This is a genomic window from Actinacidiphila alni, from assembly GCF_900112845.1.
In the GTDB taxonomy this organism is placed as follows: domain Bacteria; phylum Actinomycetota; class Actinomycetes; order Streptomycetales; family Streptomycetaceae; genus Actinacidiphila; species Actinacidiphila alni.
In genome coordinates, this window is the sequence record NZ_FONG01000015.1 from 57,672 (window position 1) to 115,342 (window position 57,671).

Genomic DNA, 57,671 nt, shown 5'->3' on the forward strand with positions numbered 1-57,671 from the left:
GCCGCGATGGCGGCCGGCCGCTGGGTCGGCCGGGGCGACAAGAACGGCGCCGACGGCGCCGCGGTGAACGCGATGCGCACCCTCGTCCACACCGTCTCGATGAACGGCGTCGTCGTCATCGGCGAGGGCGAGAAGGACGAGGCGCCGATGCTCTACAACGGCGAGCGGATCGGCGACGGCACAGGACCGGAGTGCGACGTCGCCGTGGACCCGGTGGACGGCACGACGCTGACCGCCAAGGGCATGCCGAACGCGGTGGCGGTGCTCGCCGTCGCCGACCGCGGCACGATGTTCGACCCGTCGGCCGTCTTCTACATGGACAAGCTCGTGGTCGGCCCGGAGGCCGCCGAGTACGTCGACATCACCGCGCCGCCGGCGGTGAACGTGCGCCGGGTCGCCAAGGCCAAGGGCAGCGCGCCCGAGGACGTCACCGTCGTGGTGCTGGACCGGCCGCGGCACGACGGCATCGTCAAGGAGATCCGCGAGACCGGCGCCCGGATCAAGTTCATCGCCGACGGCGACGTGGCGGGCGCCATCATGGCGGTCCGCGAGGGCACCGGCGTCGACATGCTGATGGGCATCGGCGGTACGCCGGAGGGCATCATCGCGGCCTGCGCGATCACCTGTCTCGGCGGCACGATCCAGGGCCGGCTGTGGCCCAAGGACGACGCGGAGCGCGGCAGGGCGCTGGACGCCGGGCACGACCTGGACCGGATCCTGCACACCAAGGACCTGGTCAGCGGCGAGAACGTGTTCTTCGTCGCCACTGGGATCACCGACGGCGAACTGCTGCGCGGGGTGCGCTACCGCGCGGAGACCGCGACCACCTCGTCGCTGGTGATGCGGTCCAAGTCCGGCACGATCCGGCAGATCGACTCCACGCACCGGCTGGCGAAGCTGCGGGCGTACAGCGCGATCGACTTCGACCGGGCACGCTGACCGGACACGTCAACCGGCTGTGGGCGCACGGCCGTACGTCACGTCATGTCGCCGCCCGTCGCGGCGCACTCGGGCCCCGTATTCCCGGGTGCGGCGCGGCGGGCGGTGGGTCGTCGCCCCGTACCGCTCAGCCCGCGGCGGCGATCTGCGGGTCGGTGCGCTGGAGTTCGACCTCGCGACGGCGGCGGCGGGCCAGCACCACACGGCGCTCGGCGGCGGTCATGCCGCCCCACACGCCGTACGGCTCGGGCTGCAGCAGCGCGTGTTCACGGCATTCGAGCATCACCGGGCAGCGCGCGCAGACACGTTTGGCCGCCTCCTCCCGGGACAGGCGGGCCGCTGTGGGTTCCTTCGACGGGGCGAAGAAGAGCCCCGCCTCGTCACTGCGGCAGGCGGCCTCCGAGTGCCAGGGCCCGCCGAGATCCCGGGTCACCGGGTGACCGGGCGGGGAAGCGGTGTCCATGACGGGCTCGATCGGTTGAAGCACGGGATACTCCTGACGACGGCTCGGCGATTGCCACCCTGGCGCGTCGCCGACCGCTCCCCCGGCGGGCGCGATGCGACGGCGGTGGTGCGGCGGCGTGCTCGAACCCCTACCCGCTGTACGCGACTTCATGCGTAGCGTGTTCGCCCTGCGTGAGGACGCCGCACCGCTCTGACCTGCGGATGGCGTGAACACGCAGGTAGCTTGGCGCACTTACGCACCTGCTTTCACAGCCGTTACGGCATGCGGTGCGGGTGCGGGGGTGCCGTACGGCGGTCGGCGAAGGTGCCGGCGGTCGGCCGCGACCGGCCCGTCGGAAGCTCCCGCCGGGGACCCGTGATCAGTCCCCGAGCTGCTTCTTCGTCCAATCTTTGACTTTCTTGCCGCGCTTGGCCTTCGCCTCGACGCCGCCCCAGAAGGCGAAGCCGTCGATGCGGACGACCGGAGCGTTGGCGTCCGGTGCCTCGAACGCCTTGACGTCGGAGCCGCCCATGATCCCGACGACACCGCCGCCACGCAGCGTCACGTTCTCCGGCAGCTTGATGCTCACGCCGCCCATGATCGCGGTGCAGTGGATGACCAACTCCGGTGAGGTGAAGGTCGCTTCGGTGAGGTCGATCTCGACGCCGCCCATGATCGCGACCGCGGTGATCTTGTGCCCCACGCGCCAGCGGCCCTTGCGCTCGGCGCCGCCGAGGATGCCGACCAGGTTCGGGTTCTCCCCGCTGGGGTCGGGCGCGTACGCGTAGCCGCGGCCGGCCGCGGGGGTGGGCGCCGGGACGCTGTCCCGGCCCACCGGCAGGTCCCGGACCAGTGGCTGCAGCTCGCCGAGGGTCTTGGCCGCGTACACCCGGTCGAGCCGCTCGGAGTGCTCGCCGGCGTCGAGCCGGCCCTCGGCCAGCGCCTCGCGCAGGATGTCGGCGATACGGTCCCGGTCCGCGTCCGACGCGCGCAGATCCGCGTCCGCGGACGCTGCGGTGACCGGCCGGGGCGGCTCCTGCGGGCGCTTTTCGAGCTGCGATTCATCCACGTCTTCTACGGTACACAGACGCGATAGATCGCGACTACCCCGAAGTCCCCCCTAGGGGAAGCGCCTCCCCCGCGGGCGGCCGGGCCGTGAGCGGCAGCTCACATCGGGAGCGCCCGGGGGACGTTCTAGGATTGGCACGCCGCAGCGCCGCCGCCGAGTGAGGAATGCCCCATGCCTGAGTTCGCCTACACGGATCTGCTCCCCCTCGGCGAGGACCCGACCGCGTACCGCCTGGTCACCGCCGACGGCGTCAGCACCTTCGAGGCGGACGGGCGCACCTTCCTCAAGGTCGAGCCCGAGGCGCTGCGCCGGCTCGCGGCCGAGGCGATGCACGACATCTCGCACTACCTGCGCCCCACCCACCTCGCGCAGCTGCGCCGCATCCTCGACGACCCGCAGGCCAGCGCCAACGACAAGTTCGTCGCGCTCGACCTGCTGAAGAACGCGAACATCGCCGCCGCCGGGGTGCTCCCCATGTGCCAGGACACCGGCACCGCGATCGTCATGGGCAAGCGCGGCCAGCGGGTGCTCACCGAGGGCGGCGACGAGGAAGCGCTCTCGCGCGGCATCTACGACGCGTACACCAAGCTCAATCTGCGCTACTCGCAGATGGCGCCGCTGACGATGTGGGACGAGAAGAACACCGGCTCCAACCTGCCCGCGCAGATCGAGCTGTACGCGACCGACGGCGGCGCGTACAAGTTCCTGTTCATGGCCAAGGGCGGTGGCAGCGCCAACAAGTCCTTCCTCTACCAGGAGACGAAGGCGGTACTGAACGAGACCTCCATGATGAAGTTCCTGGAGGAGAAGATCCGTTCGCTGGGTACGGCGGCCTGCCCGCCGTACCACCTGGCGATCGTGGTCGGCGGCACCAGCGCGGAATTCGCCCTGAAGACGGCGAAGTACGCCTCCGCGCACTACCTGGACGAGCTGCCCGCCGAGGGCTCGCCCGCCGGGCACGGCTTCCGGGACAAGGAGCTGGAGCAGAAGGTCTTCGAGCTGACGCAGAAGATCGGCATCGGGGCGCAGTTCGGCGGCAAGTACTTCTGCCACGACGTGCGGGTGGTGCGGCTGCCGCGGCACGGCGCGTCCTGCCCGGTCGCGATCGCCGTCTCCTGCTCGGCCGACCGGCAGGCGCTCGCCAAGATCACCGCCGAGGGTGTCTTCCTGGAGCAGCTGGAGACCGACCCGGCGCGCTTCCTGCCGGAGACCACCGACGAGCACCTGGACGAGGACGTCGTCCGGATCGACCTCAACCGGCCGATGGACGAGATCCGCGCGGAGCTGACCAAATACCCGGTCAAGACGCGGCTCTCGCTGTCGGGACCGCTGGTCGTGGCGCGCGACATCGCGCACGCCAAGATCAAGGAGCGGCTCGACGCGGGCGAGGAGATGCCGCGGTACCTGCGCGACCACGCCGTCTACTACGCGGGACCCGCCAAGACCCCCGAGGGGTACGCCTCCGGCTCCTTCGGCCCCACCACGGCCGGCCGGATGGACGCCTACGTCGAGCAGTTCCAGGCCGCGGGCGGCTCCTTCGTGATGCTCGCCAAGGGCAACCGCTCCCAGCAGGTCACCAACGCCTGTGCCAGCCACGGCGGTTTCTACCTCGGCTCGATCGGCGGCCCCGCCGCCCGCCTCGCCCAGGACTGCATCAAGCAGGTCGACGTCCTCGAATACGCCGAACTCGGCATGGAAGCCGTCTGGAAGATCGAGGTCGAGGACTTCCCGGCCTTCGTCGTCGTGGACGACAAGGGCAACGACTTCTTCCAGGACCCCGCCCCGGCCCCCACCTTCACCTCGATCCCGGTCCGCGCCCCCGGCCAGTCCTGACCCGGCGCCCTCCCCGAAGACAGCACACCGCGCCCCCGCGGGACCGCATTGGTCCCGCGGGGGCGTCGTGTTCGCGGCGGCCCGGGGCTGTCGGGGAGCCGCGCCGGAAGCGGGTCTTCACGAAATCCGCCAGATGTCGAGGTGTGCAGGCCAGGGCGGGTGGGGCGGGGCGGAATGCCCGGGTCGTGCGGTGGCGGCGGTTCATCAGGCGTTGACATGTCCTTTGCGTGAGCGGAACATTCCGTGACTGGGAGAGCGCTCTCCCACCTGATGGTCCGTCATGCCGCCCGCCGGGCGGGGACGGCCGTCAGCCCCCCATGCGCAACACAAGCAGGAGGTCTCCATGGCACGGAGAACCAGAAGAATCCCGGGTCTGCTCATCGCACTGTCCCTGGCGGCGACCGGACTCGGCATCGGTGGCGTCGCGATGACCACCGGAAACGCTTCCGCCAGCACGCCGGCCGCCGCGAACAAGGCGGCGCAGGCCGATCACGCCGGGATGCCCGGCATGGTGATGCCGCTGGCCGGGAACGGCCTCGCGTCGGGCGACGACCCGGACGGGGACGGCTACATCATGGCCAATCCGCCGGTCACCGGCGTGACGCCGTCCACGTACGACCCGCCGCATGCGTACTTCCACGAGTTCCAGGCGCAGTGCGCGGTCAACCACACGGCGCCGGACGACCCGATCGTCTTCCCGGGGCAGCCCGGGGCGTCGCACGACCACACGTTCATGGGGAACAACACCACGAACGCGAACTCCACCACCGCGTCGCTGGAGACGGGCAGCACCGCGTGTCTGGCGCCGGGCGACAAGTCGGCGTACTGGATGCCGAGTCTGTACAAGGGCACGCAGAAGATCCTGCCGGTCGGCACACAGACGATCTACTACAAGTCGTCGGTCAACGACTACACCAGCGTGCGCCCGTTCCCCAAGGGCCTGCGCTTCGTCGTCGGCAGCCCGTCGCAGACGCAGGACGAGTTCCAGCACCTCAAGGGCACGGTCGAGGGCTGGGAGTGCGGGACCAGTTACCACAACTGGAACATCCCGGTGTCCTGCCCGAACACCCCTGACACCCAGCTCAACATCCGGCTCCAGGCGCCGAGTTGCTGGGACGGAATCCACCTGGACACGCCGGACCACAAGAGCCACATGGCGTATCCGATCGCGTCGGGCGCGAACCAGAACGTCTGCCCGGCCGACCACCCGGTGGCCCTGCCGATGATCGAGTTCAAGATGGCCTGGCCGGTCAATGGCGACATGTCGCAGGTGCATCTCTCCAGTGGCCAGGGCTTCTCCTTCCACTACGACTTCTTCAACGACTGGGACGACGCGACGCTGAACGCGCTGGTCACCCACTGCATCAACGGCGGGCTCCAGTGCGACGCCCGCGGTTACGACCAGTCGCAGCCGGGCAAGGGCGCGGCGCTGAACCAGAACTACGAACTGCCCTAACTCCCGGAACACCGTGCTCTCCCGCGGGCCGGGGCCTTCGCGGCCTCGCGGGAGAGCGCTCTCCGGAAGACCTGTCCCCCCAACACACAGGTGATCCATGAACTTCCCCGCACATCCCCCCACCGAGCAGACCCAGCAAGCCCCCGACACCACTCCCCGCTGGTCCCGGCGCGCGGCCCTCGGCGCGCTGGCCGCCCTCACCGCCACCCCGGCACTCGCCGGCCGCGCCTCGGCCCGTACGCCGCGTACGGAAAGCGCCACCCCGTCCCGTACGGCGACCCAAAGCGCCGCCGACGCACCCGACTTCGGGCCCAACGTCCTGGTCTTCGACCCGTCCATGGCGATCGCCGACATCCAGGCCAAGGTCTCCGACGTCTTCTCCCGCCAGGAGTCCAACCAGTTCGGCACCGACCGCTACGCGCTGCTGTTCAAGCCCGGCACCTACGACGGGCTCGACGTCAACGTCGGCTTCTACACGCATGTCGCGGGCCTCGGCCTGTCCCCCGACGACGTCGACATCCACGGCCTGGTGCACGTCGAGGCCGACTGGATGCAGGGCAACGCGACGCAGAACTTCTGGCGCAGCGCCGAGAACCTGTCGGTCACGCCCACCAACGGCACCAACCGCTGGGCGGTGTCGCAGGCCGCCCCGCTGCGCCGGGTGCACATCCGCGGCGAAGTGCCGCTGTGGAACGGCTACGACGGCTGGGCCAGCGGCGGCTTCATGGCCGACTGCAAGGTGGACGGCCGGGTCGTGTCCGGCTCGCAGCAGCAGTGGCTGACCCGCAACAGCACGCTCGGCGAATGGGCCGGCTCGGTCTGGAACATGGTCTTCGTCGGCGTCGACGGCGCGCCCCCGCAGAATTTCCCCGACCCCTCGCACACGGTGGTCGATTCGGCCCCGGTCGTCCGCGAGAAGCCGTTCCTGTACGTGGACGGGTCCGGCGCCTACCAGGTGTTCGTGCCCGCGCTCGCGACGAACGCGCGCGGTGTCACCTGGGCGGGCGGCCCGCGCGGCGAGTCGGTCCCGCTGACCGACTTCCACATCGCCAAGCCGGGCGAATCCGCCGCGGACATCAACGCGGCCCTCGCGCAGGGCAAGCACCTGCTGGTCACCCCCGGCGTGTACACGCTGGACGCGCCGATCGAGGTCACCCGGGCGGGCACGATCGTGCTGGGCCTGGGCATCGCGACCCTGCTGCCCGCCGGCGGCGTGACCGCGCTGTCGGTCGCCGACGTGGACGGCGTGAAGATCTCCGGGCTGCTGATCGACGCGGGCGCCACCAACTCCGAGGTGCTGGTGCGGGTCGGCCCGCAGGGCGCCGGCGGCAGCCACAGCGGCGATCCGACGCTGCTCCAGGACGTGTTCGTGCGGATCGGCGGCGCGCAGGCCGGCAAGGCGACGGTCAGCGTCGAGATCAACAGCTCCGACGTGATCGGCGACAATCTGTGGCTGTGGCGCGCCGACCACGGCAACGGCGTCGGCTGGGACGTCAACACCAGCGACACCGGCCTGGTCGTCAACGGCGCCCGCGTCACGATGTACGGCCTGTTCGTCGAGCACCACCAGAAGGCGGAGGTGCTCTGGAACGGCGACGGCGGCCGTACGTACTTCTTCCAGAACGAGATGCCGTACGACCCGCCCAACCAGGCCGCCTGGAAGGACGGTTCGCGCAACGGCTACGCCGCCTACCAGGTGGCGGACTCGGTCGGCACGCACGAGGCGTGGGGGCTCGGCAGCTACTGCCTGTTCCTCGCCGACCCGTCCGTGGTCGCCGACAGCGCGCTGCGGGTGCCGGACGCGCCCGGGGTGCGGCTGCACGACATGGTCACCGTCTCGCTCGGCAACGACGGCACGATCAGCCATGTCGTCAACGAGACGGGCGACCCGGTGAACAACACCAACTCCGGTATCTCCTACCTGGTGAGCTACCCGTGACCGGGCCCGGGCGCACGCACGCCCCGCACACCCCGCACGACCCGTACCGCCGCTTCGCATCGGAGGACACCATGCGCACCCGTACGTTCAGCAGGAGGGCCAGGCGGGCGCTGGTCCCGGTCGCCGCGGCGGGACTGGTCGCCACCGGCATCGCCGTCGCCCAGGCGCCGGCCGCGCAGGCGGCGGGCAGCGTCGTGAAGGTGACCGGTTCGCAGGGCAACTGGCAGCTGACCGTGGACGGTTCGCCGTGGACGGTCAAGGGGCTCACCTGGGGGCCGCAGCCGTCGGAGGCCGCCGCCGACCTGCCGGACCTCAAGCGGATGGGCGTCAACACCATCCGCACCTGGGGCACCGACGCCACCAGCGCGCCGCTGTTCGACGCGGCGGCGGCCAACGGCATCAAAGTGATCGCCGGCTTCTGGCTCCAGCCCGGCGGCGGTCCCGGCTCGGGCGGCTGCGTGGACTACCTGACGGACACCACGTACAAGAACGACATGCTGGCCGAGTTCCCGAAGTGGGTGAACACCTACAAGGACAACCCGGGCGTGCTGATGTGGGACGTCGGCAACGAGTCGGTGCTCGGGCTCCAGAACTGCTACAGCGGCGACCAGTTGGAGCAGGAGCGCAACGCCTACACCAGCTTCGTCAACGACCTGTCGAAGGCCGTGCACGCCGCCGACCCGAACCACCCGGTGACCTCCACCGACGCCTGGACGGGCGCGTGGCCGTACTACAAGAAGAACACCCCGGACCTGGACCTGCTGGCGGTCAACTCCTACAAGGACGTCTGCAACGTCAAGTCGGCCTGGGAGAGCGGCGGTTACGACAAGCCGTACATCATCACCGAGGGCGGGCCCGCCGGTTCGTGGGAGGTGCCGAACGACGCCAACGGCGTACCGGACGAGGCCACCGACCAGCAGAAGGCGGACGGTTACACCAGCGCCTGGAACTGCGTGACCGACCACCCGGGGGTGGCGCTCGGCGCGACGCTCTTCCACTACGGCACCGAGCACGACTTCGGCGGCATCTGGTTCAACCTCGTCCCCGAGGGCCTCAAGCGCGCCTCGTACTACGCGGTCAAGCGCGCGTACGGCGGTGACACCTCCGGCGACAATCTGCCGCCGACGGTGGCGGACATGAGCGTGGACGACGCCACGACCGGTGTCCCGGCCGGCGGCACGCTGACCGTGCACAGCACCACGACCGACCCGGAGAACGACCCGATCACGTACCAGGTGCTGTACAGCAGCATCTACGTGGACAACAACGGCGCCCTGAACCCGGCGGACGGCCAGCAGGGCGGCGGCGGCACGTTCACCGCGAAGGCGCCCGCCAAGACCGGCGTGTACAAGGTGTACATCAAGGCGACCGACGACCACGGCAATGTCGGCTACGGCTCGAAGTCGGTGAAGATCGTGCCGCCGAAGCCGGACGGCGTGAATGTCGCGCAGGGCAAGCCCGCGACGGCCTCGTCCTTCCAGACCGACCCGACCGGCGGCTGCCCGTGCGCGGCGGCGAGCGCGGTGGACGGCCGCTTCGACACCCGCTGGGCGAGCGACTGGAGCGACCCCCAGTGGCTCCAGGTGGACCTGGGCACCTCGACCACCTTCAAGCACGTCCAGCTCGCCTGGGACCCGGCGTACGGCAAGGCGTACGACATCCAGACGTCCGAGGACGGGCAGAACTGGACGACGGTGACGTCCGTGACGGACGGCAACGGCGACATCGACGACCTCGACGTCAACGGCACCGGCCGCTACGTCCGTGTCCTGGGCACGGCCCGCGGCTCGGGCTGGGGGTACTCGCTGTACGAGTTCGGGGTCTACCAGTGACGGTCCGCGGGCACGGGACGCGCGGCGCCACCGTGTCGGACCGGCTCGACCGGGGGCGGCCGTACGCGCTCGGCGCCTTCCGCGCCGTCGTCGGGCTGCTGTTCACCTGCCACGGGGTGGCGTCGCTCTTCGGGGTGCTGGACACCGCGGAGCTGCCGGCGGGCCGCTGGCCCGGCTGGTACGCGGCGCTGATCCAGCTGGCGTGCGGCGCGCTGGTGCTGCTCGGCCTGGCGACCAGGCCGGCCGCGCTGCTCGGCTCGGGCTCGATGGCGTTCGCGTACTTCGACGTCCACCAGCACCGGGCGCTGCTGCCGATCGAGAACGGCGGCGAGGCGGCGGTCTTCTTCTGCTGGACGCTGCTGCTGATCGTCTTCTGCGGGCCGGGCGCGCCGGCGCTCGACCGGCTGCTCGCCGACCGCAGGGCGGCGGCGCGGGCGGCCCGCGAGGAGCGGGAAGCGCGGGAGTCGCAGGAGTCGCCGGAAGGAGGGGACGGCAGGCTGGCGATGCCCGCCTGATGCGGGATCCGTACCGGGGTCCGTACGGATGCCCGCGACCGTGACAGTGCCCGGGAACACTTCGGTGCTCCCGGGCACTGTTATAGGCATGAGCGAATACCGGATCGAGCACGACTCGATGGGCGAGGTACGGGTGCCCGCCGGGGCGAAATGGCGGGCGCAGACGCAGCGGGCGGTGGAGAACTTCCCGATCTCCGGGCAGCGGATCGAGCGGGCGCACATCCAGGCGCTGGCCCGGATCAAGGCCGCCGCGGCGAAGGTCAATGCGGAACTGGGCGTCCTGGACGAGGACACCGCGGAGGCGATCCAGGAGGCCGCCGCCGAGGTCGCGGACGGCCGCTGGGACGACCACTTCCCGATCGACGTGTTCCAGACCGGTTCCGGCACCTCGTCCAACATGAACACCAACGAGGTCATCGCGACGCTGGCCACCGAGCGGCTCGGCCGTGACGTGCACCCCAACGACCACGTCAACGCCTCGCAGTCGTCCAACGACGTCTTCCCGTCCTCCATCCACATCGCCGCCACGGCCGCGGTGACCGGTGACCTCGTCCCGGCACTCACCCGGCTGGCGGAATCCCTGGAGGCGAAGGCGACGGAATTCGCCACCGTCGTCAAGGCGGGCCGCACCCATCTGATGGACGCCACGCCGGTCACGCTCGGCCAGGAGTTCGGCGGCTACGCGGCGCAGGTGCGGTACGGGATCGAGCGGCTGCGCTCCGCGCTGCCGCGGCTGGCGGAGCTGCCGCTGGGCGGCACGGCGGTCGGCACCGGCATCAACACACCGGCCGGCTTCCCGGCCGCGGTGATCGCGGAGGTGGCGCGGACGACCGGGCTGCCGCTGACCGAGGCGCGCGACCACTTCGAGGCGCAGGGCGCCAGGGACGGCATCGTGGAGACCTCGGGGCAGCTGCGGACCATCGCGGTCGGCCTGACCAAGATCGCCAACGACCTGCGCTGGATGTCGTCGGGACCCCGTACCGGCCTGGCCGAGATCAGCCTGCCCGACCTCCAGCCCGGCTCGTCGATCATGCCCGGCAAGGTCAATCCGGTGATCCCCGAGGCGGTGCTGATGGTCGCCGCGCAGGTCACGGGCAATGACACGACGATCGCCATGGCCGGCGCGGCGGGCAATTTCGAGCTGAACGTGATGCTGCCGGTGATCGCCCGCAACATCCTGGAGTCGGTGCGGCTGCTCGCCAACGTCACCCGGCTGCTCGCCGACCGGACCGTGGACGGCATCACCGCGCACGCCGAGCGGGCCCGCGAGTACGCCGAGTCCTCGCCGTCCGTGGTGACCCCACTGAACCGGTACATCGGGTACGAGGAGGCCGCGAAGGTCACCAAGCAGGCGCTCGCCGAGCGGAAGACGATCCGGCAGGTGGTGATCGAGTCCGGCTACGTCGACCGCGGGCTGCTGACCGAGGCGCAGCTGGACGAGGCGCTGGACGTGCTGCGGATGACGCACCCGTAGCGGCGGGAGGCCGACTCACCGGGCAGCCGTTGATCGGCAGCACATCCGTAACAGTGGTTCCGTAAACTCTGTTCATGACAGCCGATGCCGACCTCTCGATCCGCGCCGGGGCGCACCCCTTCTGGACGCCCGGCGACCAGGTGCTGTGGCGCTACCGCGGCAACGGCACGGACGAGGTGCACATCTGCCGTCCGGTGACCGTGGTGCGGGACGACGCGGAGCTGCTGGCGGTGTGGATGGCGCCCGGTACGGCCTGTGTGAAGCCGGTGCTCGCGGACGGCACGCCGGTGCACCGCGAGCCGCTGGCGACGCGGTACGTCAAGCCGCGGGCGCGGCGGGTCGAGCAGTGGTTCGGCACCGGGGTGCTGAAGCTGGCGCGGCCGGGCGAGCCGTGGTCGGTGTGGCTGTTCTGGGAGCCCGGGTGGCGGTTCAAGAGCTGGTATGTGAATCTTGAAGAGCCCCGGCGGCGCTGGTCGGGCGGGGTGGATTCGGAAGATCACTTCCTGGACATCTCGGTCCACCCGGACCGCAGCTGGCGCTGGCTGGACGAGGACGAATTCGCCCAGGCGCAGGCGGACGGGCTGATGACGGCGGAGTCGGCGGCGCGGGTGCGGCGGGCCGGCGAGCGCGCGGCGGGAGTGATCAGGACGTGGGGGCCGCCCTTCCGCGACGGCTGGCAGGACTGGCGTCCCGACCCGTCGTGGCCGGTCCCGGCGCTGCCGGCGGACTGGGACCGCCCGCCGTCGTGAGCGGCGGCCCGGGCTTCGCCGTGTGCGGCGGAGCCGCGTGTGGCACCCTTGACCGCCAACCGTAGGATCGTGCTCCGGAAGACTGCACAATTGCCGATCTCGGCCTAGAGTTTGACGCTACGTCACAGCCGGTGCCGGCATCGTCGTCACCACACCGTCACCGTCAGCACCATCGCCGGCACCACCGGCGGAGAGAGCAGTCAGGGAGGCCCGGGAGCAGTGGGAACCGGCGGCTACGAGCACATGGGGATCCCCCCTGCCGACGAACAGGGCAGGGACCGCATCGGCCAGGCCGAGGCGTTCGACGCGATCGGCGACCGGTACGACGAGGCGTTCCCCCACAAGGACGGCCAGATCCAGGCCGGCGACTGGCTCGTCGAATCGCTGCCCGCGGGCGCCCGGGTGCTGGACCTCGGCTGCGGTACGGGACTGCCGACGGCGCGGCAGCTGGCCGAGGGCGGGCTGCGGGTCACCGGTATCGACCTGTCCCCCGGGATGCTCACGCAGGCGCGGGCCAATGTGCCGGAGGCCGACTTCCTCCAGGCCGACATCGCGGACATCGCCGGTGACAGCGGCCCGCTGGCCGCGGGCAGCTTCGCGGGCGTCGCCGCCTTCTTCTCGCTGCTGATGCTGCCGCGCGACGAGGTCCCCACCACCTTGCGGTCGATCCACGCCCTGCTGGAGCCGGGCGGGCTGCTCGCCCTGTCGATGGTGGAGGCGGATGTGGACTATGTGGCGATTCCGTTCCTCGGTCACACGATCCGGGTATCCGGTTATCTACGGGACGAACTGCTCCAAGTCGTCGCGGACGCGGGCTTCGAGGTGATCAAGGAGGATTCGTACGCCTACGCACCGGCGAGCATCGACGTGCCGCCGGAGGAGCAGATCTTCCTTTCCTGCCGACGCGCCTGACCAGGCCCGACCCGCCGCGGCCAGCGCGTGGCGCTCAGACGGATGGAACGACTCGCGTGACCACGGACCCGCCCCGCCCGCCCAGGAACCATGCCGCGCCGCCACCGGACCCGCGCGGCGGCTTCGCCGTGCCCGAGGGCGCGGCGCCCGCCGAGCAGCCCGGTCACCAGGAGCTGCCCCGCGCCGCCCGCGACTTCGGTCCGGCGCGGGACTCCGGTCCGGCCCGGGACCGGCACGGCGAGCGGCGGCCCGACGCCATACCCGGCGGAGACGCGGGATCGGCGCGTCCGCACGAGCAGCACGAGCGGCACGAGGAGTCCGGCGGGGCGGGCGGGCCCGACGGGCGGTACGGCGATCAGCACGGTGAGCAGTACGGCGAGGACAAAGAGCACGACCAGTACGACGAGCACGACGAAGACGACGTGGCCGACGGGGTGGGCGGGGTGAGCGGCGTGCCGGATACGCAGCGGGGGCCGGCGGGTCCCACGGCCGGGGCGGAGCCGCACCTGCCGGACGTACCGGCGCCTCCCGTGCCGCAGGGCCTGGACCCGGGACCGGCCGCGGGATCGGGCTGGACGACACCGCAGGAGGGCGAGTCGCTGGCCTCCTTCGTCAGCACCCCGCCGCGCGGCACGCCGCTGGAAGCGGCGGGACACCCCGGCGACGAGGATTCTGTGGGGATGCGCATCCCGATGCCCGCGCAGACCGGCCCCGAGGCCGACCGGCTGCGGTACGTGGGCGCCGCCACCCGGCGGATCGCCCGCGGTCTCGACCTCGACGAGATCCTGCTGGGCCTGTGCCGCTCGGCGGTGCCCGCCTTCGCCGACGCCATCCTGGTCTATCTGCGCGACCCGCTGCCGGTCGGCGACGAACGCCCCTCGGGCCCGCTGCGGCTGCGCCTGCGGCGCGCGGACGGCGGCCTGGAGGAGCCCGGCGACCCGCTGGAGAGCGCGACCGCCCCGGTCGGCGCGGCGCCGCTGCTGCCCGCCCTGGAGTCCTCGTACGGCGGCGCCGCCGAGTCCATCGCCGTGCTGCTCGACGGGCCGCTGGCCGAGGTGCTGCGCGGGGTGCGGCCGGTGTTCGCGGAGTCGCCGCGGGCCGCCGACGCGCTCGCCGAACTCCTCGGGCGGCCCGAGCGCTCCGACACCCCGCTGCCGGGCCTGCCGACCGGCCGCCGCGCCCTGCTCGCGCCGCTGCGCGGCCGGCGCCGGGTGATCGGCGCGGCCGTGCTGCTGCGGCGCGCCGACCGCTCCCCCTTCGAGCCCGACGACCTGCTGGTGGCGGCGCAGCTGGCCACCCACACCGCGCTGGGCGTCGACAAGGCGGTGCTGTACGGGCGCGAGGCGTACATCGCCGACGCCCTCCAGCGCGAGATGCTGCCGGACTCGCTGCCGCAGCCCACCGGTGTGCAGCTGGCCAGCAGATACCTTCCGGCGGCCGAGTCCGCCCGGGTCGGCGGCGACTGGTACGACGCGATCCCGCTGCCCGGCAGCCGGGTCGCCCTCGTCGTCGGTGACGTGATGGGCCACTCCATGACGTCCGCGGCGATCATGGGCCAGCTCCGCACCACCGTGCAGACCCTGGCCGGGCTCGACCTCGCACCGCAGGAAGTCCTCTACCACCTGGACGAACAGGCCCAGCGGCTTGGCCAGGACCGGATGGCGACCTGCGTCTACGCCGTCTACGACCCGATCGCGCACCGCCTGGTCGTCGCCAACGCCGGCCACCCGCCGCCCGTGCTGCTGCACGCCGACGGCCTCGCCGAAGTGCTCCGGGTGCCGCCCGGCGCGCCGATCGGCGTCGGCGGTGTGCCCTTCGAGGCCGTCGAGCTGCCCGCCCCCGCCGGGGCGACGCTGCTGCTCTACACCGACGGTCTGGTGGAGTCCCGCAGCCGCGACGTCTGGGGCGGCATCGAGCTGCTGCGCGAGCGGCTGCACGACGCCGCCAGCGTCGTCTCGCCGCCGCCGCTGGAGCCGCTGTGCGACGAGGTGCTGGAGATCCTCGGCCCCGGCGACCGCGACGACGACATCGCGCTGCTGGCCGCCCGCTTCGACGGGATCTCGCCCAGCGACGTCGCCTACTGGTTCCTGGAGCCGCACCCCCAGACGCCCGGCCGCGCCCGCCGCCTGATCCGCCAGGCGCTGCGCCGCTGGGACCTGGAGGAGCAGTCCGACGCCGCCGAGCTGCTGGTCAGCGAGATCGTCACCAACGCGGTGCGGTACGCCGAGCGGCCCATCACCCTGCGCCTGCTCCGTACGGACGTCCTGCGCTGCGAGGTCGGCGACGACGCGCCGCTGCTCCCCCGCATGCGGCACGCGGCCCCCGAGGAGGAGGGCGGCCGCGGCCTCTACCTCGTCAACCGCATGGCCCAACGCTGGGGCGCGACCCGCTTGGGCGCGGGCAAGGTGGTGTGGTTCGAGCTGCCGCTGTGAGCGGTGCCTCCACGGACCAAGCAGGCACCGTGTAGCCATCGAGCCGAAGGGCGCGCCGGTGTCGAAAGGGAGAACGCGCACAGGCCGTGAGGAACGAGCGGCCGAGCACGATCGACTGTCGACACCGGGTCTAAGCGCCCGGAGGCGAGAGGGCGGCAAAAAAGGGGCAAGGACGGTACGCATACGGAGTGAGGGCTCCCACGTACCAGGCACCGTACCCGCACTCGCGGAAGAGGGTGTCCGATCACCTAACGTCACCTCACGATCGCTCAACGTGCCGGGAAGCACGTTCGGTGGGAGTGTGGGTAGCAGCCCGGCCGGACGGCATTCCCGAGCGGGAGGAGACTCTCGATGGCCACCCCGTACACGACGAACAACGCAGGCATCCCGGTGGAGAGCGATGAACATTCGCTGACCGTGGGGCCCGACGGGCCGATCCTGCTGCAGGATCACTATCTGATCGAGAAGATGGCCCAGTTCAACCGGGAGCGCGTCCCGGAAAGGGTGGTGCACGCCAAGGGCAGCGGCGCGTACGGCCGGTTCGAAGTGACCAACGACGTCAGCCAGTTCACCCGGGCGGACCTGTTCCAGCCGGGGCGGCGGACGGAGATGCTGGCGCGGTTCTCGACGGTGGCGGGCGAGCAGGGCAGCCCGGACACCTGGCGAGACCCGCGCGGCTTCGCGCTGAAGTTCTATACGGAGCACGGCAATTACGACCTGGTGGGCAACAACACCCCGGTGTTCTTCGTGCGGGACACGATCAAGTTCCAGGACTTCATCAGGTCGCAGAAGCGCCGCCCGGACAACGGGCTGCGCGACAACGACATGCAGTGGGACTTCTGGACGCTGTCGCCGGAGTCGGCGCACCAGGTGACCTGGCTGATGGGCGACCGCGGCATCCCCAAGTCGTACCGGCACATGAACGGCTACGGCTCCCACACGTACATGTGGATCAACGGCGCCGGCACCAAGTTCTGGGTGAAGTACCACTTCAAGACCGACCAGGGCATCGACTTCCTGACACAGGCGGACGCCGACACGCTGGCCGGGGAGAACGCGGACTACCACCGGCAGGACCTGTGGGAGTCCATCGACCGGGGCGAGCACCCGTCGTGGACGCTGTACGTGCAGGTCATGCCGTTCGAGGACGCGGCGGACTACCGCTTCAACCCGTTCGACCTGACGAAGGTGTGGCCGCACGGCGACTACCCGCTGATCGAGGTCGGCCGGATGACGCTGGACCGCAATCCGGAGGACTTCTTCGTGCACATCGAGCAGGCCGCGTTCGAGCCCGCGAACATGGTGCCGGGCATCGGCCCGTCGCCGGACAAGATGCTGCTCGGCCGGCTCTTCTCGTACCCCGACACGCACCGCTACCGGATCGGGCCCAACTACGCGCAGCTGCCGCCGAACCGGCCGCACTCGCCGGTCAACTCCTATGCCAAGGACGGCCCGATGCGGTACGAGCCGGCCAACACCGGCGCGCCGTACGCGCCCAACTCCTACGGCGGGCCCGCCGCTTCGCCACAGGCGTACGGGGAGATCGCGGGCTGGCAGGCGGCCGGCGAGATGGTGCGGGAGGCGTACGCGCTGCACGCGGAGGACGACGACTTCGGGCAGCCGGGCACGATGGTGCGCGAGGTGCTGGACGACGCGGCGCGCGAGCGGCTGGTCGGGAATGTGGCCGGCCATCTCCGCGACGGCGTGAGCGCGCCGGTGCTGGAGCGGGCGCTGACGTACTGGCGCAGCATCGACCAGGGCATCGGCGACCGGATCGCCGCGGCCGTGAAGAGCTGACCCGCTCGGCCGCGAGCCGGTCCGCCCACCGAAGCGCAGCCCCGAGGCACGTGATCATGTCCCGTGCCCGGGGCTGCATCGTGTCCCGGGGTGCATGGGTCCCTGAAAATGTGCTAACACTTTGATAGACACTTCCAGGGGAACGGGGAACACGCCATGTCGGAGCAGATTCAGCCCGCGGCCGGAGCGCCGGACGTACCGGAGATGCCCGCGCCGCGGGTGCAGGAGCGGCGCGCGGTCGGTATGCCGGGTCTGCCCTTCCTGCTGCTCGCGCTGCTGGTGATCGCGGGTGGCGCGGGCCTGGTCGTCGCGGGCGGGGCGCGCGCGAACGGCCAGGGCGGCGCGCTGGCGGGCACGATGATCGCGGTGGGGATCGTGATCGTCCTCGTCGCCTTCGTCACGCTCTTCGGCCTGACCCAGGTTGCGCCGGGCTCGGCGCGGGTGTGCCAGCTGTTCGGGCGCTACCAGGGCACCATCCGGCAGGACGGGCTGCGCTGGGTGAATCCGCTGACCAGCCGCCGCAAGATCTCCACCCGGCTGCGCAACCACGAGACCGCGGTGCTCAAGGTCAACGACGCCTACGGCAACCCGATCGAGCTGGCCGCGGTCGTGGTCTGGCAGGTCAGGGACACCGCGCAGGCGGTCTTCGAGGTGGACAACTTCGTGAAGTTCGTCGGCATCCAGACCGACACCGCCGTCCGGCACATCGCGACCAACTACCCGTACGACGCCCACGACGGGCAGGCTCTGTCGCTGCGCGGCAATTCGGAGGACATCACCGAGCGGCTGTCGGCGGAGATCGCCGCGCGGGTCGAGGCGGCCGGCGTGAAGATCATCGAGTCGCGCTTCACGCACCTCGCCTACGCCCCGGAGATCGCCTCGGCGATGCTCCAGCGGCAGCAGGCGGGCGCGATCGTGTCGGCCCGGCAGACCATCGTGGACGGCGCGGTGGGCATGGTGGAGTCGGCGCTCGCGCGGATCGCCGAGCAGGGGATCGTGGAGCTGGACGAGGAGCGCAAGGCGTCCATGGTGAGCAATCTGCTGGTGGTGCTGTGCGGCGACCGTGCCGCGCAGCCGGTGCTGAACACGGGCACTCTTTACCAGTGACCACGTCCGACGAGGCGCCTGCCGAGCGGCCGGCGGCTCGCGCCCGCGCCCGCAAGCAGGTGCTGCTGCGGCTCGACCCCGCCGTGCACGACGCGCTCGCGTCGTGGGCGGCGGGCGAGCTGCGCAGCACCAACGCGCAGATCGAATTCCTGCTCCGCCGCGCCCTGGCCGAGGCCGGCCGGCTGCCGTCGGCGGCCCGGCCCATCCCGCGCCGGGGCCGGCCCCCGAAGCAGCCCGAGAGCGCTGAGAACGCCGAGGGTACGGAAGGTACGGAGGGTGCGCCGGGCGGCTGAGCGGGCCGCCGCACGACCGCCGGGAGGCCCCCTGACGGGCCTCCCGGCACTCCTCACCATGGGTATACACACCATGTATACCCATGGTGTAGTGTTCCCCGCATGTCAATCGGCCACGCCCTCCTCGGGCTCCTGGAATCCGGACCGCGCCACGGATACGACCTCAAGCGCGCCTTCGACGAACGCTTCGGGCACGACCGGCCGCTCGCGTACGGGCAGGTGTACTCGACCATGGCGCGGCTGCTCAAGAACGGTCTCGTCGAGGTCGACGGCATAGAGGCGGGCGGCGGCCCGGAACGCAAGCGGTACGCCATCACCGACGCGGGCGTCACCGACGTCGAGTCCTGGCTCGCGCAGCCGGAGAAGCCCGAGCCGTACCTCCAGACCACGCTCTACACCAAGGTCGTGCTGGCGCTGCTCACCGGCCGCCCGGCGGCCGATCTGCTGGACACCCAGCGCGCCGAGCACCTGCGGCTGATGCGCGAGCTGACCCGGCGCAAGACCGCGGGCGACCTCGCCGACCAACTCATCTGCGACCACGCCCTGTTCCATCTGGAGGCGGACCTGCGGTGGCTGGAACTGACCAGTGCCCGGCTGGGCCAGCTCGCGGCGGAGGTGGCCCGATGACCGCGCCGGCCGAGCCGCTGCTGACCGCCACCGGACTGCGCAAGTCCTACGGTCCCACCCCGGCGCTGGACGGCGCCGACTTCTCCATCAGGCCCGGCGAAGTGGTCGCCGTGATGGGTCCCTCGGGGTCCGGCAAGTCGACGCTGCTGCACTGCCTGGCCGGCATCGTCCGCGCCGACGCCGGCGATGTGCGCTACGACGGCCGCTCCATGGCGGGCATGTCCGACGGCGAACGCAGCGCGCTGCGCCGCGCCGACTTCGGCTTCGTCTTCCAATTCGGCCAGCTCGTACCGGAATTGACCTGCCTGGAGAATGTCGCGATGCCGATGCGGCTGAGCGGCACCAAGCGCAGGGCCGCCGAGAAGCAGGCCGCGCTGTGGCTGGACCGCCTCGAGGTCGCCGATGTGGCGGGCAAGCGGCCCGGCGAGGTCTCCGGCGGGCAGGGCCAGCGGGTCGCCGTGGCACGGGCGTTGGTGTCCGGGCCGCGGGTGGTGTTCGCGGACGAGCCGACCGGCGCGCTGGACTCGCTCAACGGCGAACGCGTGATGCGGCTGCTCACCGAGGCCGCGCACGACACCCGCGCCGCCGTCGTCCTGGTCACCCACGAGGCCCGCGTGGCCGCGTACTCCGACCGGGAGATCGTCGTCCGCGACGGCAAGTCGCGCGACATGGAGCGGGCCGCGTGAGCGGGCGGCTGGCGTACGGTTCCGCGCCCGCTCCGGCCCCGGCTCCCGAGCGGCCCGCCGGCGTCCGCGTCTGGGCCCGCGATCTGGCGCTGGGCGCGCGCTTCGCCGCCGGCGGCGGACGCGAGGGCTGGACCCGTACGGTGCTGACCGCCGTCGGCGTCGGGCTCGGGGTGGCCCTGCTGCTGCTGGCGGCCGCCGTACCGGCCACGCTCAACTCCCGGGAGCACAAGCGGCAGGCGCGCGACACCAGCGCCGCCGCGTATGTCGCGAAGCCGTCCGGGAAGTCGCTGCTGATCGCCGACGTCGGCACCGTATGGCACGGGCAGCAGGTCGGCGGCGCGCTGCTGAAGGCCGAGGGCGCGAAGCCGGCGGTGCCGCCGGGGGTCGCCGAACTGCCGGGCGCCGGCGACATGGTGGTCTCCCCCGCGCTGCGCGAACTGCTGCGCTCCACACCGCTGTTGCGCGAGCGCATCCCGTACAGGGACACCGGCACCATCGGGCACGCCGGGCTGATGGGCCCCAACGAGCTGATGTACTACGCGGGCAGCGACAGACTCACCGCCCGCGACGCGGACTACCAGCACGGCAACGCCAAACGGATCACCGGCTTCGGCGAGCACATCACCTCCGACGCGCTGACCCCGGTGCTCGACCTGCTGCTGATCATCATGCTGGTGGTGCTGCTGCTGCCGGTCGCGGTCTTCGTCGGCACGGCCGTACGGCTCGGCGGCGAGCGCAGGGACCGGCGGCTCGCGGCGCTGCGGCTGGTCGGCGCCGACATCCGCACCACCCGCAGGATCGCCGCGGGCGAGGCGCTGCTCGGGTCCGTGCTCGGGCTCGGCGCGGGCGCCGGATTCTTCTTCGCCGGACGGCAGTTGGCCGCGCACGTCACCATCCACGACATCAGCGCCTATCCGTCCGACATGACGCCGAACACCGCGCTGACCGTACTGATCGCGCTGGTCGTGCCGCTGGCGGCCGTCGCCGTCACCCTGATCAGCCTGCGCGGCACGGCGATCGAACCGCTGGGCGTCGTACGGCACGGTCTCGGCAGGCGGCGCACCCTGTGGTGGCGGGTTCTCGTGCCGCTGGCCGGACTCGCCCTGCTGGTACCGCTGTTCGGCTCGGTGACCGGCAATGACGCGCACGTCAACGAGTACCAGACGGCGACCGGCGCCGTCCTGCTGCTCTTCGGGGTCACCACGGTGCTGCCGTGGGTGGTGGAGGCCGTCGTCGGCCGGCTGCGCGGCGGCCCGGTCGCCTGGCAACTGGCCATCCGCAGGCTCCAGTTGAACCACGGCTCGGCCGCGCGGATGGTCAGCGGCGTCACCGTCGCCGTCGCCGGGGCGATCGCGCTCCAGATGCTCTTCGCCAGTGTGGACGGGCAGTTCGTCCACGCCACCGGCGCCGACGCGTCCCGTATCCAGGCCACTGTCAATGTGCCGGCCGCCGACGCGCGGCAGGCCGCCGCGGTCACCGAGAAGGTCAGGACGACGCCCGGGGTGGCGCGCGCCTACGGCTTCACCGACTCGCGGGCCACCCAGCCCGACGCGGCCACGCTCCGCGATGGGCAGGACGTCGCGTACATCCCGCTGGTGGTCGGCGACTGCGACACCCTGCGGCAGATGGCCGAGATCGGCTCCTGCAAGCCGGGCAGCGCCTATGTCGTACCGAGCACCGACCGGTTCGCCGGGCCCTCGCCCAACGCGGACCTCGCGAAGTACGCCCGGCCCGGCAAGCGGCTCGACCTCAACGTCGGTCCGACGCCGTACCGCGGCACCCCGCGGCTGTGGACGCTGCCCTCCGGGACCCGGGCCGCCGTCTCGCGGACCGATCCGCGCGGCCAGCGCAACTGGGGAGTCTTCGTGACGCCCGAGGCCGTCGACGCGTCCCGGCTCGCCGATCCGACCACCGTGGTCATGGTCAACCTCGACCCCGGCACACAGGACGCCGTCGAATACCTGCGCAACACCGGCGCCGCGCTCGGGCCCGAGGCCCAGGTCTCCAGCGTCAGCAATTTCACGACGCAGACGCAATACGCGCAGCTGCGGCGGGGGCTGTTCGTCGGTGCCGCGCTCACCATGGCGCTCATCGGGGCGAGCCTGCTGGTGACGATGCTGGAGCAGTTGCGTGACCGGAAGAAGCTGCTGGCTGTGCTGGTCGCGTTCGGGACGCGGCGCACCGCGCTCGCCTGGTCCGTGCTCTGGCAGACGGCGGTGCCGATCGCGCTCGGGCTCGTCCTCGCCTGTGCCGGCGGCATCGGGCTCGGCGCGGCGCTGCTCGCCATGGTCGGCGAGGCTTTCCATGTCGACTGGGGGATCGTCGCCCGAATGAGCGGCATCGGTGCGGCCGTCGTCCTCGCCGTCACCCTCCTCAGCCTCCCGCCGCTCTGGCGCCTCATGCGCCCCGACGGCCTCCGCACGGAATAGCCTGCGGCTCGCTCACGAAAAAAGGGTGCCCCTCCGGGGCGGGGCGCCTGATGTCTCCTGCGGAGTGCGGGAGTCAGGTCTTTTAGGGGCGCGGGGAACTGCGCGCTCAGCCCGCGCGGGCCTGCGGGTCAAAAACCGCCCCCAGCGGGGCAGACACTGTTGTTTGTGCGACCACCGGCCCGGTGGGGGCGGGCCGCGCAGTTCCCCGCGCCCCTACGGGGCGACCTCTTCCGTCAGGCGGGGTTCGGGCTCGGGCTCGACCGGGGCGGGGGGAGCGACGGGGGCGACCTCGTAGGCGGTGGCACCGTGGGGCTCGTTCGTGACTGCGGCCAAAGCCAAAGCCTTCTCCTTGGCGTGGGCGCGGAGATAGCCGACCACGGTGTTGCCGACGGCGACGAGGGGGACGGCGACGACGGCCCCGCCGATCCCCGCGATCATGGAACCGGCGGCGACGGAGAGGACGACGGCCAGCGGGTGGACGCGGACGGCGCGGCCGAGGATGAAGGGCTGAAGAATGTGCCCCTCGATCTGCTGCACCGCGAGCACGACGACCAGCACCATCAGCGCCGTGAACGGCCCTTCGGTGACCAGCGCGACCACGACCGCGATGAAACCGGAGGCGACGGCGCCGACCAGTGGCACGAAGGACGACAGGAAGATGACGACGGCCAGCGGCACCGCCATCGGCACACCGAGGAAGAAGATGCCGACGCCGATGAAGATGGCGTCGATGAGAGCGACTATCACGGTGCCGCGCACGTACAGGGTGAGCGTCCGCCAGGCGCGCGGCCCGGCGCCGGCCAGCCCGTCCCGCGCGGCCTCGGGGAAGAGCCGCAGGAACCAGTTCCAGATGTTCGGCCCGTCGTAGAGCAGGAACAGCGTGCTGAACATCGCCAGCAGCATGCCCGTGAGCAGTTCGACGATGACGGTGACGCCCTGGAGCCCGGCGTCGGTCAGCGCCTTGGTGTTGGAACCGATCGCCGCCTGGAGGTTCTTGGCGACCTGGTTGATCTGGTCGTCGGTGACATGGAAGGGGCTGTTGAGCAGCCACTTCTTGCCCTCGTTGACACCGTCCTGGAGGCTGCTGGACAGATTGTCGATGTTGTCCATCACCTGCCAGACCACGAACCAGCCGACCAGGCCCATGATGACGAAGCCGCCGACGAAGACCATCGCGGTGGCGACCCCGCGCGGCACCCCGCGCCGCTTGAGCCGGGCCACGAACGGCTGGAGCAGCGCGGTGATCAGCAGGCCCGCGGTGAAGGCGAGCACGACGAGCTGGACGGCGCCGATGACCCGCATCAGCACCCAGACGGTGCCCGCGAGCACCAGCAGCCGCCAGCCGATCTCGGCGCCGACCCGCATGCTCCACGGCACGGCCGCCACCGGATCGGCGAGCGGCGGCGCGGTGCGCTGCGCGGGTACGGAGACGGCGGTGGGCTTGACCGCGGCGGTGGGGACGGGCACGGCCGCGGGGGTGGCGGGCGCGGCGGTCTTCACCGCTTCCGGCGCGGGGGCGGCGTCCTCGGCCGGTGCCGTACCGTCCGGTGCCGGTTCGGCCTCGGCACCGGTGCCGGGCCGCGGGTCGCGGATGATGTCGTCGATGACCGCGTCGGCCCCCCGGGTCGCGTTCACCGATGCCTGGCGTTCGTCGATCCGTCCGGCGAGGTTGGCCAGCCCGGAGGCCAGCACGGCGCTCCAGTGGCGCTTGTCCGGCATTGCTCTCCCCTGCCCCGTCGTGACCCCGTCGGCCGTCGCTGTGGAACTGCTGAGGATGACGATGGTATTCGGCGGGAGGGTTGCCTCCCGCATCAACCTTCCGCGCGAGGCGTCACGGACACGCGTGAGCCCCCGGGCGCGGGGCTCGGGGGCTCACGGGAAGTCGTGCGTCACTACCGCCGGTCGGCTCAGTAGTAGTTGTGGCTCTGCCAGAACTGCCAGGCGCCGCAAGGGCTGCCGTAACGGCTGTTCATGTAGTTGAGGCCCCACTTTATCTGCGTGGCCGGGTTGGTCCGCCAGTCGGAGGCGACCGAGGCCATCTTGGAGCCGGGGTTGGACTGCACCAGGCCGTACGCACCCGAGGACGGGTTGGTCGCCGTGTAGTTCCAGCCGCTCTCGCGGGTGACGATGTTGGAGAAGCAGGAGAACTGGTCGGCGCCGACGATCTGCTGGGCCATCGCCTTGACCTGGGCGATCGTGTAGCTCGCCTGGACCGGGAAGGACGCGCGCGAGTCGCCGCCGCCCCTGCTCGCGGCCTCTTCCTGCTTGCGCAGCTTCTCCTTGGCCGCCGCCTCGTCCGCCGCCTTCTTCTTGGCCGCGGCGTCCTTGGCCGCCTGGACGCGGGCGTCCTGCTCGGCGGTCTGCCTGGCCGTGGCGTCGGCGGCGTCGGACTGCGCCTGCACCTGCTCGGTCAGCGAAGCCTGCTGGACTTGCTGTCCAGCGGGAATGTCCGCGAGGAGGGTCGTCGTGCCAGCGGCCTCGACGGGCTCGGAAGAGCCCTGGTCGGCACCCGACGCGACGCCGACGACGGCGCCCACAGTGGTGACCGCAGTGGCCGAAGCCACCGCGAATCCCCGGACCGAGATCCGGCTCACACGGTTTCCTTCCAGCATCGCCCGTTTGGTGACCTCACGGACGAAATCGTGCCCCTGGCACGGTCCCCTTCTTGCCGGTCCGCCGTACGGGCCGGTCGGTCACGGGGGCACTGGCCCGGTGCGAACTCCCTCGGGAGGTCCGCGTGCTGCTCGGGCGGCTCATGGCGGTCGATGTGGATTTGTGTGGTGCTGTCAATTCCTACGCCCCTGGAGGTGTAGGAGTGCCATAAGCGGGGCCTGACAGCCTCACACCCTGCCGTACGAGGACGCCGCGCGGCAATTTCCGGTTGAGTGGCAAAGCTCACACGCTGCGGACGGAGGTAAATCTCTGCGCAGGGCTTCCTGAAACGCTAAGCTGCTGCGCCCTTTCCGCGGGACGCAGCAGCCTCAACTCGCGCTATTAGTCTGTAAATCAGGACACTTCAGGCCGCGCCTGGATCCTGTCCCGACTCCCGGTCAGGCCCCGCCGTCCTCCAGCATCTCGGTGACGAGCGCCGCGATCGGCGACCGCTCGGAACGGTTGAGCGTGATGTGGGCGAACAGCGGATGGCCCTTCAGCTTCTCCACCACCGCCACCACGCCGTCGTAGCGGCCCACCCGCAGGTTGTCGCGCTGCGCCACGTCGTGGGTGAGCACCACCCGCGATCCGGCGCCGATCCGCGACAGCACCGTCAGCAGCACATTGCGCTCCAGCGACTGCGCCTCGTCGACGATCACGAAGGCGTCGTGCAGCGAACGGCCCCTGATGTGGGTCAGCGGCAGCACTTCGAGCATGCCGCGCGAGACGACCTCCTCGATGACCTCCTTGGAGGTGACCGCCGACAGCGTGTCGAAGACGGCCTGGGCCCACGGGCTCATCTTCTCCGCCTCGCTGCCCGGCAGATAGCCCAGTTCCTGGCCGCCGACCGCGTACAGCGGACGGAAGACCATCACCTTGCGGTGCTGGCGGCGCTCCAGGACGGCCTCCAGGCCCGCGCACAGCGCCAGCGCCGACTTGCCGGTGCCCGCGCGCCCGCCCATCGACACGATGCCGACGTCGGGGTCGAGCAGCAGGTCGAGCGCGATCCGCTGTTCCGCGCTGCGGCCGTGGATGCCGAACGCCTCCCGGTCGCCGCGCACCAGCCGCACCCGGCCGTCCTCGGTGACCCGGCCGAGCGCCTTGCCGCGCTCGGACTGCAGCACCAGGCCGGTGTGCACCGGCATACCGTCCGCCGCCGGCAGGTCGATCGTCTCCTCCGCGAAGAGCCGGTCCACCTCCTCGGCGCCGATCAGCAGTTCCTCCATTCCCGTCCAGCCCGACGTGATCGCCAGCTCGGCCCGGTACTCCTCCGCCAGCAGGCCGACGGAGGACGCCTTCACCCGCAGCGGCAGGTCCTTGGAGACGACGGTGACGTCGTACCCCTCGGCCTGGAGATTGCGGGCGACCGCCAGGATGCGCGAGTCGTTGTCACCGAGCCGGAATCCGGCGGGGAGCACCCCGGGATCCGAGTGGTTGAGCTCGACGCGCAGGGTGCCGCCGACGTCGCCGATCGGGATCGGTGCGTCGAGCCGCCCGTAGCGGATCCGGAACTCGTCCAGCAGCCGCAACGCCTGGCGGGCGAAGTAGCCGAGTTCGGGATGGTGGCGCTTGGCCTCCAACTCCGTCACCACGACGACCGGAAGCACCACTTCGTGCTCGTCGAACCGGGCGAAGGCATTGGGGTCTGCGAGCAGCACGCTGGTGTCGAGTACGTATGTGCGCCGGTCGTGATCACGGCGGTTCTTGCTGGTCACCACGTGTGGACGAACCCCCTCGGGAGAGGTCGAACTGCGGTACCGGCAGCCATGGGCCGGATGCCGGTCTGCCAGTGATATGCCCTGGAAAACCCCCGCCCATGCGGATGCATATGACAGTCATCCGACGGTCATCGTGCGGTCACCGACCGCTCACCGGCCATTCCGAGCCCAAAACCGGCCGAAACATGGCCGGGAACCGGCCGTCGGAGGTCCGGAAAACGGCTTCTCAGGCCCCGTAGCGCCGGTGCCGGGCGGCGTAGTCGCGCAGCGCCCGCAGGAAGTCCACCTTGCGGAAGGCGGGCCAGAAAACCTCGCAGAAGTAGTACTCCGAGTGGGCGCTCTGCCACAGCATGAAACCGGACAGCCGCTGCTCGCCGGAGGTGCGGATCACCAGGTCCGGGTCGGGCTGGCCACGGGTGTAGAGGTGCTCGGAGATGTGTTCGACGTCCAGGATCCCGGCGAGGTCCTCGATGGTGGTGCCGCGCCCGGCGTGCTCGTGCAGCAGCGACCGTACGGCGTCGGCGATCTCCTGGCGGCCGCCGTAGCCGACCGCCACGTTCACCAGCAGGCCGCCGACCGTACGGGTGGTCTGCTCGGCCTCCTTGAGCACCGTCTGGGTGCGCTGCGGCAGCAGGTCCATGGTGCCCACGTGGTGCACCCGCCAGCGGCCGGTCTCCGCCAGGCCGGTCACCGCGTCCTCGATGATGCCGAGCAGCGGGACCAGTTCGTCCGAGGGACGGTCAAAGTTATCGGTGGACAGCAGCCACAGGGTGACCACCTCGACGCCGGTCTCCTCGCACCAGCCGAGCATCTCGGCGATCTTGTCCGCGCCCGCCTGGTGACCCTGCTCGGTGGTGCTGCCGGCCGCCTTGGCCCACCGGCGGTTGCCGTCGAGGATCACACCGATGTGCTTGGGGCCCTGCGCCACGTCCAGCCGGCGTTCCACCCTGCGGGAGTACAGCCCGTACACCAGGTCGCGCAGATTCATCGCACACCAGCCCCTCCTGGGCCTGTCGCCCGGCCGCCACACTACTGCGCACCGGCCCCGCCGGACGAACCGGGGAGGTGGGGCGGACACGCCCGCGTGATAAGCAGAGTCCGTGAATATTCGTTCCCTTTACCGCGCCTGCGACGAGCGCTACGACTCGATGGAGTACCGCAGGACCGGCCGCAGCGGCCTCAAGCTCCCCGCCGTCTCCCTCGGCCTGTGGCACAACTTCGGCGACGACCGCACCCTCGACTCGCAGCGCGCGATCCTGCGCCGCGCCTTCGACCTCGGTGTCACCCACTTCGACCTGGCCAACAACTACGGCCCGCCGTACGGCGCCGCCGAGGCCAATTTCGGCACCCTCTTCGCCCAGGACTTCCGGCCCTACCGCGACGAGTTGGTGATCTCCACCAAGGCGGGCTACGACATGTGGCCCGGCCCGTACGGCGAGTGGGGCTCGCGCAAGTACCTGCTGTCCTCGCTCGACCAGTCGCTGACCCGGATGGGCCTGGACTACGTCGACATCTTCTACTCGCACCGTTTCGACCCCGACACGCCGCTGGAGGAGACGATGGGCGCGCTGGCGTCCGCCGTCCAGCAGGGCAAGGCGCTCTACGTCGGCATCTCCTCCTACGGTCCCGACCGTACGCGGGAGGCCGCGCGGATCCTGCGCGAGCTGGGGGTGCCCGCGCTCATCCACCAGCCCTCGTACTCCATGATCAACCGGTGGATCGAGGACGAGGGGCTGCTCGACGTCCTGGAGGAGGAGGGCATGGGCTGCATCGGCTTCGTGCCGCTCGCCCAGGGGCTGCTGACGGACCGCTACCTCGGCGGTATCCCCGAGGGGTCGCGGGCCGCGCAGGGCAAGTCCCTCAACCCGGCGCTCGTCAACGAGGAGACGGTCACCCGGTTGCGCGCCCTCAACGACATCGCCGCCGCCCGCGGCCAGTCCCTGGCCCAGCTCGCCCTGTCCTGGGTGCTGCGTGACCCCCGGGTCACCTCGGCTCTCATCGGAGCTTCCTCCGTCTCCCAGCTGGAGGCCAACGTCGCCGCTGTCGGTGCGGCGCCGCTCACCACGGAGGAGCTGGCCGCGATCGACGCTCACGCCGTCGAGCCCGAGGGTGTCAACCTCTGGTCCGTCAGCTCCGACGCCTAGCCTGCGGCTCGCTCCGGAGTAGGGGTGCCCTTTCTCCCAGGAGGGAGGGTGCCCCTGCCCCGGAGCGGGGGCGCGCGCTGCGCCGGCGGAAGTGGGTGCCCCTGATGGTTACCGTCCTCCGCAGGAGACCTCACGCACCGCACTCCGCAGGAGATCAGGCACCCTCAACCGTGGAGGAGAAGGCCGGCGAGAGCGGCCACAAGCATGAACGGGCCGAACGGCAGTGCCGTCTTGCGGGTGCCGCGCCGGGTGGCGATGAGGCCGAGGCCGACGAGAGCGCCGAGGGCGAAGCCGAGGAAGGTGCCGGTGAAGACGGTGGGCCAGCCGTACCAGCCGAGGGCGAGCCCGAGGGTGGGGGCGAGTTTGACGTCGCCGAAGCCCATGCCGGCCGGGTTGATCAGGAAGAGCAGCAGGTAGACGAAGCCGACGGCGACGGCGGCCAGCAGCGCCCGTATCCAGGAACCGTCGTGGGCGGGAAGAAGAGCGGCGAGCCCGAGCAGCGCGGCGGTGCCGCCGAGCGCGGGCAGCGTGAGGACGTCGGGCAGCCGGAAGACGGTGAGGTCGACCCGGCCGAGGACCAGACCGACAGGAACGAGCAGCAGCCAGACGACGAGTTCGGGGTGCGCGCCGACCCTGGCCGCGAGCGCCGCGCAGGCGAGCGCGGACCCGGCGGCAACGGCCGTACCCGCGGCGCGCACCGGCGGGCCGCCGCACTCCCGGCAGCGGGTGGGCCCGAGCCAGCCGCGTACGCCCGCGGGCCACGGATGCCCCCGCGGGCATTGCGCCGCCCACGGTTCGCCCGACGGGACGGCCAGCCGGTGGGCGGCGCGCGGCAGCAGCAGACCGCTCACGATTCCCCACACGGCGGCGGCCACGATCAGATAGACATGCACCGGGCGACCGTACACGGCCGCCTCACCGACGATCCCGGGGAGCCGACCGTGCGCCGACGCTGGCGGGACGCCGACGGAACGCTGCGCGCGCCCGCCGCCGAGGTGCCACTGCGGGTCGCCGCCTCCTACCGTGCCCGCACCCGCGGCCTGCTCGGCCGCGATGGCATCGAGGGCGCCCTGCTGCTGACCCCGGCGTCGAGCGTCCACACCGTACGGATGCGGTTCGCGATCGACGTGGCCTATCTGGACCGCAAGCTGCGCGTCCTCGCCGTCCGTACGATGCCGCCCGGCCGGATCGGCCGCCCCCGGCTGCGCGCCCGGCACGTCCTGGAGGCGGAGGCCGGCGCGCTGGCGGCGTGGGGCGTGCGCAAGGGCGTACGGCTGGAGGCCGAGGTCGGGGTCGGGGTCGGGGTCGGGGTCGACACGGCCTAGCGGTCGGGGTGTTCGGCGAATTCGATGCTGTTGACGATCTCGCGCTGGACGAGTCCGTCGGTGGCGCCGTCCACCGTCCAGACGCGTACGGTCACCGGCCGCCCGGCGACGTCCGTGAGCCGCACCTCGGTGCGGGAGGCGCGGCGGCCGTCGGGCGCGGCCTGGACGTAGCTGAGCACCTCGCCCCGGTGGCCGTCGAAGACCAGCCACTCCTTGCGGGCGGTGGCGAGGGCGGCCGCGGCCGCCTTGTCAGGGCCCGGGGCCGCGCCGGGGCTGCCGGGCGCCGCCGTCTCCCCCGCCGCGCTCACGGTGACCTCGCCGTCCGTACGGCCGCCCGCGCCGCGCAGCACCGCGCCGGTCGGCGTCGCCCGCCACGTCTTGGGAACGGCGACCGCCAGCGGGTCCGTCCGCAGATAGCGCCAGCCGTCCGGCGCGCCGGCGCCGACCGAGCAGCCGGAGAGGGTGCCGAGGGCACCGAGGAGTACGGCCAGGGCGGCGAGGGCCGGCACCCCGGCGGCATACCTTTTCCCCGTTTTGTTCCGCATGCGGCAAATCTACGGGACGGAAAACGAAAAACGGGCCGGCTCGCAGGGGGGGGAGAGCGAACCGGCCCGAGGGGGGGAGTTACACCGTACCGCGTCCGAGCGACCGCTCAGCACGTTATGCGGCAGGTGGCGTGAAAGTGATCTCGACGCGGCGGTTCTGGCTGCGGCCACTTTCGGTGGAATTGTCCGCTATCGGGTAGTCCTCGCCGTAGCCGCGGACCTGAAATGTGTGGGCCGAGTCACCGGCCTTGTCCATTTCTCTTGCCAGGACTTTGTAAACGGCGTCGGCGCGTTGCTTCGAGAGAACCGTGCCGTGTTCCGAGCTGCCCAGATTGTCCGTGAAGCCGAACACCCGGATGGGGGACGTCACATGACGCGCGGTGATGTCGTTCGCGATCGCCTGGATCCGCGAGGTCGCCGTCGGCGACAGCACCGCGCTGTCCTTCTTGAACAGCACCTCCGACTGCAGCGCGTACGTCACCGTCGAGTTCGACGTCTCCTGCCGCTGTTCCGGCTGACTCGCCTTCGTCGACGACTCGTCGCTCACCGACACGATGTCCAGCACCTTCGGCGGCGCCAGCGTGGCGCCCTCGGGCAGCTTCAGATTCGGCGACGTCGGATCGACCTTCACCGGTGCCGTCGGTGTCGAATCCCCGGCCGACGGCGGCGGATTCGTATCCGCCACCGCCACCCCCGTCCCCCCGGCCACCGTCCCGGCGGCCACCACCAGCACGAGCACCACACTCGCGGACACGCCACTCCCACGCGGCTTCATCCGGGCTCACCCCTCCGAGATCGTGATTTTGGCGGGGGGCATGGTGGGGAGCTCGAAGTCCACTTGGGTGGTGGCGGCGGGTGGGGCGGGGAACTGGGCGAAGAAGGGGCGGGATTCCTTGGGTTGGATGCTCAGCAGTTTCATCGTGCACAGACACTTGCCGTCGGTGTCCCGCAGCACGTAATACCGCTTCTTGCCCGCCTCGTCGACCAGGACGGCGCCGGCGACGGAGGCGCCGGAGGCAGACAGGGCGGTCTCGTTGCCGACCCAACTGTCGGCGTTGAAGATGTTCGTGCCGTTGTTGGTGACCACGCCCTGCACAGTGACGAACCCGCCGGAATCCCGTACGGCGGAGTTGATGGTGACCTCGATGTCCTTCTCACCCTTGATCTGGGCGAGCACCTGGGTGGGCGTCGCCGACGGGGTGTCCCCGCCGTCCGCACCCGCCCCGGAGGTCTTCGACGCGGTCGCGGACGCCGACGGTTTGTCACCGCCCTTGTTCCCGCCGCCTCCTCCCCCACCGCCGCAGCCGGTCAGCGTGATGGCGGCGCTGGCTGCGAGCGCCACCGCAATCGTCGCCCTGCGCCCGTATCGCATCGTTCCCCGTTCCCTCATCGCTCGGCCGCCGTCACTTGCTCAAATGGACGGAGTAGAAAGTCGACAGGTCCAGCACGAAACCGCTTGCCGTCGGATCGATCGTCACGTCACCGCCGTGGCAGGCGAAGGTGACGGGGCTGGCATGCTGCGTGCCGCCACTGTCGCCACCGCCATTGGCATTACCACCGTTGGCGTCCCCGCCGTTGGCGCCTCCGTCGGCGGCTCCGCCGCTGCCGCTAGTGCCTCCACCGGCGCCACCCGTGGCACCGGTACCGCCGGCGTCGCCGGTACCGCCCGCGTCGCCGTTGTCGTCGCTCAGCGTGCAGCGCGGCTCGATCACGGCCGTCGCGGTCGCGTGGGCCTTCTTGTTCTCGGTGCCGTCGACAACCGACTTTCCGACCGTGCCGAGCGACGTGACCGAAACGGTGTATCCGGGCGGTCCGGCGACCTGGCTGCAACCGCCGCCGTCGACCTGCGCACCGTTGTCGGCCGCGTATTCGGCTGCCGCGGCGCACGCCTCCGCCTGGTGTGTCCCGCCGTCCCCGAGGAGATCGGCGAGCCTGCCGAGGTCGCCCGAGGTCAGCGCGGCCAGGAAGTCGTCCCGCAGCGCGTCCCGGTCCGCGCGGACGGCCGCGAGTGCCGCCGCGTCGGCGGCGGTCTGCGAATTGTTGCGGACGACCGCCGCCTGACCGACGGCGAAGAACGCGAACGCCAAGAAGAAGAGGGCCGCCATCGCGACGATGTAGATGCCAATGGTCTGGCCCCGGTCGTCGCCGAGCCCTGCTACTTGCCGTTGCCACCGATGATCTTGTCGATCATCGAGTTGATTCCGTCCTTCACCTTCGTGCCGATATCCGTCGTCCCCGCCAGCACCCCGATGATCACGGCGATCACCACCGCTATGCCCAGGTATTCGAATGACGTCTGGCCGCGGTCGGTGCGGGTCGAGGTGCGGGTGGCGAGGGTGGTCGCCAGACGGTCGGTGTGGTCGCGCAGCCAGATTTCGGCGGTTGTGTAGCGCCGGACCAGCCATCGGTTCATGATCGTTCGCCCCATCCTTTGTCACCTGACGCATACGTGCGACGCCCGCGTACAACCCGTCGGGGTTGGTGTTGTGCACGGCGCACCGCCTCTCGCTGGTCGTGTGGTCGTCCGCAGCGGATCGGTTCTGATTGCAGGTGCAAATATGGTTGCGAATGCAAAGGTACACCCGAACCTCGGGCATCCGCAGCCCGTTGTGCGCCAATTGGCGCTTCCAGCATGCCGGTTGATCACACTGTGTGGCCAGCGGATCACAGTATTGGCCATGGAGTCCAGCCCGCGCCGCACCGTCATGCCTCACCCCCCGCCGCCGAAGACGTCGCCGAACTGGATCTGGGAGCCGATCACGGTGCCGGTGATCAGCAGGATCATGGTCGCCGGGACGAGGAGGGTGGTGATGACGCCGGTCGCGCGCGGGACCATGCGGGCGGCGCGGCGGCGGGCGTTCTGGGCCTCGGTGCGGCGCATGTCGGTGGCGATCTGGAGGAGGGTGCGGGCGATCGGGGCGCCGAGTTCCTCGCCCTGCTGGAGGGCGGTGACGAACTGGCCGACCTGGTCGCTGCGGTTGCGCCTGCGGAGCTGGTCGAAGGCGTCGCGGCGGCTGACGCCGACGTCCATCTGGCGCAGCGCGACCCGGATCTCGTCCGACCAGGGGCCGGTGTAGACGGCGTTGACCCGCTCCAGGGCCTGGCGGAAGCCGAGGCCGGCGCTGACGACGACGGCGAGGACGTCGAGGAAGTCGGGCAGGGTGCGCTCGATGTCCTCGCGGCGGCGGCGTACGGCCAGCCAGATGCCGAGGTCGGCCCACCACCAGCCGTACGCGGCCAGCAGCAGCGCCAGGAACCAGTGGCCCTGGACGAGCAGCAGGAGGGCGGCGAAGCCGCCGAGGCCGCCGTAGACGGCGCGGCGGGCGGCGTAGCGCTCGACGGTGAGGCCGTGCGGGTGGCCGGCGTGGTCGATCCGGGCGCGCATCTTCGCGATCCGGGCCGGGCCCATCATCCGCATGACCATGGGCGCCCAGCGGATGCCGAGCCGGTCGATGGCGTTGCCGGTGCGGGTGGTACGCGTGCGGCCGACCTCCAGGGCGAGGGCCAGGTCGTCGGGGAGCTTGACGTCGGCCCGCAGCAGCCCGACGGCGTGCACGACACCGACGACGCACGCGGCGACGGCCAGCGCGAGGCCGAATCCGATCAGGATCATCGCGAAGTCCCCCGTTCCGGAGTGGAGTTCGGGGCGCTCATACGTCGATCCTCGACATCCGGCGGATCAGCACGAAGCCGATCACGTACAGGGCCAGCGAGATCAGGACGCAGATCCGGCCGACGGTGGAGCCGGTCATGGCGCTCAGCGAGCCGGGCATGATCCGGTTGAGCAGCAGCAGGGAGCCGATGCCGATCACCGGGACCGCGTAGGCGGTGACGGTGACCTGGGACATCTGCGTGCGGATCTCGCGCCGGGTCTCCTTGCGCTCCTCCAGGGTGACGGTGAGATTGCGCAGCGACTCCACGACGGAGCCTCCCGCCCGGCTGGACAGCACCAGGGTGGAGACCAGGACGATCAACTCCCGGCTGGGCAGGCGTTGTTGCAGCTCGGCGAGGGCGTCCTCGATGGAGTGGCCGACGGCCATCGCGTCGGCGACCTTGCGCAGTTCCTCGCCGGCGGGCGCGTCCAGTTCTTCGGCGGCCATCGACACGGCGGTGCGCAGGGCGAGGCCGGCCTGGGTGGCGTTGGCCAGGACGCGGGCGAGGTCGGGGAGTTGGGCGATGAAGCGCTCGGTACGGATCCGGCGGCGCCACTCCAGGAAGCTGTACGCGGTCCAGCCCGCGATCAGCGCCGCGATCGGCCCGAAGAACGGGGCGAGCAGCGAGGCGGCGAGGATCCACGCGACGGCGACCACCCCGGCGGCCGCGGCCACGAATTGACCTGGTGTCAGATTGGTGCCGGTGGCCGCGAGCCGGCCGGCCAGCTTCCCGCCCCAGGCGTACTGCCGTACCCGCCGGTCGAGTCCGGCGAAGGCGGCCCGCCGGGGCCCGCCGCCGCCGGAGTCCCCGGCGAGCCGGTCGACGAGGGCGGCGCGGTCGGCCTTGCCGCCGTGCCAGGCGTGCAGGCCCCAGACGCCGAGGGCCAGCGCCAGCACGCTGACGCCGAGCACCAGCAGCGGGTAGGGGCCGGAGGCGAAGCCGCTGCCGGCGGCGAGCGTCGTGTGCGACTCCGCGCGGGGCGACATCACTTGGCCTCCCTGCTGTCGAGTTCCAGTTCGCTGCCGCCGATACCGAAGGCGGCCGGTACGTGTTCGCCCGACAGATAGAGCCGTTCGGCGATCTCGCGCGGTACGGGCCGGTGTTCGTACCAGCCGCGCACGATGCGGTCGACGCCGAGGGGTTCTGCGCGGAAGCGGGTGGCGGAGGTGAGCCGGAAGACGTCGCGGCCGCGCGAGGAGAGCATGGCGATCTCGGCGATCCTGCGGGTGCCGTCGACATGGCGGTGCAGCTGCACGATGACGTCGACCGCGCTGTTGATCTGGTCGCGCAGCGCCTCGAAGGGGATCTTGACCTCGCTCATCGAGGCGAGCGTCTGGAGCCGCAGCACCGCGTCCTCCGCGGAGTTGGCGTGCACGGTGGCCAGCGAGCCGTCGTGGCCCGTCGACATCGCCTGGAGCATGTCGAGGGTCTCGCCGCCGCGGACCTCGCCGACGATGATGCGGTCGGGGCGCATCCGCAGCGAGTTGCGGACGAGGTCGCGGATGGTGATCCGGCCCTCGCCCTCGACGTTGGGCGGCCGGGATTCGAGCCGGATCACATGCTCCTGCTGGAGCTGGAGTTCGGCGGCGTCCTCGACGGTGATGATCCGTTCGCCGTCCGGGATCAGCCCGGACAGCGAGTTGAGCAGCGTCGTCTTGCCGGAGCCGGTGCCGCCGCTGACGATGATGTTGCACTTGGCGCGGACGAAGGAGGAGAGCAGCAGCAGCATGTGCTCGTCGAGCGTGCCGAGGCCGATCAGTTCCTGGAGGGTGTACGCGCGCGGGAAGCGGCGGATGGTGAGGGTGGGGCCGGTCAGGGACAGCGGCGGGATGATGACGTTGACGCGTTCGCCGGACGGGAGGCGGGCGTCGACCATCGGATTGGACTCGTCCACACGGCGGTTGACGGTGGAGACGATGCGTTCGATGGTCTGGAGCAGTTGCTCGGCCGAGGAGAAGCGGGCGGCGACGGCCTCGACGCGGCCGCCGCGTTCGACGTAGATCTTGTCGGGGCCGTTGACCATGATCTCGGTGACGGTGGGGTCCTCCAGCAGCGGCTCCAGGATGCCGAGGCCGAGGGCCTCGTCGACCACCCGGCGGATCAGCGCCGCGCGTTCGGTGGTGGACAGCACCGGGCCTTCGCGGCTGATGATGTGGCCGAGGACGCGTTCCAGCCGGGCGCGGCGTTCGGCCGCGGCCAGGGAGGACATCTCGGCGAGGTCGATCTCCTGGAGCAGCTTCGCGCGGTAGACGGCCACCAGGTGGCCCTCCTGCGTCTGCGGAGCGGCCTCTTCCACGGCGAGGCGGGCACGCAGGCTCATGGTGTCGTGTCCTCCTTCGGCATCGTCGCGGACCGCTTCACCGGATCGAAGATGCTCACTCCGGGGAGGACGGACGGTACGTCCACGCTGGCCTGCGCGGTGATCTTGGTGTCGGTGTCCACGGGGTACGTGATGTGGGCGGTGAGCCAGTCGCTGACGGCGGCTTCCCCGGCCCTTTGGCCCGCGGCCTCGCCTCCGTTCGGGCCGGCCTGGGCGGCCGTCCTGGCCGCCGTCCTGGCCGCCGTTCCCGCCTGCTCGCCGCAGTAGGCCACCAGGCCGAGCTGGATTCCCGCCAGGGCGATCAGGAGGAGGAACGGGAGCATCCCGAGGTATTCGAGCGACGCCACCCCTCGGTCCCGGGCCCCTTCGCGGACGAAGGGTGCCCCTCCAGGGGCGCCCTTCACCACATGGTGGAAGTGGAGAAGCCCGCGGCAGGCGCGCCTCACGGCTCGGGCCGTTCGTCGACGGTGCGGGCGTGGCCCGTGATGGGCACGAAGTCCCCGATGCCCGGGATGAGGAGGGGCATTTTGAGGGTGACGGTGACGGAGACCTGCCCGTCGGACCGGTCGGGGCCGCCGACCGAGGCGGAGTCGCGCCAGGCGCTGGGCAGGTCGTCGAGAGCGGCGGCGCGGGAATCGGTGCCGACGGCCGCGGCGCGAGCCGCCTCGTCGGCGGCGTTGCCCGCGAGGGTGAAGGTGTAGCCGGCGAGGACGGCCTGCCACACGAGCATGAGGGTGACGAGGATGATCGGCGTCATGCCGAGGGTCTCCAGGGTCACCTGGCCCTTGTCCCCGCGGTCCCCGCGCTCCCCCCGCTCGCGCCGCGCTTTCTTGCCGCGGGCGGCGGGCAGTGTCGCGCCGGTGACCAGGCCCAACTCCCCGGCGAGCGCCCAGATCCCGGCCTTGACGGTGGAGCGGGCGTCGAGGTCCTGGAGGCGGCCGGCGTCGATGACGGACTGGAGTTCGCGGAAGCCGGCCGGGATGACGGAGGAGGCCATCCGGGTGCCGGTGATGCGGCCGATCAGCGACGGCTGGATCTCGCTGCCCCGGGTGTGCCGGTTGACGACGGAGACGGTGTCCTGGGGTTTGCGGATCTGCAGCCGGTCCCACATGCGGACCATCCGCTTGGCGGCGCGTACGGCGATGACGTCGGGGGTCAGGACGAGGACGGCGGCGTCGGCGACCTCGACGGCGACGGCGTTGGCGCTGGTCATCTGGGTGCCGCAGTCGACGACGACCACTTCGTAGCGCTGCCTGAGGGCCGCGAGCACGAGCCGGGCGGAGCGGTCGGTGACGTCCTCGCCGCGTTCGCCGTCGGCGGGGGCGAGCAGCAGGGCGGGCCCCGACTCGTGGACGTACATGGCGTCGTGCAGGACGCGGGAGGAGACGTCCGCGATGTCGGCGAGGTCGGCGACGGAGCGGCGGAACTGCACGTCGAGGTAGGAGGCGATGTCGCCCCCCTGGAGGTCGAGGTCGACCAGGGCGGTGGAGCGGCCCGACGCGTGGGCGGCGAGGGCGAGTTGGACGGCGGTGACGGTGGTGCCGACGCCGCCCTTGGCGCCGGCCACCGCGATGAGGGTGCCGCCGGCCACGGCGGGCAGGGCGCGCTGCGGTCCGAGGTGCCGGCGCACCCCGGCCGACCAGGTGGCGGCGGCCTCGACCCTGGCACCCAACTCGTCGTAGGAGAGCGGGAATCCGACGACACCTCGGGCGCCGGAGTCCATGGCGGCGGCGAGCACGGCGGGGCTGGGGTCGGCGGTCAGCAGGATGACGCCGATGGCGGGGAAGCGCAGCGCGATGTCGCGGATCAGGTCGAGGGCGGGCATCGGCGCGATGCCCTCCTGGACGACGACGACTTCGGGCAGTTCGTCGAGGCCGGCCTCGGCGGCGCGGGCGAGCGTCTCCAGCAGGGCGGTGGAGTCGGGCAGCGCGGGTGCCGGTTCTGCGCCGGGCAGTTGACCGAGCAGGCCGAGCAGGGCGCGGGCGGCGTCCGGGTCGGCGGTTCCGGCGAGGATGCGGACGGTCACGGCCTGCCTCCCGTTCCGGTGCCCGAGGTCCCGGTGTCCGAGCCGAGCGTGTAGGTGCGGTCGCTGTCGGAGGGGGCCGCGGTGTCGCCGGGGGCGACGAGGGCCAGCCGTACGTGTTCGGCGAAGGACTCGGCGTAGGCGACGCGTTGGGCGTCGGCGGCGTCGAGCGCGAAGGTGATCGGTACGCCCTCGGCGGACAGCCGCTGCGCGTTCTCGCTCTTGTCGAACGCCTTGATCTCGCCGACGTCGATGACCTGGGCGCCGGAGACGATGATCTTCGAGACGTCGGGGTCGGTGTCCTTGCGGCCCTGGAAGGTGGCGAAGATGTTGACCTTGGCACCCGGGGTGATCTTGCCCGCGACGCCGGTCTCCGCGTCGATCATGATGGCGATCTCCATCTGCCCGGGCTTGAGTTCGGGCCGGGCGGCGACCATGTCGGACTGGAGCAGCGAGCCCTTGCGCAGCGGCACGGCGGCGATCTTGCCCTGGAACTGGCCGAGTTCGCGGACCGCGGTGTCCGGCAGCCACCGCTTCGGTATGTGCACCTGGTGCACCTTGGCGGCGGTCAGCGCCTGGTAGGCGGGGACGTCGGCGCTGAGTTCGTACGCGGTGACCTTGGGTCCGACCTGCGACCGCGCGTCGCTGACGACGGCGAGCACCCCCACGAAGGCGGCCACCGCGCAGATCACGGAGACCACCAGGAGGACGACACCACGACGCTGACGTGAGTTCATGTGCGGGCGGACCTATCGCTTGTGGGGTTCGAGTTGGGGGCGGCGCGGGGTCTCGACCTCGCGCGGCGGCCGGGCGGCGGCGTGTTTCGCCGGAGCCGTACGGTCCCCCAGCCGGGTGGCGCAGAACAAGCACTGGTCACCGATGACTTCGAGCCCGCACCAGGTGCAGGTGTCGCGCCGTACCGAGGTGACGAGTTGGTAGAGCATGCCGACATCGGCGATGTAGGCGGTGAATTCGACCAGTTTGCCGGTCCCCCACCAGCGGGCGGAGTCGGTGGGCAGCGGCACCTCGCGCAGGTACTGGGAGCGCCAGGCGGTGGCGAGCGGGCCGGTGATCCAGCCGGGGTCGACGCCCTTGCCGGCGATGGCGAGCTGCGTCTGGTAGCCGGGGCCCGGCGGCACGCTGTCGGGGGCGGCCTCGCCGAGATACGGCTCGGGGTGCGCGACGACCGCGAAGTGCCGTCCGGGGACCAGGGATTTGACGTGGGTGCCGACGCCGACCGGGACGCGGTCGAGCCTGGCGACCGAGCCGAGCAGCGCGCCGGAGTGCAGGTAGTACGTGAGCAGCCGGGCCGCGCCGGCCAGGACGCCGGGGCCGAGGTCGGTGCCGGACAGCTGGCGCAACTGCTCGGCGAGCAGGGTGACGGCCAGCGGGGGCAGGGCGCTGGGCACGATCGCTATCCGGTCGGCCTCCAGGGCGGACCGTACGGTGTGGATGCGGCGTCTGGCCGGATCGGTGGGGTCGGCCGGGGCCAGGGCGACGATGTGGCCGTACGCGTCGAGCGCGGCGGAGGTACGGGTCACCTGCTCTTCGAGCGGGACGGCGGAATCGTCCGAGGTGACGGTGATGACGCTCGGCATGCGGTACCTCCCCCCTTCACGCCCGGTGATGGCCGGCACCTGGCGATTCGCGGTCGTCAGCTTATCGATGTGTAGCGGGTTGGGTGCGGAAAGTTGCGGATCGAAGCATGTGAACGACAGGTGACCGGCAGAGGTCTTGACAACCCAATTGGTCTGGACCAGCTTTCTCCCTGACATCTGTTTCATGTGACCACGTTCACGTCGTACGCACCCGCACTCCCACTACCCCCCAACTCCTTGCCCCCAGGAGGCAGTCGTGGAACGTGCATCGCACGCGAATCAAGCGAGCCATGCCAAGCACAGATCGAAGATCGTCCGCCGGGCCGTCGCGGGCCTGAGCGCCGCCGCGGTGATCGGCACCGGAGTCGCGCTCGTCGACATGGGCACCGCCAGCGCGGCGGGCACCAATCTCGCCGCCAACTCCGGTTTCGAGAGCGGCCTGTCGAACTGGACCTGCACCGCGGGCAGCGGCGCCACCGTCTCCAGCCCCGTGCACTCCGGCTCGGCCGCGCTCAAGGCGACGCCGAGCAGCAGCGACACCGCCCAGTGTTCGCAGGTCGTCAGCGTGCAGCCCAACTCGCAGTACACGCTGAGCGCGTGGGTGCAGGGCTCCTACGTCTACCTCGGCGCGACCGGCACCGGCGGCACCGACCCGTCCACCTGGACCCCGTCGGCGTCCACGTACCAGCAGCTCAGCGTCAACTTCAGCACGGGCGCGAACACGCACTCGGTGACGATCTACACGCACGGCTGGTACGCGCAGCCCGCGTACTTCGCGGACGACGTCTCGCTGTCCGGCCCCGGCGGCACGACCACCACCCCGCCGACGACGCCGCCGACCACTCCCCCGACCACGCCGCCCACCACCCCGCCGACGACGCCTCCCACGACGCCGCCGACCACGCCGCCCACGAACCCGCCGAACAGCGCGATCCCGAAGCACGCGGTCACCGGCTACTGGCAGAACTTCAACAACGGCGCCACCGTGCAGACCATCGCGCAGGTGCAGAACCAGTACGACATCATCGCCGTCGCCTTCGCGGACGCGACCACCACGCCCGGCGCGGTGTCGTTCACCCTGGACCCGGCGCTGAACTACAGCACGGCGCAGTTCAAGGCGGACATCGCCGCCAAGCAGGCGGCGGGCAAGAAGGTGATCATCTCCGTCGGCGGGCAGAACGGCACCATCTCGGTGCGGGACTCCGCCTCGGCCACCAACTTCGCCAACAGCGTCTACTCGCTGATGCAGACGTATGGGTTCAACGGGGTCGACATCGACCTGGAGAACGGCATCGACTCCACCTACATGTCGCAGGCGCTGCGGTCGCTGAGCGCCAAGGCGGGTTCGTCGCTGATCATCACGATGGCGCCGCAGACGATCGACATGCTGTCGGCGGGCAGTGACTACCTGGCCACCGCGCTGAAGATCAAGGACATCCTGACCGTCGTCAACACGCAGTACTACAACAGCGGTTCGATGAACGGCTGCGACGGCGGCGTCTACAGCCAGGGCTCGGTCGACTTCATCACGACGCTGGCCTGCACCGCGATCCAGGCCGGGCTCGACCCGTCCCAGGTCGGCATCGGCACCCCGGCGTCCAGCAGCGCCGCCAGCTCCGGCTACGTCAGCCCGACCGTCGTCAACAACGCGATCGACTGCCTGACCAAGGGCACCGGTTGCGGCACCTTCCACCCGTCCACCACCTGGCCGACCCTGCGCGGCGCGATGACCTGGTCCACCAACTGGGACGCCTCCGCCGGCAACACCTGGTCCAACGCGGTCGGCGCCCACGTGCACGCCCTGCCGTAGGCAGCCGCCCCACGAAGAAAGGGCGCCCCTCTCCCGACGTCACGGGAGAGGGGCGCCCTTTCACATCCCCGGGTCACCCCAGGACGGCCAGGGCGTCGATCTCGATCAGCAGGCCGGCGGGGAGGCCGACGTAGACGGTGGTGCGGGCGGCCGGGACATCCACGAGCGGAGCGAAGAACTCGTTGTAGATCTCGTTGAGTTCGGCGAAGTGCGCGGTGTCCGTGAGGTAGACGCGGATCATGATGACGTCCTCCCAGGTGGCGCCGCCGGCCTCCAGGACGGCCTGGACGTTGGCGAGGGTCTGGAGGGTCTGCTCGCGCAGGCCGGGCCCGGCCGGGGTCGGGGCCCGGCCCTCGACGGCGGGCAGAAAGCCGACCTGGCCCGCCACTTGGAGGAGATTCCCCTTGCGGACGCCGTGCGAGAACTTCGCGGGCGGCGCGGTGTGGGTGGCCGGGACGACGGCGGTCTTCTGACCGTTGCTCATGCGGATGGTTCCTTACTGTGGGCTGGGGATTCCTGACAGGTCGCGGCCGGCGGCCTCGGCCGTCCGCAGGATCAGCGGGCGCAGCTGGAGCAACTCCTCCGCGCCGACGACGACATTGGGCGCCGACACCGACAGCGCGGCGCAGACCCGGCCGTCGGCGCCGCGCAGGGGCGCGCCGACGCAGTTGATGGACTCCTCGTGGCCGCCGAGGTCGGTGGCCCAGCCCTGTTCGCGGACCCGGGCCAGTTCGGCGAGGAAGGCGGCGGCGTCCGGCGTGGACTTCGCGGTGTAGCGCGGATACTCCAACTGCTCCGCGACCGCGCGCCGTTCGGCCTCCGGCAGGTCGGCCAGCAGCAGTTTGGCGACGGCGGCCACCGTGATCGCGACCGGGCGGCCGATCCGCGAGTACATCCGTACCGGGTAGCGGCTCTCCACCTTATCGATGTAGACCACCTCGCCCTGCTCGTACACCGCCAAGTGGACGGTGTGGCCGGTGCGTTCGTTGAGCGCGACCAGGTGCGGGTGGACGATGCCGCGGATGTCGAGGTTCTCCATCGCCTGCTGGGCGAGGGCGAACAGCCGGGTGCCGAGCCGGTAGCGCTGGTCCTGCTGCCGGTAGACCAGGCCGTGCTCGTGCAGGGTGCGCAGCAGCCGCAGCGCGGTGGACTTGTGCACCTCGAGACGGGCCGCGACCTGTTCGAGTCCGGCCGGGCCCTCGGCCAGCAGCGGCAGGATGCTCAGCGCACGGTCGACCGTCTGGCTCACCGCGGTTCCTCCTCGCCGACGCCGGCTGTCTGCTGATCGGCCGCCGTCCAGCCGGCGCCCAGCCGCAGTCTCCCCCATGCCGCGTCGTCCAGCGCGACCAGCGCGTCGGCGTGCGCGCGCGAGGGCGGCGTCCCCAGGTCGCCGGGCTCGGTCAGCGCGGCGGCGGCCAGCACGTGGCCGTGCCGCACCCGGTCCCGTACGGGCAGGCCGCGCAGCGCCGCGGACAGATAGCCGGCCGCGAAGGCGTCGCCGGCGCCGACGTGCGCCACGACGTCCACGGCAAGGCCCGGGACGCGCAGCCGCTCGCCGCCGCTGAAGACGGTCGCGCCCGCCGCGCCCTGCTTGACCACCAGCGTCTCCGGCTCGGGCAGCGCGGCCCGGATCGCGTCGGCGTCCGGCAGGCCCCAGGCGGCCTGCGCCTCGTCCTCGCCGACGAAGACCAGGTCGCAGCCGCGCGCCAGGTCCACGCAGACGCGCGGGTCGGCGTCACGCCACAGCGCCGGGCGGTGGTTGACGTCGAAGGAGACCAGCGGGCGGCCCGGTTCGCGGCGGGTGAGGCGGCGGGTCAGCGCCATGGCGTCGGCCGACAGCGCGGGGGTGATGCCGGTGAGGTGCAGCACCCGGCCGCTCCAGGCGTCGGCGCGGGCGACCAGGTCGGGCGAGAGGGCGGAGGCGGCGGAGCCGGCCCGGTAGTAGACGACCTCCGCCCGCTCGGGCCCGGCCTCGGGGCCGGTGGCGCGCTCGCCGGCCGTACGGAAGTAGATGCCGGTGGGGCGGTGCGGGTCGCGCTGTACGGCGCTGACGTCGACGCCGGCCGCGGCGATCGTGGCCACCAGGTGGTCGCCGAAGCCGTCCGCGCCGACGCGGCTGATCCAGCGGGCGCGGTGGCCGGTACGGGCCAGGGTGCAGGCCACATTGGACTCGGCGCCGCCGATCGCCCGGTGGAAGGAGGGCACGTCGGCGAGGCGGCCGGGCACGGACGGCACGAAGGTGACCATGGACTCGCCGAGGCATACGACGTCGAAGGCGGCGCCGCCGGCGTCCTCGGCGGCGCCCGGCCACGCCCGAGGGCTCGTCGGTACGGTCACGGTCGTTCTCGCTTCTGTGGAGGGCTGTGCCGACGGGAGCGGCGTTGACCTGGCACTCGCGGGGATGTTAGACAGCGGGAAACATTCTATGCAACGGCCGTTGCATATGCTGCAACACGGGAGGTTCGATGGGCGGGCACGAGCGGGTGGCGGCGCTGGCGGCCGGGCTGGCCGGGGAGCGGGTCGACCACCGTTTCAAGGGGCTGCCGCCGGACGCCGACGGGCTCACCGTCGGTGAGCTGGCCGCGCAGCGCCGCGGTCTGTTCGACGGCGGCTTCACCACACCCGTCCTCGTGCTGTCCGAGGCGGCGCTCGGCCACAATCTCGACCTGCTGGAGCGGTACGCGCAAGAGCACGGCCTGTCCTTCGCGCCGCACGGCAAGACGTCCATGGCGCCGCAGCTCTTCGCCCGCCAACTGGAGCGCGGCGCCTGGGGGATCACCGTCGCCGTCCCCCACCAGGCGCGGGTCTGCCGGGAGTTCGGCGTCTCCCGGATCTTCCTCGCCAACGAGGTGGTCGACCCGGCCGCGCTGCGCTGGATCGGCGGGCAGCTCGACGCCGACCCCGACCTGACCTTCGTCACGTACGTCGACTCCGTGCGCGGTGTCGAGTTGATGGATACGGCGCTGCGGGAGGCGGGGACGCGGCGGGCCCTGGACGTGGTGGTCGAACTCGCCGCGGGCGAGGGCGCGCGCACCGGGGCGCGGACGGAGGCGGACTGCGCGGCCGTCGCCGAGGCCGTCGCCGGCGCGCCGTCGCTGCGGCTGGTCGGCGTCGCCGGGTACGAGGGCGAGGTGCCGGACGCCGACCCCGGGCGGGTCGCGGCCTGGCTGCGGCGGCTGGTCGCGCTCGCGGCCGGACTGGACGCGGCGGGGCGGTTCGGCTCCGCCGAGGAGATCGTGATCAGCGCCGGTGGCTCCGCCTGGTTCGACGTGGTGGCCGAGGTCCTCGCGGAGGTGCCCGCGCTGTCCCGGCCGGTACGCAAGCTGCTGCGGTCCGGGGCGTACGTCACGCACGACGACGACCACTACCGGCGGATCACGCCCTTCAACCGGGTGCCGGAGGAGGGTTCCCTGGAGCCGGCGTTCCGGCTCTGGGCGCAGGTCGTGTCGCGGCCGTCGCCGACGCAGGCGTTCCTCAACGCCGGGAAGCGGGACGCCGCTTACGATCTCGGGCTGCCGTCGGTCCGGGCCGTGCGCGGCGGTGACGCCGCCGGCCTCACGGTGACGGCCCTGTCCGACCAGCACACCTGGCTCTCCGTCCCGCCCGACCACCCGCTGGCCGTCGGCGACTGGGTCGCCCTCGGCCTCTCCCACCCCTGCACGACCTTCGACAAATGGCCCCTGATCCCCGTCACCGCCCCGGACGCCACGGTCACCGACTACATCCGCACCTTCTTCTGACCCCACCCACCCGCACCCCCGAGCCGTACCACCCCCGAAAGGCCCGTCGTGGATCTTCTGTTTCGTTCGGTTCGCGTGTGCGACGGCGGTGGGGGGCCGTCGTTCGTGGCCGATGTGGGGGTGGACGGGGGGCGGATCGTCGGGGTCGGGCGCGGGCGGGGGGCGCGGCGGGTCGTGGACGGGGACGGGCTGGTGCTCGCGCCCGGCTTCATCGACATGCACGCGCACAGCGACCTGGCCCTGCTCAGGGATCCGTCGCACGAGGCCAAGGCCGCCCAGGGCGTGACCCTGGAGGTGCTGGGCCAGGACGGCCTGTCGTACGCGCCGGCCGACGACCGGACCCTGTCCGAGATCAGGACCCAGATCGCCGGCTGGAACGGCGACGGCTCGGACATCGCCTTCGACTGGCGCACCGTCGGCGAGTATCTGGACCGCCTCGACCGCGGCATCGCGGTGAACGCCGCTTACCTCGTCCCGCAGGGCACCGTACGGATGCTCGCCCTCGGCTGGGAGGACCGTCCCGCCACGGACAAGGAGCTGGCGCGGATGAAGGAGCTGGTGGCGCGGGGCCTGGAGGAGGGCGCCGTCGGCCTGTCGTCGGGGCTGACGTACACCCCCGGGATGTACGCCTCGGACGCCGAACTGACCGAGCTGTGCCGGGTGGTGGCCGGCTACGACGGCTACTACTGCCCGCACCACCGCTCGTACGGCGCGGGCGCCCTGCGCGCGTACGAGGAGATGCTGACCCTCACCGAACGGGCGGGCTGCGCCCTGCACTTGGCGCACGCCACGATGAACTTCCCCGAGAACGAGGGCCGCGCCCCGCAGTTGCTCGCCCTGCTGGACGCCGCGCTCGCCCGGGGCGCCGACGTCACCCTCGACAGCTATCCGTATCTGCCCGGCTCCACCACCCTGGTGGCGATGCTGCCGAGCTGGGCGGCCGTCGGCGGCCCGGACGCCACCCTCGCGCGGCTGCGCGACGACGCCACCGCGGCCCGCATCCGGCACGCGATGGAGGTCGAGGGCGCGGACGGCAGTCACGGCGTCCCCGTCGACTGGTCGGCGATCGAGATCGCGGGCGTCGGCGACCGCTCGCTGGCCGCCCATGTGGGCCGCCGCGTACCGGACTTCGCGACCGCCCGCGACCTGCTGATCCGGGACCGGCTGGCCACCACGATCCTCCAGCACGTCGGCCACGAGGAGAACGTACGGGCCATCATGCGGCACCCCGTGCACACCGGCGGCTCCGACGGCATCCTGCACGGCGACAAGCCGCACCCGCGCGCGTACGGCACCTTCCCCGAGTATCTCGGGCGCTACGTACGGGAGTTGGGCGTGCTCACCCTGGAGGAGTGCGTCGCGCACCTGACCGGGCGGCCCGCGGCCCGGCTGCGGCTGCCCGACCGCGGCCTGATCCGCGAGGGGTACCGCGCCGACCTCGTCCTCTTCGACCCCGCCACCGTCGCCTCCGGCGCCACGTACGACCGCCCGCGCGTCCTGCCGACCGGCATCCCGCACGTCCTGATCGACGGCCGCTTCGTCATCGAGGACGGCCGCCGGACGGACGCCCTGGCGGGTCGTTCGGTACGGCGGACCCCCCGTCGGGGGTGAGCGATTCCCTGGCCGCGGTGAGCACGGTGTCCAGCTCGTCGGTGAGCACCGCCGTCAGCTCGCGGGCGGCCGCCCGTTCGGCAGGCGTGATGCGCGGCGAGTAGAAGATCACCGGGCCCACGTACCCACGGACCCGCTGCGTGCGGACGAGGTCGAACCCGTTCGCGCGGCCCTCGGCGAAGTCGACCCGGCAGATCAGCAGCGCGAGATCGCCGCCGTCCGCCAGTTCGGCGAGCCTCTCCGGCGAGTTCGCCCGCACCACGTCGTCGCCGTCCGCCGTCAGCGACCTGACCAGCCTGTTCCCGCCGGTACGCGGGAATCCCGCCACCACGACCCGAGGTCGCGGCCTCGTCGGCGTCCGGGCCGGGGACTGCTCCGGTTCACTCTGCGTGTACCAGGCCGGCGGCGAGTCATCGATGACGAACTCGTCCTCGTCCTCGTCCAGCGCCGGACTCACCGACCGCTGCGGGTATCCGTACCCCGAATGGGCCGGATACGTCGGTGCCGGTCGCAGACTGACTCCCGTGTCGCCGTAGTCCACCGAGTCCACCGGCGGCTCGACCGGATTCCCCACGAGTGGCGCCGCCTCGTCCTCCGCCGCGCCCTCGCGCAACCGCCGCCGCACGACGGCGGACTCCGGTAGCGCCACCAACTCGTCGACCAGCGAGACGAAAGCCGGGTCGTTCGCCAACGCCGGGAAGCCGACCGGGAGCCGGGTCTCCAGGTCGGCGAGGGCGCTGCCGTGGTCGGGGTAGCCGGTGAGCGGCGGCAGGAAGTGGGTGCTCAGGAAGTCGGCGACGGTGGCGCGGTCGGTCTCGGCGAGCGGGGCGGACGACCAGAGCCGGGACCGGACATGACGGTACGTCAGGAACTCCCGGACCACGTCCCCGTCGTCCCCAGGCCCCGCCGGCACCGTCATCATGCGGTGGAAGTCCGGATAGAGGTACTGGAGCAGCAGGGTGCGGATGACCACGCCCGGACTGAGGCCCGCCCAGACGGGGTTGAGGCTGGCCTCCAGCAGCAGCCCATTGAGCAGGCGCTTGACGCGGCGCGGATTGCGGGCGGCGCGGTAGGCGAGGAGTTCGGTGAGCGGGCCGTCCAGCAGGTGCTCGATGCCCGCCAGCCGGGCGCAGGAGCGGACGTACGCCTGGATCTCCTGGGCGCTGGGGGCCGGGATGCGGTAGCTGGTCTGGAAGATCTTCTCCACGAAGGCGGCGCCCGCCGGTGAGAGGTCGGGCAGCAGGCCGCCGGGGCCGATCGCGGAGCGGTCGCAGCCGATGACGAAGGCGAGCCCGGGGACGTCGAGGTAGACCTTCACGGCCTCGCAGACGGCGAGGAAGGTCTGCTCCGAGCAGCGGTCGAGGTCGTCGATGAAGACGACGAGCAGCCGGCCGGGCGCGCCGTCGGGCGTGGCCGTCCACTCCCCCACGAGGTCGCGCAGCGCGTCCCGCATGCCGTTGCGGGCGCCGGCGTCGACCGACAGCCGTTTCCACAGCTCGTCGACCATGCCCGCGACGCCGAGCGGCCCGGCGGCCACGACGGTGAGCGCCCGCAGCAGGCCGACCAGCGCGCCGCCCTCGCGCAGCCGGCGTACCGCGCGGCGCAGGATGCTGGGGTCCACCTGGGCGAGCACCGATTTGATCAGCCCTTCGAGGGCGTCGGCGCCGGTGGAGGTCCAGGCGTTGTACCAGACGGTGCGGACCTCGGGGAAACGCCGCAGCCGTACGTCGACCAGCCGCATCAGGCTGCTCTTGCCCATCCCCCATCCGGCGTCCACGGCGAGGGTGAAAGGCGTCGCGTCCCTGGAGGCGACCAGCAGCCCGGTGAGCTGTCCGGCCGCCCGGTTGGCGCCGAGCAGGTCGTACGTCTCGTCGGCCACCGGTTCGTCGTTGAGCAGCGCGAACGGCTGTAACGCGGGCTGCGGGGACGGCGGCGGGACGGACGCGGGAGGCACCGGTCAAGTCTGGCAGCCGTACGCCGTCCGCCGCCGGTACGTGGTGAAAAACACCGAGCGGTGCGCGTGACGTGGCCGTAAGGTGACCGACATGCAGGTGATCCAGTCCACGAAGCTCGCCAACGTCTGCTACGACATCCGGGGCCCGGTCCTCGAAGAGGCCATGCGGCTGCAGGCGGCGGGTCACCGCATCCTGGAGCTGAACACCGGCAATCCGGCGCCGTTCGGATTCGAGTGCCCGCCGGAGATCCTGGAGGACATGCTCAGGTCGCTGGGGACGGCGCACGGGTATGTGAACTCCAAGGGCATCCTGCCGGCCCGGCGCGCGGTGATGCAGTACTACCAGACCAAGGGCATCGACCTGGATGTCGAGGACATCTACCTCGGCAACGGGGTGTCCGAGCTGATCCAGATGTCGATGCAGGCGCTGCTCGACGACGGCGACGAGGTGCTGGTGCCCGCGCCGGACTATCCGCTGTGGACGGCGTCGGTCTCGCTGTCCGGCGGCACGGCCGTGCACTACCGCTGCGACGAGCAGGCGGACTGGCAGCCGGACCTCGCCGACATCGAGCGCAAGGTCACCGACCGCACCAAAGCGATCGTGATCATCAACCCGAACAATCCGACCGGCGCCGTCTACGACGACGAGATGCTGCGGGGCCTGGCCGACATCGCCCGCCGGCACCGGCTGATCGTCTGCGCCGACGAGATCTACGACAAGATCCTGTACGACGACGCGACGCACACCCCCTTCGCCGCCCTCGCGCCCGACCTGCTGACGCTGACCTTCAACGGCCTGTCGAAGGCGTACCGCGTGGCGGGCTACCGCAGCGGCTGGCTCGCGGTGTGCGGTCCGAAGGCGCACGCGACCAGCTACATCGAGGGTCTGACGATCCTGGCGAACATGCGGCTGTGCGCGAATGTGCCCGCCCAGCACGCGATCGCCACCGCCCTCGGCGGCCGGCAGTCCATCAAGGACCTGGTGCTGCCCGGCGGCCGGCTGACCGAACAGCGCGACGCGGCGTACGAGGCCCTGACGGCGATCCCCGGCGTCACCTGCGTGAAGCCCAAGGGCGCCCTCTACGCCTTCCCGCGGCTCGACCCGAAGGTCTACCGGATCAAGGACGACGAGCAGATGGTGCTCGACCTGCTGCGCGCCGAGCGCATCCTGGTCGTGCAGGGCACCGGCTTCAACTGGCCGGAGCCGGACCACTTCCGGCTGGTCACCCTGCCGTCCAAGGAGGACCTGACGGACGCGGTCACCCGGATCGGCAGCTTCCTGGACGGCTACAGCCAGGTGCCGTGATCCCCGGCACCTCTGTGCGTACGCCGACGGCGCCCCGCTTCGTGCGGGGCGCCGTCGGCGTGTGCGGCAGGCGGTGCCTGGTCAGCCGAGGCGGCCGACCAGGGCGTCGTACTCCGCCCACAGCTCCGGCGGGGTGTGGGTGCCGAAGGTCTCCAGGTGGGCCGGGATGAGCGCGGCCTCCTCCTTCCAGACCTCGCGGTCGACGGAGAGCAGCAGGTCCAGGTCGGCCTGCGGGAGGTCGAGGCCCGCGGTGTCCAGGGCGCCGGGCGCCGGGAGGATGCCGATCGGGGTCTCCACGCCCTCCGCCTCGCCGTTGAGGCGCTCCACGATCCACTTCAGGACGCGGCTGTTCTCGCCGAAGCCCGGCCACACGAAGCGCCCGGCGGCGTCCTTGCGGAACCAGTTGACGTAGTAGATCTTCGGCAGCTTCGCGGCGTCGTGGTTCTTGCCCAGGCCCACCCAGTGGCCGAAGTAGTCGCCCATGTTGTAGCCGCAGAAGGGCAGCATCGCGAACGGGTCGCGGCGCAGTTCGCCGACCTTGCCCTCGGCGGCGGCGGTCTTCTCGCTGGCCACGTTGGCGCCGAGGAAGACACCGTGCTGCCAGTCGAAGGACTCGGTGACCAGGGGCACGGCCGAGGCGCGGCGGCCGCCGAAGAGGATCGCGGAGATCGGCACACCGCGCGGGTCCTCCCACTCGGGCGCGATGATCGGGCACTGGCTCGCGGGCACGGTGAAGCGGGCGTTGGGGTGGGCGGCCGGGGTGTCGCTGTCCGGCGTCCAGTCGTTGCCCTTCCAGTCCGTGAGGTGGGCCGGGGGCTGCTCGGTCATGCCCTCCCACCACACGTCGCCGTCGTCGGTGAGGGCGACATTGGTGAAGACGGAGTTGCCGTACATCGTCTTCATCGCGTTGGCGTTGGTGTGCTCGCCGGTGCCGGGCGCGACGCCGAAGAAGCCGGCCTCCGGGTTGATGGCGTAGAGCCGGCCGTCCTCGCCGAAGCGCATCCAGGCGATGTCGTCGCCGATGGTCTCCACCGTCCAGCCGGAGATCGTGGGCTCCAGCATCGCGAGGTTGGTCTTGCCGCAGGCGGACGGGAACGCGGCCGCGACGTACTTCGACTCGCCGCGCGGCGGCGTCAGCTTCAGGATCAGCATGTGCTCGGCGAGCCAGCCCTCGTCGCGCGCCATGACCGAGGCGATCCGCAGGGCGTAGCACTTCTTGCCGAGCAGCGCGTTGCCGCCGTAGCCGGAGCCGTACGACCAGATCTCGCGGCTCTCGGGGAAGTGCGAGATGTACTTGGTGCTGTTGCACGGCCACGGCACGTCGGCCTGGCCCTCGGCGAGCGGGGCGCCGACGGTGTGCACGGCCTTGACGAAGAAGCCGTCGTCACCCAGTTCGTCCAGCACGGCCTGGCCCATCCGGGTCATGGTGCGCATGGAGACCGCGACGTACGCCGAGTCGGTGATCTCGACGCCGATCGCGGACAGCGGGGAGCCGAGCGGGCCCATGCAGAAGGGCACCACGTACATCGTGCGGCCCTTCATCGAACCGCGGAAGACCCCGTTCTCGCCGGTGAAGATCTCCCGCATCTCGGCGGGGTCCTTCCAGTGGTTGGTCGGGCCGGCGTCCGCCTCGTCCTGCGAGCAGATGAAGGTCCGGTCCTCCACGCGGGCGACGTCCGTGGGGTCGGAGGCCGCGTAGTACGAGTTGGGGCGCAGGGTCGGGTCGAGTTTGGTGAAGGTGCCCTTGGCGACGAGCTCCTCGGCCAGGCGGTGGTACTCCGCCTCCGAGCCGTCGCACCACACGATCTCGTCGGGCTGGGTCAGCTCGGCGATGTCGCCGACCCAGTTGATCAGTTCCTGATGGCTGGTGGGAGCCGCAATACCGCGCGCCACGATCGCTCCGTCCCGCCGGGTCCGCACAGATCCGGCGTCACAAATTGAGGGTTTGGTTCTCGGCCCCTTGGGGGCTGCGGCCCGGACGCGTTCGTGGAGTGCGTGCTCATCCGGTGCCGACCGCACTCATATGAGTGTGTCCCTCATCAAATGATTCTGTCCAGGGCACCGCAAGTGAGCATCACCACTCCACAAGTGAGCGGCCCGCCGCCGATCCGGCCGTCTGGTATACGAACGGGTAACTTACGGAACCGTAGGTAACATTGACGGCATGGCCCCAGCCGAAGAAACTTCTGACGTGTCCCCACACGTCGAAGACCATGACCCCGCGAAGCTGCTGCAACCCCTGAAGCCCAAGCTCAGAGGGTGGTTGCACGCCGGAATGTTCCCCGCCGTGCTGATTTCGGGAGTGGTGCTCACCGCCTTCGCGCAGAGCACCCGGGGGCGGATCGCCTGCGCCGTGTTCACGGTGACCGCGTGCGCGCTGTTCGGCGTGAGCGCGCTCTACCACCGGGGCAACTGGGGCCCGCGGGGCTCAGCGATTTTGCGACGACTTGACCATGCGAACATCTTCCTGATCATCGCCGGCACCTACACCCCGCTGGCGATACTGCTGCTGCCCGGCGGCACCTCGCAGATGCTGCTGTGGATCGTGTGGGCGGGCGCGCTGGCCGGCATCACCTTCCGGGTCTTCTGGGTCGGCGCCCCGCGCTGGCTCTACACCCCGTGCTACATCGCGCTCGGCTGGGTCGCCGTCTTCTTCCTGCCGGACTTCCTGCGGACGGGCGGCGTGGCCGTGATGGTCTGCGTGATCGTCGGCGGCCTGCTCTACAGCGGGGGCGCGGTGGTCTACGGCTTCAAGAAGCCGAATCCGTCGCCGCGGTGGTTCGGCTTCCACGAGGTGTTCCACTCCTTCACGCTGGCCGCGTTCATCGTCCACTACGTCGGGATCTCGCTGGTGGCGTACCAGCACGCGTAGGGCGCCGCGGCCCGCGCACAGGGTCCGCGGCCCGCACTCGTCGCCACAAGGCCCACCCCCACCGGGGTGGGCCTTTTTCGTGCGCCCGTACGCGCCCACCAGGGCGGGTTTCCTTCCGGCCGCGTGAGAGTTACTCTCTTTTAAGAGTCACTCTCATTTGCCACTGACCTTCAGGAGTCGTCATGGCGTCCTCGCCCACGAATCCCGCGCATCCCGCAGATCCCACGGATCCCATGAATCCCACTCGTCCCGCGAAAGCCCCGCCGCAGGCGGACCCGCACGCCGATCCCCGGCGCTGGCTGGCGCTGTGCGCCATCGTCGCCAGCACGCTCGTCCTCAGCTTCGACACGACGATCCTCAACGTGGCCCTGCCGACCATGGCCACCGAGATCCACGCCACCACCGGCGACATGCAGTGGCTGGTCGACTCGTACACGGTGGTCTTCGCCGCCGCGATGCTCCCGGCGGGGCTCATCGGCGACCGCTTCGGGCGGCGGCGGATGCTGGTCGCGGGGCTGCTGGTGTTCCTGGCCGGGTCGCTGATCGGCGTGCTGGCCGGCAGCCCGGGGCCGGTGATCGTCGCCCGTACGGTGATGGGCGTCGGCGCGGCCTTCATCATGCCGCTGGCGTTGTCCGTCCTGCCGTCGATGTTCGGACCCACCGAACGGTCCAAAGCGGTGGCCATCGTCTCCACCGCGATGGCGCTGGGCATGCCGCTCGGCCCGATCATCGGCGGCGCGCTGCTCGAACACTTCTGGTGGGGCTCGGTCTTCCTGATCAACATCCCGCTGGTCGCGCTCGGCGTCGTCGCCTGCATGACGCTGCTGCCGGAGACCCGTGACCCGGCCGCGCCGCGCGTGGACGTGCTCAGCACCGTCTTCGCCGCCGGCGGCCTGGGCGCCCTGGTGTTCGGCATCATCGAGGCGCCCGACCGCGGCTGGGGCGACCCGCTGGTGGTCGCGATGCTGGCCGGCGGCGCCGCGCTGATCGCCGGACTCGTGCTGCGCGAACGCGGTTTCAGCAGCCCGATGCTCGACCTCACGCTGCTGCGGCAGCGCGGCTTCCTGTGGAACGCGGTCGCCGCCACCCTGGTGACCTTCATCCTCACCGGCCTGCTCTTCGTCCTGCCGTCCTACCTCCAGACCTCGCTGGGCTACGACGCCTTCGGCACCGGCCTGCGGCTGCTGCCGATGATGGGCGGGCTGATGGTCGCCGCGCGCGGCGGTGCGCCGCTGGTCAAGCGGTTCGGGCCGCGGCCGGTGATCGTGGCCGGGCTCGCCGTACTGGCCGGCGCCGCCTTCCTCGGCGCCACCACCGGCAGCGGCGACGGATACGGCGCCACCGCGCTGTGGCTGCCGATCGCCGGACTCGGCTTCGGCCTGGCGATCGTGCCCGCCATGGACAGCGCGCTCGGCACCCTGCCGCGCGAGCGGGCGGGCACCGGCTCCGGGCTGCTCCAGACACTGCGGCAGACCGGCGGCGCGATCGGTGTGGCCATCCTCGGCAGCGTGCTGGCCGCCGGCTACACCGGGAAGCTCGACACCGGCGGGCTGCCCGCCTCCGCCGCGCACACCGCGTCCGACTCGCTGGCCGGCGCGCACGCCGTGGCCGCCGCCACCGGCGACCGGGCGCTCGCCGCGGCGGCCGACGCCGCGTATCTGCACGGTATGAGTGTCGTGCTCATCGTCTGCGGCGCCGCCTCGCTGCTGGCCGCCGCGCTCGTGGCCGCTTTCCTGCCCAATCCGCGGCCTGCGGCCGGCGAGGCGGTGCCGGAGCCGTCCGGTGCCGATGCGGGCGCTGACTCCGGGTCGGGCACGGACGGGGTGCGGCCCGTGGCCGAGCGGGCCGCGGATGCCCGACAATGACGTCATGTCCCCTCGTACCAGCGACGTCGTTCCGTCCAGCCCGTCCGGCCCGGCCGTCACCGCCAAGGGCGGGCTGCGCGAACGGAAGAAGGCCCAGACCCGCCAGGCCATCCGCAACGCCGCCTACCGGCTCTTCGCCGAGCACGGGTACGACGCGACGCCGGTCGACCGGATCGCCGCCGAGGCGGACGTCTCGCCGAGCACCGTCTTCCGGTACTTCCCCACCAAGGAGGACATCGTCCTGACGGACGAGTACGACGAGGTCATGGCCGACATGCTGCGGGCCCGGCCCGCGGACGAGGCCCCGCTCCAGTCGCTGCGGCACGTGATGCACCAGCAGCTCGGTGCTCTCCTGAAGGATCCCGAAGGCCAGCTCGAAATGGTGCAGCGCGAGGAGCTGGTCCGCGACGTCCCCGCGATCCGTGCGCGCGCGCACGAGAGCATGTCCGAGACGGGGCGGCTGCTCGGCGGCATCATCGCCGAGCGGACCGGTCGTCCTTCGGACGACCTCGAAGTGCGGGTCTTCACCGCGGCGGTCTTCGGGGTCATCCATGAGGCGACCATGTTCTGGGTCGACCATGGCCGCAGGGAAGATCTCGTGCCCCTCCTCGACCGGGCCTTGGCGCTCCTGCGCCGAGGTCTCGAGTTCTGACGGTTCCGCCCTCTCGCGGAGTGAGGGCGCTTTTTCAGGGGCGCGGCCCCGCTGCGGTTCCCCTGCGGGGGCAGTGCCTGATGTCTTTTAGGGGCGCGGGGAACTGCGCGCTCAGCCCACGCCGGGCCGCAGGCAAAAACCGCCCCCAGCGGGGCAGACGCTGTTGTTTTTGCGACCACCGGCCGGTGGGGGCTGAGCGCGCAGTTCCCCGCGCCCCTGAGGGTTACCGTCCTCCGCCAGCGCAGCGCGCGTCCCCGCGCCCCTAAAGGGGCACCGCACTCCGCAGGAGGGGATCGTCCCCCGCACGGTGCGGGTCAGGCCGGGTGGGGGCCGGGCCAGGGGTCGGAGCGGAGCTGGGAGCGCAGAAAGCGCGGGTCGGAGGTCGGGGCGTCACAGACGAAGTGCCGGCAGACGTAGGCCGCGGCCTGCCCGGACCGCGTCGTCCGCGAGAAGAGGAGCGGGAACTCCGTGGACCCCTCCTCGCCGACGGCGACCACGGCCCCGGGGGCGCCCCCGAGCAGGGCGGTGCGGTGCAGCTCATCGGTGAGCGGATCACCGAGCGCCCCGACGACGGCGACCTCGCGGGGCCCGTCGAGCGCGGCCTCGGCGACGGCCAGCCCCCAGCCGACGAAGCGCGGCGCCCGCGCCGCGAGCGCCCCGACGATGCCCAACGCCCGCTCGGCGGCGGTGCGATGGGCCTCGGAGCCGGTGTGCGCGGCATACGACAGAAGCGCGCCGGCCGCGGCCGTCCAGCCGGACGGCGTCGCGTTGTCGGTGGGGTCCTGCGGCCGCCGGATCAGCTGCTCGGCGTCGTCCGCGGTGTCGTAGAGCCCGCCGTCGTCGGCGGTGAAGTGCACCAGGACGGAGTCGAGCAGCAGCCCGGCGAAGTCCAGCCAGACGCCCTCGCCGGTGACGGAGGCGAGCGCGAGGAAGCCCTCGGCGACGTCGCCGTAGTCCTCCAGGACACCGTCGTTGGCGCCGACGGCGCCGTCCTTGGACGTACGGGACAGCCGGCCGCGGTCGTCCATGTGGACGCGGACGAGCAGGTCGGCGGCGTCCACGGCGGCCTGGACGAGGTCGGGCCGGTCGAAGTAGGCGCCAGCTTCGGCGAGTGCGGCGATGGCCAGGCCGTTCCAGGCGGCGACGACCTTGTCGTCACGGCCGGGCCGGGGCCGCCGCGCGCGGGCGGCGAGCAGCCGTTCCCGTACGGAGGCGACCCGGTCGGCGTCCACCACGCCGTTGCCCTGCGGGAGTTGGAGGACGGAGGCGCCCTCCTCGAAGGTGCCCTCCTCGGTGACGCCGAAATAGGCCGCCGCGAACTCCCCGTCGGCCGCGCCGAGTACGTCGG

The 57,671-nt window shown here is 71.5% G+C and carries 50 protein-coding genes (2 of these 50 cut by a window edge); 25 read left to right on the forward strand and 25 right to left on the reverse strand.

Annotated features, from left to right (window positions below; translation table 11 throughout):
* Window positions 1–939, forward strand: the 3' portion of a protein-coding gene (gene glpX, locus BM076_RS23560) for a class II fructose-bisphosphatase (protein WP_093715681.1). The gene continues 93 nt to the left of window position 1, outside the view; the window shows 939 of its 1,032 coding nt (coding positions 94–1,032); its start codon lies off the left edge, out of view; the stop codon is at window positions 937–939.
* Window positions 940–1,066: 127 nt separating this feature from the next.
* On the opposite strand, the gene BM076_RS23565 is transcribed toward glpX, so the two are convergent.
* Window positions 1,067–1,426: a WhiB family transcriptional regulator gene (locus tag BM076_RS23565; RefSeq protein WP_093715682.1), complete on the reverse strand. Its 360-nt coding sequence runs from the start codon at window positions 1,424–1,426 to the stop codon at window positions 1,067–1,069.
* Between the two features lie 337 nt (window positions 1,427–1,763).
* The gene (locus BM076_RS23570; RefSeq protein WP_093715683.1) at window positions 1,764–2,453 is read right to left on the reverse strand and encodes a DUF1707 SHOCT-like domain-containing protein; all 690 of its coding nucleotides are present in this window, start codon (window positions 2,451–2,453) and stop codon (window positions 1,764–1,766) included.
* 171 nt (window positions 2,454–2,624) lie between these two features.
* Here BM076_RS23570 and BM076_RS23575 point away from each other — a divergent pair, with 171 nt between their 5' ends.
* From BM076_RS23575 to BM076_RS23645, 15 genes are all read left to right on the forward strand, one after another.
* A complete protein-coding gene (locus tag BM076_RS23575; protein ID WP_093715684.1) occupies window positions 2,625–4,286 on the forward strand; it encodes a fumarate hydratase in 1,662 nt (553 codons plus the stop codon).
* Window positions 4,287–4,629: 343 nt separating this feature from the next.
* Window positions 4,630–5,742 carry a DUF1996 domain-containing protein gene (locus tag BM076_RS23580; protein WP_093715685.1) on the forward strand — a complete coding sequence of 371 codons (1,113 nt, stop codon included), beginning with the start codon at window positions 4,630–4,632 and terminating at the stop codon, window positions 5,740–5,742.
* 97 nt (window positions 5,743–5,839) lie between these two features.
* Window positions 5,840–7,681: an adenylyl cyclase gene (locus BM076_RS23585; RefSeq protein WP_093715686.1), complete on the forward strand. Its 1,842-nt coding sequence runs from the start codon at window positions 5,840–5,842 to the stop codon at window positions 7,679–7,681.
* A 71-nt stretch (window positions 7,682–7,752) separates the two neighbouring features.
* Complete coding sequence (locus BM076_RS23590; protein ID WP_093715766.1) at window positions 7,753–9,513, forward strand: discoidin domain-containing protein; 1,761 nt, start codon at window positions 7,753–7,755, stop codon at window positions 9,511–9,513.
* A gap of 32 nt (window positions 9,514–9,545) precedes the next feature.
* Window positions 9,546–10,028 carry a DoxX family protein gene (locus BM076_RS23595; protein ID WP_093715767.1) on the forward strand — a complete coding sequence of 161 codons (483 nt, stop codon included), beginning with the start codon at window positions 9,546–9,548 and terminating at the stop codon, window positions 10,026–10,028.
* Between the two features lie 88 nt (window positions 10,029–10,116).
* Window positions 10,117–11,502 carry a class II fumarate hydratase gene (locus BM076_RS23600; RefSeq protein ID WP_093715687.1) on the forward strand — a complete coding sequence of 462 codons (1,386 nt, stop codon included), beginning with the start codon at window positions 10,117–10,119 and terminating at the stop codon, window positions 11,500–11,502.
* A 74-nt stretch (window positions 11,503–11,576) separates the two neighbouring features.
* Window positions 11,577–12,251 (forward strand): cytidylyl-2-hydroxypropylphosphonate hydrolase, encoded by a 675-nt coding sequence (fomD, locus tag BM076_RS23605; protein WP_093715688.1) that lies wholly within the window; start codon window positions 11,577–11,579, stop codon window positions 12,249–12,251.
* Window positions 12,252–12,494: 243 nt separating this feature from the next.
* Window positions 12,495–13,163, forward strand: coding sequence for a class I SAM-dependent DNA methyltransferase (locus BM076_RS23610; protein ID WP_093715768.1), 669 nt, complete (start codon window positions 12,495–12,497; stop codon window positions 13,161–13,163).
* A 56-nt stretch (window positions 13,164–13,219) separates the two neighbouring features.
* Complete coding sequence (locus BM076_RS23615) at window positions 13,220–15,595, forward strand: SpoIIE family protein phosphatase (protein WP_245796254.1); 2,376 nt, start codon at window positions 13,220–13,222, stop codon at window positions 15,593–15,595.
* A gap of 351 nt (window positions 15,596–15,946) precedes the next feature.
* Window positions 15,947–17,392 (forward strand): catalase, encoded by a 1,446-nt coding sequence (locus tag BM076_RS23620; RefSeq protein ID WP_093715689.1) that lies wholly within the window; start codon window positions 15,947–15,949, stop codon window positions 17,390–17,392.
* 156 nt (window positions 17,393–17,548) lie between these two features.
* On the forward strand, window positions 17,549–18,499 hold the full coding sequence (locus BM076_RS23625) for an SPFH domain-containing protein (protein ID WP_093715690.1): 951 nt from the start codon (window positions 17,549–17,551) through the stop codon (window positions 18,497–18,499).
* The gene (locus BM076_RS23630) at window positions 18,496–18,792 is read left to right on the forward strand and encodes a hypothetical protein (protein ID WP_093715691.1); all 297 of its coding nucleotides are present in this window, start codon (window positions 18,496–18,498) and stop codon (window positions 18,790–18,792) included. The genes BM076_RS23625 and BM076_RS23630 overlap by 4 nt, the downstream gene beginning before the upstream one ends.
* Window positions 18,793–18,894: 102 nt before the next feature.
* Window positions 18,895–19,419 carry a PadR family transcriptional regulator gene (locus BM076_RS23635; protein ID WP_093715692.1) on the forward strand — a complete coding sequence of 175 codons (525 nt, stop codon included), beginning with the start codon at window positions 18,895–18,897 and terminating at the stop codon, window positions 19,417–19,419.
* Complete coding sequence (locus BM076_RS23640) at window positions 19,416–20,105, forward strand: ABC transporter ATP-binding protein (RefSeq protein ID WP_093715693.1); 690 nt, start codon at window positions 19,416–19,418, stop codon at window positions 20,103–20,105. Before BM076_RS23635 ends, BM076_RS23640 begins: the two co-directional genes overlap by 4 nt.
* Window positions 20,102–22,534 carry an ABC transporter permease gene (locus BM076_RS23645; protein ID WP_245796255.1) on the forward strand — a complete coding sequence of 811 codons (2,433 nt, stop codon included), beginning with the start codon at window positions 20,102–20,104 and terminating at the stop codon, window positions 22,532–22,534. Before BM076_RS23640 ends, BM076_RS23645 begins: the two co-directional genes overlap by 4 nt.
* 213 nt (window positions 22,535–22,747) lie before the next feature.
* Here the strand turns inward: BM076_RS23645 and BM076_RS23650 are convergent, their stop codons facing one another.
* The 4 genes from BM076_RS23650 to BM076_RS23665 all read right to left on the reverse strand — a co-directional run bounded on the left by BM076_RS23650 (window position 22,748) and on the right by BM076_RS23665 (window position 27,892).
* The gene (locus BM076_RS23650; protein ID WP_177246575.1) at window positions 22,748–24,253 is read right to left on the reverse strand and encodes an AI-2E family transporter; all 1,506 of its coding nucleotides are present in this window, start codon (window positions 24,251–24,253) and stop codon (window positions 22,748–22,750) included.
* 188 nt (window positions 24,254–24,441) lie between these two features.
* The gene (locus tag BM076_RS23655; RefSeq protein WP_456151212.1) at window positions 24,442–25,128 is read right to left on the reverse strand and encodes an aggregation-promoting factor C-terminal-like domain-containing protein; all 687 of its coding nucleotides are present in this window, start codon (window positions 25,126–25,128) and stop codon (window positions 24,442–24,444) included.
* A gap of 456 nt (window positions 25,129–25,584) precedes the next feature.
* Window positions 25,585–26,904, reverse strand: coding sequence for a PhoH family protein (locus tag BM076_RS23660; protein WP_093715695.1), 1,320 nt, complete (start codon window positions 26,902–26,904; stop codon window positions 25,585–25,587).
* A gap of 226 nt (window positions 26,905–27,130) precedes the next feature.
* Window positions 27,131–27,892 carry an isoprenyl transferase gene (locus BM076_RS23665; RefSeq protein WP_093715696.1) on the reverse strand — a complete coding sequence of 254 codons (762 nt, stop codon included), beginning with the start codon at window positions 27,890–27,892 and terminating at the stop codon, window positions 27,131–27,133.
* 112 nt (window positions 27,893–28,004) lie between these two features.
* Between BM076_RS23665 and mgrA the strand changes: the two genes are divergently transcribed.
* Window positions 28,005–29,048, forward strand: a complete 1,044-nt coding sequence (gene mgrA / locus BM076_RS23670) for an L-glyceraldehyde 3-phosphate reductase (protein WP_093715697.1) — start codon at window positions 28,005–28,007, stop codon at window positions 29,046–29,048.
* Between the two features lie 164 nt (window positions 29,049–29,212).
* Here the strand turns inward: mgrA and BM076_RS23675 are convergent, their stop codons facing one another.
* Window positions 29,213–29,941, reverse strand: a complete 729-nt coding sequence (locus BM076_RS23675) for a prepilin peptidase (RefSeq protein ID WP_093715771.1) — start codon at window positions 29,939–29,941, stop codon at window positions 29,213–29,215.
* On the opposite strand from BM076_RS23675, the gene BM076_RS23680 reads away from it, so the two are divergent.
* A complete protein-coding gene (locus BM076_RS23680; RefSeq protein ID WP_093715698.1) occupies window positions 29,936–30,373 on the forward strand; it encodes a DUF192 domain-containing protein in 438 nt (145 codons plus the stop codon). The two genes, BM076_RS23675 and BM076_RS23680, sit on opposite strands and share 6 nt — an antisense overlap.
* Here the strand turns inward: BM076_RS23680 and BM076_RS23685 are convergent.
* The 12 genes from BM076_RS23685 to BM076_RS23740 all read right to left on the reverse strand — a co-directional run bounded on the left by BM076_RS23685 (window position 30,370) and on the right by BM076_RS23740 (window position 40,513).
* Window positions 30,370–30,918 carry a hypothetical protein gene (locus tag BM076_RS23685; RefSeq protein WP_143120625.1) on the reverse strand — a complete coding sequence of 183 codons (549 nt, stop codon included), beginning with the start codon at window positions 30,916–30,918 and terminating at the stop codon, window positions 30,370–30,372. The two genes, BM076_RS23680 and BM076_RS23685, sit on opposite strands and share 4 nt — an antisense overlap.
* A gap of 115 nt (window positions 30,919–31,033) precedes the next feature.
* Complete coding sequence (locus tag BM076_RS23690) at window positions 31,034–31,672, reverse strand: OmpA family protein (protein ID WP_245796257.1); 639 nt, start codon at window positions 31,670–31,672, stop codon at window positions 31,034–31,036.
* Window positions 31,673–31,699: 27 nt separating this feature from the next.
* Window positions 31,700–32,260: a hypothetical protein gene (locus tag BM076_RS23695; RefSeq protein WP_107416983.1), complete on the reverse strand. Its 561-nt coding sequence runs from the start codon at window positions 32,258–32,260 to the stop codon at window positions 31,700–31,702.
* A gap of 61 nt (window positions 32,261–32,321) precedes the next feature.
* Window positions 32,322–33,044 carry a pilus assembly protein TadG-related protein gene (locus BM076_RS23700; protein WP_265737112.1) on the reverse strand — a complete coding sequence of 241 codons (723 nt, stop codon included), beginning with the start codon at window positions 33,042–33,044 and terminating at the stop codon, window positions 32,322–32,324.
* 29 nt (window positions 33,045–33,073) lie between these two features.
* The gene (locus BM076_RS23705) at window positions 33,074–33,331 is read right to left on the reverse strand and encodes a hypothetical protein (protein ID WP_245796258.1); all 258 of its coding nucleotides are present in this window, start codon (window positions 33,329–33,331) and stop codon (window positions 33,074–33,076) included.
* 297 nt (window positions 33,332–33,628) lie between these two features.
* On the reverse strand, window positions 33,629–34,531 hold the full coding sequence (locus tag BM076_RS23710) for a DUF5936 domain-containing protein (protein ID WP_093715703.1): 903 nt from the start codon (window positions 34,529–34,531) through the stop codon (window positions 33,629–33,631).
* 37 nt (window positions 34,532–34,568) lie between these two features.
* Window positions 34,569–35,558, reverse strand: a complete 990-nt coding sequence (locus BM076_RS23715) for a type II secretion system F family protein (protein WP_093715704.1) — start codon at window positions 35,556–35,558, stop codon at window positions 34,569–34,571.
* Entirely contained in the window at window positions 35,558–36,892 is a 1,335-nt protein-coding gene (locus tag BM076_RS23720) for a CpaF family protein (RefSeq protein WP_093715705.1), read from the reverse strand. The genes BM076_RS23715 and BM076_RS23720 overlap by 1 nt, the downstream gene beginning before the upstream one ends.
* On the reverse strand, window positions 36,889–37,239 hold the full coding sequence (locus BM076_RS23725; RefSeq protein WP_245796259.1) for a TadE/TadG family type IV pilus assembly protein: 351 nt from the start codon (window positions 37,237–37,239) through the stop codon (window positions 36,889–36,891). Before BM076_RS23725 ends, BM076_RS23720 begins: the two co-directional genes overlap by 4 nt.
* Window positions 37,240–37,334: 95 nt before the next feature.
* On the reverse strand, window positions 37,335–38,918 hold the full coding sequence (locus tag BM076_RS23730) for an AAA family ATPase (RefSeq protein ID WP_093715706.1): 1,584 nt from the start codon (window positions 38,916–38,918) through the stop codon (window positions 37,335–37,337).
* Window positions 38,915–39,652 (reverse strand): Flp pilus assembly protein CpaB, encoded by a 738-nt coding sequence (cpaB, locus tag BM076_RS23735; RefSeq protein WP_093715707.1) that lies wholly within the window; start codon window positions 39,650–39,652, stop codon window positions 38,915–38,917. Before cpaB ends, BM076_RS23730 begins: the two co-directional genes overlap by 4 nt.
* Window positions 39,653–39,664: 12 nt before the next feature.
* Window positions 39,665–40,513: a hypothetical protein gene (locus BM076_RS23740; protein WP_245796260.1), complete on the reverse strand. Its 849-nt coding sequence runs from the start codon at window positions 40,511–40,513 to the stop codon at window positions 39,665–39,667.
* Between the two features lie 256 nt (window positions 40,514–40,769).
* Between BM076_RS23740 and BM076_RS23745 the strand changes: the two genes are divergently transcribed.
* The gene (locus tag BM076_RS23745) at window positions 40,770–42,323 is read left to right on the forward strand and encodes a chitinase (protein ID WP_407640700.1); all 1,554 of its coding nucleotides are present in this window, start codon (window positions 40,770–40,772) and stop codon (window positions 42,321–42,323) included.
* A gap of 73 nt (window positions 42,324–42,396) precedes the next feature.
* Here the strand turns inward: BM076_RS23745 and BM076_RS23750 are convergent, their stop codons facing one another.
* Genes BM076_RS23750 through BM076_RS23760 form a run of 3 tightly spaced genes read right to left on the reverse strand, consistent with a single transcriptional unit; the run spans window position 42,397 to window position 44,660 of the window.
* Window positions 42,397–42,807 (reverse strand): RidA family protein, encoded by a 411-nt coding sequence (locus BM076_RS23750; RefSeq protein WP_093715708.1) that lies wholly within the window; start codon window positions 42,805–42,807, stop codon window positions 42,397–42,399.
* Between the two features lie 12 nt (window positions 42,808–42,819).
* Window positions 42,820–43,572, reverse strand: a complete 753-nt coding sequence (locus tag BM076_RS23755) for an IclR family transcriptional regulator (RefSeq protein ID WP_093715709.1) — start codon at window positions 43,570–43,572, stop codon at window positions 42,820–42,822.
* On the reverse strand, window positions 43,569–44,660 hold the full coding sequence (locus tag BM076_RS23760) for a sugar kinase (RefSeq protein WP_245796261.1): 1,092 nt from the start codon (window positions 44,658–44,660) through the stop codon (window positions 43,569–43,571). Before BM076_RS23760 ends, BM076_RS23755 begins: the two co-directional genes overlap by 4 nt.
* A 128-nt stretch (window positions 44,661–44,788) precedes the next feature.
* On the opposite strand from BM076_RS23760, the gene BM076_RS23765 reads away from it, so the two are divergent.
* A complete protein-coding gene (locus tag BM076_RS23765; RefSeq protein WP_093715711.1) occupies window positions 44,789–46,063 on the forward strand; it encodes an alanine racemase in 1,275 nt (424 codons plus the stop codon).
* A gap of 48 nt (window positions 46,064–46,111) precedes the next feature.
* Window positions 46,112–47,674, forward strand: coding sequence for an N-acyl-D-amino-acid deacylase family protein (locus tag BM076_RS23770; protein ID WP_093715712.1), 1,563 nt, complete (start codon window positions 46,112–46,114; stop codon window positions 47,672–47,674).
* On the opposite strand, the gene BM076_RS23775 is transcribed toward BM076_RS23770, so the two are convergent.
* Window positions 47,604–49,628 carry a P-loop NTPase fold protein gene (locus BM076_RS23775; RefSeq protein ID WP_093715713.1) on the reverse strand — a complete coding sequence of 675 codons (2,025 nt, stop codon included), beginning with the start codon at window positions 49,626–49,628 and terminating at the stop codon, window positions 47,604–47,606. The genes BM076_RS23770 and BM076_RS23775 overlap by 71 nt on opposite strands.
* 91 nt (window positions 49,629–49,719) lie before the next feature.
* Between BM076_RS23775 and BM076_RS23780 the strand changes: the two genes are divergently transcribed.
* Window positions 49,720–50,934: a pyridoxal phosphate-dependent aminotransferase gene (locus tag BM076_RS23780; protein ID WP_093715714.1), complete on the forward strand. Its 1,215-nt coding sequence runs from the start codon at window positions 49,720–49,722 to the stop codon at window positions 50,932–50,934.
* A gap of 81 nt (window positions 50,935–51,015) precedes the next feature.
* Here the strand turns inward: BM076_RS23780 and BM076_RS23785 are convergent, their stop codons facing one another.
* The gene (locus tag BM076_RS23785; RefSeq protein WP_093715715.1) at window positions 51,016–52,827 is read right to left on the reverse strand and encodes a phosphoenolpyruvate carboxykinase (GTP); all 1,812 of its coding nucleotides are present in this window, start codon (window positions 52,825–52,827) and stop codon (window positions 51,016–51,018) included.
* 271 nt (window positions 52,828–53,098) lie between these two features.
* Between BM076_RS23785 and trhA the strand changes: the two genes are divergently transcribed.
* The 3 genes from trhA (at window position 53,099) to BM076_RS23800 (ending at window position 56,323) form a co-directional block, all read left to right on the forward strand.
* A complete protein-coding gene (gene trhA, locus BM076_RS23790) occupies window positions 53,099–53,806 on the forward strand; it encodes a PAQR family membrane homeostasis protein TrhA (RefSeq protein WP_093715716.1) in 708 nt (235 codons plus the stop codon).
* Between the two features lie 233 nt (window positions 53,807–54,039).
* A complete protein-coding gene (locus BM076_RS23795; protein WP_093715717.1) occupies window positions 54,040–55,671 on the forward strand; it encodes an MFS transporter in 1,632 nt (543 codons plus the stop codon).
* A gap of 4 nt (window positions 55,672–55,675) precedes the next feature.
* A complete protein-coding gene (locus BM076_RS23800; protein ID WP_093715775.1) occupies window positions 55,676–56,323 on the forward strand; it encodes a TetR/AcrR family transcriptional regulator in 648 nt (215 codons plus the stop codon).
* A 314-nt stretch (window positions 56,324–56,637) separates the two neighbouring features.
* Here BM076_RS23800 and BM076_RS23805 read toward each other — a convergent pair whose 3' ends face one another.
* On the reverse strand, window positions 56,638–57,671 hold the 3' portion of the coding sequence (locus BM076_RS23805; protein ID WP_093715718.1) for a thioredoxin domain-containing protein. It continues 1,018 nt past the right edge of the window; 1,034 of the gene's 2,052 nt are visible here — the last part of the coding sequence; its start codon lies off the right edge, out of view; the stop codon is at window positions 56,638–56,640.

Excerpts from the sequence above, each read along its gene's own strand:
- BM076_RS23625 (WP_093715690.1), top strand. The coding sequence starts at position 17,549 with ATGTCGGAGCAGATTCAGCCCGCGGCCGGAGCGCCGGACGTACCGGAG.
- BM076_RS23715 (WP_093715704.1), bottom strand. The coding sequence starts at position 35,558 with ATGTCGCCCCGCGCGGAGTCGCACACGACGCTCGCCGCCGGCAGCGGC.
- trhA (WP_093715716.1), top strand. The coding sequence starts at position 53,099 with ATGGCCCCAGCCGAAGAAACTTCTGACGTGTCCCCACACGTCGAAGAC.
- BM076_RS23740 (WP_245796260.1), bottom strand. The coding sequence starts at position 40,513 with ATGCCGAGCGTCATCACCGTCACCTCGGACGATTCCGCCGTCCCGCTC.
- BM076_RS23640 (WP_093715693.1), top strand. The coding sequence starts at position 19,416 with ATGACCGCGCCGGCCGAGCCGCTGCTGACCGCCACCGGACTGCGCAAG.
- BM076_RS23580 (WP_093715685.1), top strand. The coding sequence starts at position 4,630 with ATGGCACGGAGAACCAGAAGAATCCCGGGTCTGCTCATCGCACTGTCC.
- BM076_RS23800 (WP_093715775.1), top strand. The coding sequence starts at position 55,676 with ATGTCCCCTCGTACCAGCGACGTCGTTCCGTCCAGCCCGTCCGGCCCG.
- BM076_RS23685 (WP_143120625.1), bottom strand. The coding sequence starts at position 30,918 with ATGCGGAACAAAACGGGGAAAAGGTATGCCGCCGGGGTGCCGGCCCTC.
- cpaB (WP_093715707.1), bottom strand. The coding sequence starts at position 39,652 with ATGAACTCACGTCAGCGTCGTGGTGTCGTCCTCCTGGTGGTCTCCGTG.
- fomD (WP_093715688.1), top strand. The coding sequence starts at position 11,577 with ATGACAGCCGATGCCGACCTCTCGATCCGCGCCGGGGCGCACCCCTTC.
- BM076_RS23710 (WP_093715703.1), bottom strand. The coding sequence starts at position 34,531 with ATGATCCTGATCGGATTCGGCCTCGCGCTGGCCGTCGCCGCGTGCGTC.
- BM076_RS23590 (WP_093715766.1), top strand. The coding sequence starts at position 7,753 with ATGCGCACCCGTACGTTCAGCAGGAGGGCCAGGCGGGCGCTGGTCCCG.
- BM076_RS23795 (WP_093715717.1), top strand. The coding sequence starts at position 54,040 with ATGAATCCCACTCGTCCCGCGAAAGCCCCGCCGCAGGCGGACCCGCAC.
- BM076_RS23750 (WP_093715708.1), bottom strand. The coding sequence starts at position 42,807 with ATGAGCAACGGTCAGAAGACCGCCGTCGTCCCGGCCACCCACACCGCG.
- BM076_RS23620 (WP_093715689.1), top strand. The coding sequence starts at position 15,947 with ATGGCCACCCCGTACACGACGAACAACGCAGGCATCCCGGTGGAGAGC.
- BM076_RS23635 (WP_093715692.1), top strand. The coding sequence starts at position 18,895 with ATGTCAATCGGCCACGCCCTCCTCGGGCTCCTGGAATCCGGACCGCGC.
- BM076_RS23600 (WP_093715687.1), top strand. The coding sequence starts at position 10,117 with ATGAGCGAATACCGGATCGAGCACGACTCGATGGGCGAGGTACGGGTG.
- BM076_RS23585 (WP_093715686.1), top strand. The coding sequence starts at position 5,840 with ATGAACTTCCCCGCACATCCCCCCACCGAGCAGACCCAGCAAGCCCCC.
- BM076_RS23665 (WP_093715696.1), bottom strand. The coding sequence starts at position 27,892 with ATGAATCTGCGCGACCTGGTGTACGGGCTGTACTCCCGCAGGGTGGAA.
- BM076_RS23720 (WP_093715705.1), bottom strand. The coding sequence starts at position 36,892 with ATGAGCCTGCGTGCCCGCCTCGCCGTGGAAGAGGCCGCTCCGCAGACG.
- BM076_RS23575 (WP_093715684.1), top strand. The coding sequence starts at position 2,625 with ATGCCTGAGTTCGCCTACACGGATCTGCTCCCCCTCGGCGAGGACCCG.
- BM076_RS23705 (WP_245796258.1), bottom strand. The coding sequence starts at position 33,331 with ATGAACCGATGGCTGGTCCGGCGCTACACAACCGCCGAAATCTGGCTG.
- BM076_RS23680 (WP_093715698.1), top strand. The coding sequence starts at position 29,936 with ATGCACCGGGCGACCGTACACGGCCGCCTCACCGACGATCCCGGGGAG.
- BM076_RS23610 (WP_093715768.1), top strand. The coding sequence starts at position 12,495 with ATGGGGATCCCCCCTGCCGACGAACAGGGCAGGGACCGCATCGGCCAG.
- BM076_RS23650 (WP_177246575.1), bottom strand. The coding sequence starts at position 24,253 with ATGCCGGACAAGCGCCACTGGAGCGCCGTGCTGGCCTCCGGGCTGGCC.
- BM076_RS23780 (WP_093715714.1), top strand. The coding sequence starts at position 49,720 with ATGCAGGTGATCCAGTCCACGAAGCTCGCCAACGTCTGCTACGACATC.
- BM076_RS23765 (WP_093715711.1), top strand. The coding sequence starts at position 44,789 with ATGGGCGGGCACGAGCGGGTGGCGGCGCTGGCGGCCGGGCTGGCCGGG.